Source organism: Paenibacillus sp. OV219, assembly GCF_900110075.1.
Lineage (GTDB): Bacteria > Bacillota > Bacilli > Paenibacillales > Paenibacillaceae > Paenibacillus_Z.
In genome coordinates, this window is sequence record NZ_FOCJ01000010.1 from 1 (window position 1) to 57671 (window position 57671).

At 49.2% G+C, this 57671-nt stretch carries 54 protein-coding genes, 11 tRNA genes and 1 rRNA gene (1 of these 66 running past the window's edge); 57 read left to right on the top strand and 9 right to left on the bottom strand.

Annotated elements, in window-relative coordinates:
• The 28 genes from BMY11_RS21965 to BMY11_RS22100 form a co-directional block, all read left to right on the top strand.
• Window positions 1–84, top strand: a 23S ribosomal RNA gene (locus tag BMY11_RS21965); the annotation flags it as partial.
• Between the two features lie 90 nt (window positions 85–174).
• Window positions 175–250: transfer RNA gene (locus BMY11_RS21970), tRNA-Asn, on the top strand.
• Window positions 251–253: 3 nt separating this feature from the next.
• Window positions 254–329, top strand: a tRNA-Thr gene (locus tag BMY11_RS21975).
• An 18-nt stretch (window positions 330–347) separates the two neighbouring features.
• Window positions 348–422: transfer RNA gene (locus BMY11_RS21980), tRNA-Glu, on the top strand.
• 13 nt (window positions 423–435) lie between these two features.
• Window positions 436–511 (top strand) — tRNA-Val (locus tag BMY11_RS21985).
• An 11-nt stretch (window positions 512–522) separates the two neighbouring features.
• A tRNA-Gln gene (locus BMY11_RS21990) sits at window positions 523–598 on the top strand.
• Between the two features lie 10 nt (window positions 599–608).
• Window positions 609–684, top strand: a tRNA-Lys gene (locus BMY11_RS21995).
• 34 nt (window positions 685–718) lie between these two features.
• A tRNA-Leu gene (locus BMY11_RS22000) sits at window positions 719–798 on the top strand.
• 282 nt (window positions 799–1080) lie between these two features.
• Complete coding sequence (locus BMY11_RS22005; RefSeq protein ID WP_090581423.1) at window positions 1081–1929, top strand: ABC transporter ATP-binding protein; 849 nt, start codon at window positions 1081–1083, stop codon at window positions 1927–1929.
• Window positions 1930–2025: 96 nt separating this feature from the next.
• Window positions 2026–2100, top strand: a tRNA-Gly gene (locus tag BMY11_RS22010).
• A 3-nt stretch (window positions 2101–2103) separates the two neighbouring features.
• A tRNA-Arg gene (locus BMY11_RS22015) sits at window positions 2104–2180 on the top strand.
• A 30-nt stretch (window positions 2181–2210) separates the two neighbouring features.
• A tRNA-Pro gene (locus tag BMY11_RS22020) sits at window positions 2211–2287 on the top strand.
• Window positions 2288–2295: 8 nt separating this feature from the next.
• Window positions 2296–2369, top strand: a tRNA-Gly gene (locus BMY11_RS22025).
• A gap of 235 nt (window positions 2370–2604) precedes the next feature.
• On the top strand, window positions 2605–5412 hold the full coding sequence (ppc, locus tag BMY11_RS22030; protein WP_090581426.1) for a phosphoenolpyruvate carboxylase: 2808 nt from the start codon (window positions 2605–2607) through the stop codon (window positions 5410–5412).
• A 183-nt stretch (window positions 5413–5595) separates the two neighbouring features.
• Window positions 5596–6162, top strand: coding sequence for an RNA polymerase sigma factor SigW (gene sigW / locus BMY11_RS22035; RefSeq protein ID WP_177182770.1), 567 nt, complete (start codon window positions 5596–5598; stop codon window positions 6160–6162).
• A 123-nt stretch (window positions 6163–6285) separates the two neighbouring features.
• Window positions 6286–6915, top strand: coding sequence for a zf-HC2 domain-containing protein (locus BMY11_RS22040; protein WP_090581431.1), 630 nt, complete (start codon window positions 6286–6288; stop codon window positions 6913–6915).
• A gap of 144 nt (window positions 6916–7059) precedes the next feature.
• On the top strand, window positions 7060–7899 hold the full coding sequence (gene cdaA, locus BMY11_RS22045) for a diadenylate cyclase CdaA (RefSeq protein WP_090581433.1): 840 nt from the start codon (window positions 7060–7062) through the stop codon (window positions 7897–7899).
• The gene (locus BMY11_RS22050) at window positions 7892–9400 is read left to right on the top strand and encodes a CdaR family protein (RefSeq protein ID WP_090581435.1); all 1509 of its coding nucleotides are present in this window, start codon (window positions 7892–7894) and stop codon (window positions 9398–9400) included. Before cdaA ends, BMY11_RS22050 begins: the two co-directional genes overlap by 8 nt.
• 53 nt (window positions 9401–9453) lie before the next feature.
• Window positions 9454–10800 (top strand): phosphoglucosamine mutase, encoded by a 1347-nt coding sequence (gene glmM, locus BMY11_RS22055; protein ID WP_090581437.1) that lies wholly within the window; start codon window positions 9454–9456, stop codon window positions 10798–10800.
• Window positions 10801–11550: 750 nt separating this feature from the next.
• A complete protein-coding gene (gene glmS, locus BMY11_RS22060) occupies window positions 11551–13383 on the top strand; it encodes a glutamine--fructose-6-phosphate transaminase (isomerizing) (RefSeq protein WP_090581439.1) in 1833 nt (610 codons plus the stop codon).
• A 194-nt stretch (window positions 13384–13577) separates the two neighbouring features.
• Window positions 13578–13769: a helix-turn-helix domain-containing protein gene (locus tag BMY11_RS22065; RefSeq protein WP_090581441.1), complete on the top strand. Its 192-nt coding sequence runs from the start codon at window positions 13578–13580 to the stop codon at window positions 13767–13769.
• Between the two features lie 340 nt (window positions 13770–14109).
• The gene (locus tag BMY11_RS22070; RefSeq protein WP_090581442.1) at window positions 14110–14466 is read left to right on the top strand and encodes a hypothetical protein; all 357 of its coding nucleotides are present in this window, start codon (window positions 14110–14112) and stop codon (window positions 14464–14466) included.
• Window positions 14467–14634: 168 nt separating this feature from the next.
• A complete protein-coding gene (locus BMY11_RS22075) occupies window positions 14635–16377 on the top strand; it encodes a sensor histidine kinase (protein ID WP_090581444.1) in 1743 nt (580 codons plus the stop codon).
• Between the two features lies 1 nt (window position 16378).
• Window positions 16379–17692 (top strand): response regulator transcription factor, encoded by a 1314-nt coding sequence (locus tag BMY11_RS22080; RefSeq protein ID WP_090581445.1) that lies wholly within the window; start codon window positions 16379–16381, stop codon window positions 17690–17692.
• Window positions 17693–17799: 107 nt separating this feature from the next.
• The gene (locus BMY11_RS22085; RefSeq protein WP_090581448.1) at window positions 17800–19584 is read left to right on the top strand and encodes an extracellular solute-binding protein; all 1785 of its coding nucleotides are present in this window, start codon (window positions 17800–17802) and stop codon (window positions 19582–19584) included.
• A 97-nt stretch (window positions 19585–19681) separates the two neighbouring features.
• The gene (locus tag BMY11_RS22090; RefSeq protein WP_371262916.1) at window positions 19682–20536 is read left to right on the top strand and encodes an ABC transporter permease; all 855 of its coding nucleotides are present in this window, start codon (window positions 19682–19684) and stop codon (window positions 20534–20536) included.
• Window positions 20537–20553: 17 nt separating this feature from the next.
• On the top strand, window positions 20554–21444 hold the full coding sequence (locus tag BMY11_RS22095) for a carbohydrate ABC transporter permease (RefSeq protein ID WP_090581452.1): 891 nt from the start codon (window positions 20554–20556) through the stop codon (window positions 21442–21444).
• Window positions 21445–21478: 34 nt separating this feature from the next.
• Window positions 21479–22744: a Gfo/Idh/MocA family protein gene (locus BMY11_RS22100; protein WP_090581455.1), complete on the top strand. Its 1266-nt coding sequence runs from the start codon at window positions 21479–21481 to the stop codon at window positions 22742–22744.
• Between the two features lie 93 nt (window positions 22745–22837).
• On the opposite strand, the gene BMY11_RS29110 is transcribed toward BMY11_RS22100, so the two are convergent.
• Window positions 22838–23602 carry a helix-turn-helix transcriptional regulator gene (locus tag BMY11_RS29110; protein WP_090581457.1) on the bottom strand — a complete coding sequence of 255 codons (765 nt, stop codon included), beginning with the start codon at window positions 23600–23602 and terminating at the stop codon, window positions 22838–22840.
• Between BMY11_RS29110 and BMY11_RS22110 the strand changes: the two genes are divergently transcribed.
• Window positions 23523–24146 carry an NAD(P)/FAD-dependent oxidoreductase gene (locus BMY11_RS22110; RefSeq protein WP_256217712.1) on the top strand — a complete coding sequence of 208 codons (624 nt, stop codon included), beginning with the start codon at window positions 23523–23525 and terminating at the stop codon, window positions 24144–24146. The two genes, BMY11_RS29110 and BMY11_RS22110, sit on opposite strands and share 80 nt — an antisense overlap.
• On the opposite strand, the gene BMY11_RS22115 is transcribed toward BMY11_RS22110, so the two are convergent.
• A complete protein-coding gene (locus BMY11_RS22115) occupies window positions 24066–24341 on the bottom strand; it encodes a helix-turn-helix domain-containing protein (protein ID WP_090581461.1) in 276 nt (91 codons plus the stop codon). The two genes, BMY11_RS22110 and BMY11_RS22115, sit on opposite strands and share 81 nt — an antisense overlap.
• 290 nt (window positions 24342–24631) lie before the next feature.
• Here BMY11_RS22115 and BMY11_RS22120 point away from each other — a divergent pair, with 290 nt between their 5' ends.
• From BMY11_RS22120 to BMY11_RS22145, 7 genes are all read left to right on the top strand, one after another.
• Entirely contained in the window at window positions 24632–25069 is a 438-nt protein-coding gene (locus tag BMY11_RS22120) for an RrF2 family transcriptional regulator (protein ID WP_090581463.1), read from the top strand.
• A gap of 145 nt (window positions 25070–25214) precedes the next feature.
• Window positions 25215–25400 carry an NAD(P)H-binding protein gene (locus tag BMY11_RS29430; RefSeq protein WP_256217700.1) on the top strand — a complete coding sequence of 62 codons (186 nt, stop codon included), beginning with the start codon at window positions 25215–25217 and terminating at the stop codon, window positions 25398–25400.
• Window positions 25401–25443: 43 nt separating this feature from the next.
• Window positions 25444–25860 (top strand): NAD(P)H-binding protein, encoded by a 417-nt coding sequence (locus BMY11_RS29435; protein WP_256217701.1) that lies wholly within the window; start codon window positions 25444–25446, stop codon window positions 25858–25860.
• An 85-nt stretch (window positions 25861–25945) separates the two neighbouring features.
• Window positions 25946–26320 carry a DoxX family protein gene (locus BMY11_RS22130; RefSeq protein WP_090581465.1) on the top strand — a complete coding sequence of 125 codons (375 nt, stop codon included), beginning with the start codon at window positions 25946–25948 and terminating at the stop codon, window positions 26318–26320.
• Window positions 26320–27378: an LLM class flavin-dependent oxidoreductase gene (locus BMY11_RS22135; protein WP_090581467.1), complete on the top strand. Its 1059-nt coding sequence runs from the start codon at window positions 26320–26322 to the stop codon at window positions 27376–27378. The genes BMY11_RS22130 and BMY11_RS22135 overlap by 1 nt, the downstream gene beginning before the upstream one ends.
• 2 nt (window positions 27379–27380) lie before the next feature.
• Complete coding sequence (locus tag BMY11_RS22140) at window positions 27381–28244, top strand: SDR family oxidoreductase (protein ID WP_090581469.1); 864 nt, start codon at window positions 27381–27383, stop codon at window positions 28242–28244.
• Window positions 28245–28273: 29 nt separating this feature from the next.
• On the top strand, window positions 28274–28900 hold the full coding sequence (locus BMY11_RS22145) for an FMN-dependent NADH-azoreductase (RefSeq protein WP_090581471.1): 627 nt from the start codon (window positions 28274–28276) through the stop codon (window positions 28898–28900).
• Between the two features lie 177 nt (window positions 28901–29077).
• Here the strand turns inward: BMY11_RS22145 and BMY11_RS22150 are convergent, their stop codons facing one another.
• Both BMY11_RS22150 and BMY11_RS22155 read right to left on the bottom strand, forming a co-directional pair.
• The gene (locus tag BMY11_RS22150; RefSeq protein ID WP_090581473.1) at window positions 29078–29554 is read right to left on the bottom strand and encodes a GyrI-like domain-containing protein; all 477 of its coding nucleotides are present in this window, start codon (window positions 29552–29554) and stop codon (window positions 29078–29080) included.
• A 23-nt stretch (window positions 29555–29577) separates the two neighbouring features.
• Window positions 29578–30057, bottom strand: a complete 480-nt coding sequence (locus tag BMY11_RS22155; RefSeq protein ID WP_090581475.1) for a hypothetical protein — start codon at window positions 30055–30057, stop codon at window positions 29578–29580.
• Between the two features lie 107 nt (window positions 30058–30164).
• On the opposite strand from BMY11_RS22155, the gene BMY11_RS22160 reads away from it, so the two are divergent.
• From BMY11_RS22160 to BMY11_RS22205, 10 genes are all read left to right on the top strand, one after another.
• Window positions 30165–31133 carry a helix-turn-helix transcriptional regulator gene (locus tag BMY11_RS22160; RefSeq protein WP_256217702.1) on the top strand — a complete coding sequence of 323 codons (969 nt, stop codon included), beginning with the start codon at window positions 30165–30167 and terminating at the stop codon, window positions 31131–31133.
• Between the two features lie 175 nt (window positions 31134–31308).
• Window positions 31309–32445, top strand: a complete 1137-nt coding sequence (locus tag BMY11_RS22165) for a cytochrome P450 (protein ID WP_256217703.1) — start codon at window positions 31309–31311, stop codon at window positions 32443–32445.
• A gap of 16 nt (window positions 32446–32461) precedes the next feature.
• On the top strand, window positions 32462–33025 hold the full coding sequence (locus BMY11_RS22170) for a TetR/AcrR family transcriptional regulator (protein ID WP_090581479.1): 564 nt from the start codon (window positions 32462–32464) through the stop codon (window positions 33023–33025).
• A 174-nt stretch (window positions 33026–33199) separates the two neighbouring features.
• On the top strand, window positions 33200–34171 hold the full coding sequence (locus BMY11_RS22175; RefSeq protein WP_090581480.1) for a Gfo/Idh/MocA family protein: 972 nt from the start codon (window positions 33200–33202) through the stop codon (window positions 34169–34171).
• A 45-nt stretch (window positions 34172–34216) separates the two neighbouring features.
• Entirely contained in the window at window positions 34217–35395 is a 1179-nt protein-coding gene (gene eis / locus BMY11_RS22180; RefSeq protein WP_090581483.1) for a GNAT family N-acetyltransferase, read from the top strand.
• Between the two features lie 219 nt (window positions 35396–35614).
• The gene (locus tag BMY11_RS22185) at window positions 35615–35983 is read left to right on the top strand and encodes an HAD family hydrolase (RefSeq protein ID WP_256217704.1); all 369 of its coding nucleotides are present in this window, start codon (window positions 35615–35617) and stop codon (window positions 35981–35983) included.
• Window positions 35984–36148: 165 nt separating this feature from the next.
• Entirely contained in the window at window positions 36149–37186 is a 1038-nt protein-coding gene (locus tag BMY11_RS22190; protein WP_090581488.1) for a zinc-dependent alcohol dehydrogenase family protein, read from the top strand.
• Window positions 37183–38226 carry a Gfo/Idh/MocA family protein gene (locus BMY11_RS22195; protein ID WP_090581491.1) on the top strand — a complete coding sequence of 348 codons (1044 nt, stop codon included), beginning with the start codon at window positions 37183–37185 and terminating at the stop codon, window positions 38224–38226. The genes BMY11_RS22190 and BMY11_RS22195 overlap by 4 nt, the downstream gene beginning before the upstream one ends.
• Window positions 38227–38270: 44 nt before the next feature.
• Entirely contained in the window at window positions 38271–40265 is a 1995-nt protein-coding gene (locus BMY11_RS22200) for a glycoside hydrolase family 127 protein (RefSeq protein WP_090581493.1), read from the top strand.
• A 197-nt stretch (window positions 40266–40462) separates the two neighbouring features.
• Entirely contained in the window at window positions 40463–41485 is a 1023-nt protein-coding gene (locus BMY11_RS22205) for a LacI family DNA-binding transcriptional regulator (RefSeq protein WP_090581495.1), read from the top strand.
• Window positions 41486–41555: 70 nt separating this feature from the next.
• Here BMY11_RS22205 and BMY11_RS22210 read toward each other — a convergent pair whose 3' ends face one another.
• The gene (locus BMY11_RS22210) at window positions 41556–41951 is read right to left on the bottom strand and encodes a VOC family protein (RefSeq protein ID WP_090581497.1); all 396 of its coding nucleotides are present in this window, start codon (window positions 41949–41951) and stop codon (window positions 41556–41558) included.
• A gap of 252 nt (window positions 41952–42203) precedes the next feature.
• Here BMY11_RS22210 and BMY11_RS22215 point away from each other — a divergent pair, with 252 nt between their 5' ends.
• From BMY11_RS22215 to BMY11_RS22225, 3 genes are read left to right on the top strand one after another with little or no spacing between them, the layout of a single operon-like run.
• The gene (locus BMY11_RS22215) at window positions 42204–43223 is read left to right on the top strand and encodes a sialidase family protein (protein WP_256217705.1); all 1020 of its coding nucleotides are present in this window, start codon (window positions 42204–42206) and stop codon (window positions 43221–43223) included.
• Window positions 43224–43265: 42 nt separating this feature from the next.
• Window positions 43266–43718 (top strand): protein-tyrosine phosphatase family protein, encoded by a 453-nt coding sequence (locus BMY11_RS22220; protein WP_371262910.1) that lies wholly within the window; start codon window positions 43266–43268, stop codon window positions 43716–43718.
• Entirely contained in the window at window positions 43708–44361 is a 654-nt protein-coding gene (locus BMY11_RS22225; RefSeq protein ID WP_090581501.1) for a M48 family metallopeptidase, read from the top strand. Before BMY11_RS22220 ends, BMY11_RS22225 begins: the two co-directional genes overlap by 11 nt.
• Window positions 44362–44420: 59 nt before the next feature.
• Here the strand turns inward: BMY11_RS22225 and BMY11_RS22230 are convergent, their stop codons facing one another.
• Genes BMY11_RS22230 through BMY11_RS22240 form a run of 3 tightly spaced genes read right to left on the bottom strand, consistent with a single transcriptional unit; the run spans window position 44421 to window position 48314 of the window.
• Window positions 44421–45536 (bottom strand): GerAB/ArcD/ProY family transporter, encoded by a 1116-nt coding sequence (locus BMY11_RS22230; RefSeq protein WP_090581503.1) that lies wholly within the window; start codon window positions 45534–45536, stop codon window positions 44421–44423.
• Window positions 45533–46723 (bottom strand): Ger(x)C family spore germination protein, encoded by a 1191-nt coding sequence (locus tag BMY11_RS22235; protein ID WP_256217706.1) that lies wholly within the window; start codon window positions 46721–46723, stop codon window positions 45533–45535. The genes BMY11_RS22230 and BMY11_RS22235 overlap by 4 nt, the downstream gene beginning before the upstream one ends.
• A gap of 7 nt (window positions 46724–46730) precedes the next feature.
• Window positions 46731–48314 (bottom strand): spore germination protein, encoded by a 1584-nt coding sequence (locus BMY11_RS22240; protein WP_090581731.1) that lies wholly within the window; start codon window positions 48312–48314, stop codon window positions 46731–46733.
• A 110-nt stretch (window positions 48315–48424) separates the two neighbouring features.
• Between BMY11_RS22240 and BMY11_RS22245 the strand changes: the two genes are divergently transcribed.
• From BMY11_RS22245 to BMY11_RS22255, 3 genes are all read left to right on the top strand, one after another.
• The gene (locus BMY11_RS22245; protein WP_090581505.1) at window positions 48425–48640 is read left to right on the top strand and encodes a hypothetical protein; all 216 of its coding nucleotides are present in this window, start codon (window positions 48425–48427) and stop codon (window positions 48638–48640) included.
• A 763-nt stretch (window positions 48641–49403) separates the two neighbouring features.
• Window positions 49404–51434, top strand: coding sequence for an ABC transporter ATP-binding protein (locus BMY11_RS22250; RefSeq protein ID WP_256217707.1), 2031 nt, complete (start codon window positions 49404–49406; stop codon window positions 51432–51434).
• On the top strand, window positions 51434–51934 hold the full coding sequence (locus BMY11_RS22255; RefSeq protein WP_090581507.1) for a DUF1854 domain-containing protein: 501 nt from the start codon (window positions 51434–51436) through the stop codon (window positions 51932–51934). The genes BMY11_RS22250 and BMY11_RS22255 overlap by 1 nt, the downstream gene beginning before the upstream one ends.
• A gap of 107 nt (window positions 51935–52041) precedes the next feature.
• On the opposite strand, the gene BMY11_RS22260 is transcribed toward BMY11_RS22255, so the two are convergent.
• Entirely contained in the window at window positions 52042–53235 is a 1194-nt protein-coding gene (locus BMY11_RS22260; protein ID WP_371262917.1) for an HAD-IA family hydrolase, read from the bottom strand.
• Between the two features lie 123 nt (window positions 53236–53358).
• Here BMY11_RS22260 and BMY11_RS29440 point away from each other — a divergent pair, with 123 nt between their 5' ends.
• The 5 genes from BMY11_RS29440 to BMY11_RS22280 form a co-directional block, all read left to right on the top strand.
• The gene (locus tag BMY11_RS29440; protein ID WP_256217708.1) at window positions 53359–54009 is read left to right on the top strand and encodes a family 43 glycosylhydrolase; all 651 of its coding nucleotides are present in this window, start codon (window positions 53359–53361) and stop codon (window positions 54007–54009) included.
• Window positions 54010–54073: 64 nt separating this feature from the next.
• Window positions 54074–55165 (top strand): family 43 glycosylhydrolase, encoded by a 1092-nt coding sequence (locus BMY11_RS29445; protein ID WP_256217709.1) that lies wholly within the window; start codon window positions 54074–54076, stop codon window positions 55163–55165.
• Window positions 55166–55355: 190 nt separating this feature from the next.
• Window positions 55356–55976, top strand: coding sequence for a polysaccharide deacetylase family protein (locus BMY11_RS22270; protein ID WP_090581511.1), 621 nt, complete (start codon window positions 55356–55358; stop codon window positions 55974–55976).
• A gap of 259 nt (window positions 55977–56235) precedes the next feature.
• Window positions 56236–56874 carry a D-sedoheptulose-7-phosphate isomerase gene (locus BMY11_RS22275; protein ID WP_090581513.1) on the top strand — a complete coding sequence of 213 codons (639 nt, stop codon included), beginning with the start codon at window positions 56236–56238 and terminating at the stop codon, window positions 56872–56874.
• Window positions 56868–57671, top strand: partial view of an ROK family protein gene (locus tag BMY11_RS22280; protein WP_090581515.1) — the 5' portion only. The gene runs 180 nt beyond the window's last position; 804 of the gene's 984 nt are visible here — the first part of the coding sequence; it begins with the start codon at window positions 56868–56870; its stop codon lies beyond the right edge, outside the window. Before BMY11_RS22275 ends, BMY11_RS22280 begins: the two co-directional genes overlap by 7 nt.

Genomic DNA, 57671 nt, shown 5'->3' on the forward strand with positions numbered 1-57671 from the left:
AAGACGATCAGGTTGATAGGTTCGAGGTGGAAGTGCAGCAATGCATGCAGCTGACGAATACTAATCGGTCGAGGGCTTATCCTAAATAAGTGAAATCAGCTAAAGCAAGAAACCTTCGCAAAGGTTCGTATCCAGTTTTCAGGGTGTTAAGTAATGCCCGAACAATTACATTGTTCCCTGATAGCTCAGTTGGTAGAGCACTCGACTGTTAATCGAGTTGTCACAGGTTCGAGTCCTGTTCGGGGAGCCATTTGCTCTCATAGCTCAGTCGGTAGAGTGCATCCATGGTAAGGATGAGGTCACCGGTTCGATTCCGGTTGAGAGCTCCAGTGATTTTCTTTTTGCATGGCCCGTTGGTCAAGTGGTTAAGACACCTCCCTTTCACGGAGGTAACAGGGGTTCGAGTCCCCTACGGGTCACCATCTCTTCCATTATGGAGGCTTAGCTCAGCTGGGAGAGCATCTGCCTTACAAGCAGAGGGTCGGCGGTTCGATCCCGTCAGCCTCCACCATCTATGACTAATGGGGATTAGCCAAGCGGTAAGGCAACGGACTTTGACTCCGTCATTCCCTAGGTTCGAATCCTAGATCCCCAGCCACTATTTGTACGAGCCATTAGCTCAGTTGGTAGAGCACCTGACTTTTAATCAGGGTGTCGTAGGTTCGAATCCTACATGGCTCACCATTTTCATCTTCAATGAGATGGAAATCTATATTATGCGCGTATGGCGGAATTGGCAGACGCACCAGACTTAGGATCTGGCGGGCAACCGTGGGGGTTCAAGTCCCTCTACGCGCATCAGACACGAAGACCCTGTATAAGGGTCTTTTTTGTGTATAGATTTGTGAATAACAATTCGGAGGAGCTTAGGAGCTCATCGGTTTTAGCTGCCTCTATCCATATTTCTTGCTGCATTAATCCACAAATCTGCTAATTAACGTATTCAATATTAAATGGGATTAGGGAAGAAAAGCATTTGAGACTTGACGCATTAACTGAGAATGATTATCATATATAGTACTGAGAAATGTTATCAAGGTATGGGCAATAGCAATATCGAGATTAAGGGGCTGTCGAAGGATGCAATCATTTGAAACGTCGAAACTAAACATTGGCTATGAGGAACGACTGATCGTCGAGAATTTAAATATCTCTGTTCCAAAAGGCAAGATCACTGCTCTCGTCGGTGCGAACGGATCGGGTAAATCAACGATACTGAAGACGATGGCTCGCTTGATGTCGCCATCCGCGGGAACTGTTATGCTTGACGGGAAATCAATTCACAAGCAGTCAACTAAGGAAGTGGCGAAGCAGCTTGCCATTCTTCCTCAGAACCCAACCGCCCCAGACGGTCTTACGGTGTCTGAGCTCGTCTCATACGGCCGTTTCCCTTATCAGAAAGGGTTTGGCTCCTTAACGAAAGAGGACCGCTCTGTTATCTCTTGGGCCATCGAGAAGACTGGAATGGTGGAATTCGCGGATCGGCCAATTGACCGCCTCTCAGGTGGCCAGAGACAGCGTGCTTGGATTGCTATGGCACTGGCACAACAGACAGATATGCTATTCCTGGATGAGCCGACTACATTCCTAGATATGACACATCAGCTTGAAGTGTTGGAACTGCTCATACAGCTGAATGCGACGGCAGGCAGAACAATCGTTATGGTTGTTCACGATCTGAATCATGCTTCACGCTATGCGCAGCATATGATTGCCATTAAGAGCGGCAAGGTCGTAGGTGAGGGAACTCCGCAAGCAGTTATGACGAAGGATGTATTGCGTGAGGTATTCAGCATCGAAGCCGATATTATTCCAGATCCGCGTACAGGGGTACCGCTTTGTCTGCCTTATGCACTGGCACACAAAATGTCGCCTGTAGCAGCGAATGAACTGGTGGAAGAGCCGGTAATGATGAGTATCTCCGTATAGATGGCGAGTGTCAAAAATATTTTCAAAAGAGGCTTGCAATCTTATATCGAGCGTGATATATTATTACTTGTCGCTCAGGAAATACGACACACAAATGCGGAAGTGGCTCAGCGGTAGAGCATCGCCTTGCCAAGGCGAGGGTCGCGGGTTCGATTCCCGTCTTCCGCTCCATTTGTGCCCTTAGCTCAGCTGGATAGAGCATTTGACTACGAATCAAAAGGTCGGGAGTTCGAATCTCTCAGGGCACGCCATTTCTTTTTAAGCAGCAGAAAGATACATAACGGGATGTAGCTCAGCTTGGTAGAGCACCTGGTTTGGGACCAGGGGGTCGCATGTTCAAATCGTGTCATCCCGACCATTTCTTCTGCGGGTGTAGTTCAATGGTAGAACTTTAGCCTTCCAAGCTAATAGCGTGGGTTCGATTCCCATCACCCGCTCCATATCACAACAAACAAGCCTTGGGTAACCAAGGCTTTTTCTTTTTATTCATGTTTGTTCCTTTTTGTAGACGAAATGAAAAAGCTTCAACCGCATGTCATTTTGTAGTATGATATGAGGAGTTATATTCAAATCAGGTTGTATAAATAAACGTTTGAAGAAGAATTCATGCATGTTGAAAACTATGTACATGCTTTACGAAGTGGCTTTCTTCGCAAAACCTTGAGGAGGATTAGAATGTCGGAACAAGCTGGAACTGTTGCAACTACCAACCGGCCGCAATCCAATAACTTGCTGCGCCGCGATGTGCGTTTCCTTGGTAACATTCTTGGAGATGTACTTGTGCATCAGGGCGGACATGAACTGCTGGAGAATGTTGAAAAAATCCGCGAAATGAGCAAGGCGCTTCGGGCTGAATTTTTGCCGGAGCTGTATGAAGAGTTCAAGCAGGTAATTGATGCATTGAACCCGGAGACGCGCCATCAAGTCATTCGCGCTTTCGCGATTTATTTTCAACTTGTTAATATTGCGGAACAGAATCACCGGATTCGCCGGAAACGTGACTATGAGCGTTCTGCAGGCGAGACTGTACAGCCGGGCTCGATCGAGAGTGCCATCCAAGTTCTAAAGGAAAAAGGCATCTCTGTTGATAACGTTAAAGAAATTATCGGTGACATCTCACTCGAGCTTGTTATGACTGCGCATCCAACGGAAGCAACACGCCGTGCGGTTCTGGACATTCATCAGCGCATTGCGGCTGAAATGACCGAGCTCGATAATCCGAACCTGACTTATCGTGAGCGCGAAAAGCTGCGTGAGAAGCTGCTGAACGAAGTGCTAACGCTGTGGCAAACAGACGAGCTGCGTGATCGTAAACCAACGGTTATCGATGAAGTGCGTAATGGCATGTACTATTTTGACGAGACGTTGTTTGAAGTACTTCCTAACGTCTATGAAGAGCTGGAGCGCTGCCTAGACAAATACTATCCATCTGAGGACTGGCATGTACCGACTTACCTTCGTTTCGGCTCATGGATTGGCGGCGACCGCGATGGTAACCCTTCCGTTACTGCGAAGATCACTTGGGAGACCCTGACGCTTCAGCGCGGACTTGCGCTAAAGAAGTATGAGCAGTTGCTCAAGGAAGTAATGGAACAACTTAGCTTCAGCACGAATATTATTACGGTTTCTGATGAGCTGCTTGAGTCCATCAAGAAAGATCGTGAGACCATTGAGCTGCGCAGTGTAGAACTGTGGCGCAATGAGAAAGAACCGTACAAGATTAAGCTCGGTTATATGCTTGAGAAGCTGGCGAATACGTCGGAGGTTACGCTGAAAGGCACTTCGAAACGCTATGAAAGCGCGGATGAGCTCATTGCAGATCTGTATGTGATTGACCGCAGCTTGCGTAACCATTTTGCCGATTATGTTGCAGATACGCATATCCGTAAGTTGGTTCGTCAAGTGGAACTGTTCGGCTTCCATCTGGCAGCGCTGGACGTTCGTCAGCATAGTAAAGAGCATGAGAATGCGATGACTGAAGTACTTGCGAACATGAACATTGTAGAGAATTATGCTGATTTGAATGAGGATGAGAAGATTGAGCTGCTACATTCGCTGCTTAAGGATCCGCGTCCTTTGACATCGCCGCATTTTGCATATTCGGATAGCACACAGGAATGTCTGGATGTTTATCGTACGATCTACCGCGCTCAAGCGGAGTTCGGCGTGAACTGTATCTCCAGCTACCTGATCAGTATGACACAGGGCGCGAGCGACATGCTTGAAGTTATGGTGTTCGCGAAGGAAGTCGGCCTGTTCCGCAAAGAGGCTAACGGCACGGTTCGCTGCACGTTGCAGGCGGTACCTTTGTTTGAAACCATTGATGATCTGCATGCAGCGCCTGGCATTATGGAGCAGCTATTCGCACTGCCAATCTACCGTCAATCGGTTGAAGCACGCGGTAACCTGCATGAGATTATGCTTGGCTACTCGGATAGCAACAAGGACGGCGGAGTTGTTACGGCAAACTGGGAGCTGCGTGTAGCGCTTAATGCGATTACAAGTGCAGCGAAGAAGTTCGACGTGAAGCTGAAGTTCTTCCACGGTCGTGGCGGTGCGCTAGGCCGTGGCGGCATGCCACTAAACCGCAGTATTCTTGCGCAGCCTCCGCACACAGTTGGCGGCGGTATCAAGATTACGGAGCAAGGTGAGGTATTGTCCTCCCGTTATTCGATGAAGGGCATCGCATACCGCAGCTTGGAGCAGGCGACTTGGGCGCTTGTGACAGCATCGCGTCTTGCGAAGTACCCTGAGCAGGAAGCTGGAGCAACTGCTCAGTGGGACGAAATTGCAAAGGGCATCTCGGAGACGGCGCTGAACAAATATCAAGATTTGATCTTCCGCGATCCGGATTTCATGACCTTCTTCAAAGAGTCGACGCCTTTGTCCGAAGTAGGCGAATTGAACATCGGTTCCCGTCCTGCAAAACGGAAAGGAAGCGATCGCTTCGAAGATCTGCGTGCGATTCCATGGGTATTCGCTTGGACGCAGAGCCGTTACTTGTTGCCGGCATGGTATGCGGCAGGTACGGCGCTGCAAGAATATGTAGGCGGAGATGTGAACCGTCTGGATACATTGCGTGTCATGTATGCGAAGTTCCCGTTCTTTACGACTCTCATCGATACGCTGCAAAATGCACTGGCTAAAGCGGATCTGCAGATTGCCAAAGAATATGCAGGAATGATCGCTGATAAAGTGATCCGTGATCGGATCTTTACGCTAATCGAGGTAGAATATGAGATGACGTCGTCGCTTATTCTGCAAATTACTGGACAAGCGGAGATTCTGGACAATTTACCGGTTATCCAAGAGTCGATCCGATTGCGTAACCCGTACGTGGATCCACTCAGTTACATGCAAGTGCAGTTGCTGAAAGAACTGCGCGAGAAGCGCGCTAACGGTGAAGCTGACGAGCCAGAGCTGCTGCGTGAAGTGCTGCTTACGATTAACGGCATTGCGGCAGGCCTCAGAAACACCGGTTGATATCGTATTGAAATGCCGGACTTAAGGCAGCATTGCTGCTTCGAGTCCGGTTTTTTTGTTTAAATATATGATTGCTGCAGAAAAAGTAGTTTTTTGCCATATTGCTGAGTTTCCATGTATAATCATGGAGGTACGATTCGTTTTTTTTGTATATATAAAGAGTGGCTGTTTGGAGGAGTAGCGTTGAAATCAGTTGAGGCAAGGTTAGCAAGATTAGCTTTGAAAGGCGATCAGCGGGCTTTTGCCGAGCTTGTTGAGATGTATCAGGACAAGCTTTATCATATGGCTTACCGAATGCTATATAACCGGCAGGAAGCAGAGGACGTTGTACAAGAAGTGTTCCTGCGGGTATACAAGAACTTGGAGCGCTACGACGACACGATGAAGTTCTCCACCTGGATCTACCGGATCGCAACGAATCTGTGTATTGATCGGCTGCGCAAGCGCAAGGCGGTTTATTCGCTGGATGCGGAATCGTCGGAGCATGAAGGGCTTGACGGTTACGCAATGATACCTAGCGATAACCGGACACCGGAGAGTGAGCTGCTGCTCTCAGATACGCAGCGGATCATTCATCAAGCGATTGAGACATTGCCAGCGAAATATAAATCCGTTATGGTGCTGCGCTACTTAGAGGAACTGTCGCTGCAAGAAATCGGCGACGTGCTGGGGATGCCAGTAACAACAGTGAAGACGCGAGTGCATAGAGGCCGGGAGTTCCTTCGCAAGAAGCTCGAGCATAAGCTGTAACAGATGGGCGAGAGCGGAAAGTTACATTTTGACAGTCGTGACATCTTAAAAAAATGAAACATCTCGGCCGGCGACACGTAACGTATACTACTGTAGATTATAATGATGAAAGGATTGGCTGCTATGAATTGCAACGTCGCCATCATGCAGATGCATGATTATTTAGATGAAGAGCTGTCTCGAGAAGAGCAAGCTGAATTGAAGCTTCATATAGATTCCTGCGTGGCATGCTGCATAAGGCTGGAGCAGCTCGAACGGACCGAGGCGCTCACCGAATCCATGATGGATAAGCGGCGTACAGTCTTGACGAGTGAGCAATCCTCCGCTCTTAAAGCACGCATAATGGACGCAGTTCCATTCAAGCGGCGGCGCAGAGCTGGATTCGCAAGCTGGGTGCGCAGTCATCCGGGACTCTCGGTTGCAGCGGTATTCGTATTCGTCATGTTCTCAAGCTTCCTCGCCATGTGGCAGCAGGATAGCGAGCTAACGGTAAGCGGTTCGGATCTTGCACAAGTCGTCATTAAAGGTGATACTGTGACTGTGCCCGAAGGCGCTCGCTTAAAAGGTGACTTGGTCGTTGAGAATGGCAAAGCGAACGTTTACGGAGAAGTGGATGGGGATGTAACAGTCATCTCAGGTTCACTGTATCAAGCGTCGACTGCCCATATATCCGGAGAAGTGAAGCAGATTGACCAGGCGCTGGACTGGTTTTGGTACAAAGTGTCACATTCCATCAGCAGTTTGGCGTACTAGTTTGCATTGCTAACCTCCTACTCAGGGAGGTTTTTTTGTGAGAAAAAAAGGAGTTAGAGCACCAGTTCTAGAAAAGAATAAGGTTAGAAATAAGGGTAATGGATTAATGATACCTAGACAGATGTGTTTGGGGGTAGATGATGGATGAACTATTTTGCAGATCTGACCTGGAAAGGCTGGATCAAGGATCTTATTGATATCTCGATCGTTAGTTATATTATCTATAAGCTCATCTTGCTCGTTCGCGGTACCCGGGCGGTGCAGCTGCTCAAGGGAATTATTGTGCTCGTCGCGACATGGGCACTTAGTACGTGGTTTAACCTGTATACGTTAAAGTGGCTCATGAATCAGATGTTCACCTTCGGGGTTGTGACGATTCTGATTATTTTTCAGCCGGAGCTTCGCAGGGCGCTGGAGCAGCTTGGACGAGGTAGCTTGTTCAGCCGTTCTTCCGTGGTAGAGCGGGATACTAGCGACCGAATTAATGAAATCATTAAGTCGATTAATTATATGGCCAAGCGCAAAATCGGCGCATTAATCGTGTTTGAACGGAGTACGGGGCTATCCGATTATATTGAGTCCGGTATTCAGATGGAGTCGATTGTTAGCTCAGAGCTGCTCATTAATATTTTTATCCCGAATACACCGCTTCATGATGGTGCCGTCATTATTCGAGGCAATCAGATTATGGCTGCGGGCTGCTACTTGCCGCTCTCGGAAAACCCGTTCATCAGTAAGGAGCTCGGGACAAGGCACCGCGCCGCAATTGGGGTCACAGAGGTGTGCGATGCCATCTCGGTTATCGTGTCAGAGGAGACGGGACAAGTCTCCCTCGCTGTCGGCGGCATGATCGTTCGCGACATTAAAGAGGAGTCGCTTATCTCGAAGCTATTCGAGGAGCTTAATCCGAACGCGAAGTCGCGTGAACGTGAGCGCAATAAGACGCCTTTCTGGAAGCGCAAGGGGGGCAATCAGCATGGATAAGTGGCTGAGCCATCCGACGGCGATCAAAATTATCTCGCTGATGATCGGGATCTTGATGTGGGCTGTTGTTCATTTTGACTCGGAGAAATCGCCGAATACGGTTGCGAACTTGACGGAATCGCGTGAAATTGATGCGGTTCAAGTAAAGCCGATCGGCATGGATGATAAAAATTATGCGCTCCGCCTGCTGGACCCGGGCGAGGTGCATTTGACAGTAAGCGGATCGCGGTCGGACTTCCTCATCGCGGAACGCAACAATGATTATCAGGTCACGGTGGATCTCAGTCAGGCGACTGAAGGCCGGAAGGTGCTGCCGCTTAAAGTGAATTTGCCTCGAGGGCTTGAGCTTATTGAAGTAAGGCCAAGCAATGTCACGGTCGTTCTGGAACGGCTGCTTACGAAAGAGTATGATGTGACGATACATACCGAGGGCAAGCCAGGCAAGGGGTATAAGACCGGGCAGCCGGTCGTGAAGCCGAATCGGGTGCATGTTACACTGCCGAAGGATCAAATGAACCTTGTCGCCTCCGTTGGGGGCACAATCTCGGTAGAGGGCGAAGAGGAAACCGTCGCTGATAAGAAAATGAAGCTTGCTGCGTACGATCAGGACGGCAATGAACTAACAGATGCGGTTATAAGTCCAAGCGTGGTAGAGGTAGAGGTACCGATCACGAAGCCGTTTAAGAAGCTGCCGTTGCAGGTTGGATTCACCGGGGAGCTGCCAGAGGGACTCGCAATTGCTTCCTTCAAGCAGAGTGTGGATCAGATCACAGTGTATGGACCGCAGGATGTGCTCAATACGTACGAGTACTATGACGGCATTACAATTGACTTGTCGAAACTGAAGCGATCGGGTACGATGGAGCTCGATGTGGTGCCGACAGGCGATATTGCTTCGGTTGACCCGATAAAAGTGACATTCGAGTATACGATTGTGCCCGTGGAGTCCCGAGTTATCTCGAGCTTGCCAGTTACGCTCATCGGGCTCTCGGACGGATTGAAAGCCAATATATCGCTGCCTACGACCGGCACGGTAGATGCGATTATACGCGGTGCGCCAGATACGTTGGCTGCGCTTGGCGTCAAGGATGTGCAGCTCATTGCCGACTTGAGCGGGCTAGGCCCTGGCAGCCATGTTGTGCCGCTGGAGGTACATCTGCCGCGCTTCGTAGAGCAGGCGCCGAATGCGCCACTCAGTATCACGGTGGATATTACGGATGGCACGACAGCTTCCGTGACGCCAACTGATGCGTTGCCGACTGACGGACAGCCGAGTGATGGCAGCAGTAGTAGCGGTAATTCGACTGCGCCTGATGGCACAGACAATGCGGCTGACGGTGGAAGCGGGAAGGCAAGCGGAGACAGCGCTGTTGGTACGGGCAACGGGACGGCGACGGAGTCTCCGGCTGCCGGAGGTGACGCTGCTTCAGGCAGTGGAAACGGGCAGAATAGCCTAAGCGGGGCCGGCAGCTCGAATAAGAAAGATGAAGCGAAAGAGTAGCCGGGAAGCTGCGCTTGAACTTACTACGAATAGATAAAAGGGGAATATGTATAATGGGTAAATATTTCGGTACTGATGGTGTGCGGGGCGTCGCGAATCGCGAACTGACTCCGGAACTTGCATATAAAATTGGCCGCTGCGGCGGATATGTACTTGCTGGACAGGCGGAGCGTCCGAAGGTTGTTATTGGTCTTGATACGCGTATTTCCGGTCCGATGCTGGAAGCTTCGCTCATTGCGGGCTTGCTGTCGATCGGAGCTAGCGTTGTCCGCATTGGCGTTGTATCGACGCCGGCAGTTGCTTATTTGACGCGTGAGCTTGGCGCAGATGCGGGGGTTATGATCTCGGCTTCGCATAACCCTGTCGAAGATAACGGCATTAAATTTTTTGGCGGCGATGGCTTTAAGCTTTCTGACGATACAGAGCTTGAAATCGAGCGCTTGATGGATGCTGAGGTAGATGAGCTACCTCGCCCAGAAGGCGGCGATATTGGTACAGTAACGGTGGATGAAACGGCGAAGCGCAAGTTTATCGATTTCTTGAAAACAACGGTTAATCAGAGCTTTGCAGGGCTGAAGATCGTCCTTGATTGCGCGAACGGTTCGGCACATGAAATTGCGCCAACGGTATTCCGTGAGCTTGGTGCAGAAATCATTACGGTTGGCGCTGAGCCGAACGGCCTCAACATCAATGATGGCGTCGGTTCCACGCATCCGGAATATCTTCGCGAGGAAGTGCTGAAGCACGGCGCGGATTTCGGCTTGTCCTTTGACGGCGACGCTGACCGTCTCATCGCGATTGATGAGAAGGGCGAAGAGGTAGACGGTGACTTCATTCTGTGCATCTGCGGCGACGCGATGAAGCGAGCTGGCACGCTTAAGAACGATACGGTCGTAACGACAGTAATGAGCAACATTGGCTTCTTTAAAGCGGCACAGAAGATTGGACTGAGCACGGCTCAAACGGCGGTTGGAGATCGTTATGTAATGGAAGAAATGCGCCGCGGGGGCTTTAATCTTGGTGGCGAGCAGTCCGGCCATGTGATCTTCCTCGACTACAATACCACTGGCGACGGCATCCTGACAGCGCTGCAGCTGACGAATACGCTAGTTGCTTCCGGGAAGAAGCTGAGCGAACAGAAGACGCTTATGCGTAAATTCCCTCAGGTGCTCATTAACGTGCGTGTAGCGGACAAGAGCACGTATAAGGACAATGAAGCGATTGCAGCTGCGATTGCAGAGGTTGAGCAGGAGCTTGGCGACAACGGCCGCGTGCTCGTTCGCCCGTCCGGTACGGAGTCTTTGATCCGCGTCATGGCGGAAGGACCGGATAAAGAGCAGGTCGAAGCGTATGTGAACCGAATCGTTGATACGGTTCGCGCTGAGCTTGGTGCAGAATAGTATCAGTTTATGGTAAATGGCTCCGGCCAATTAGAACACTCAGACAATCCTGGATGTGCAGCAATTGCGGCATTCAGGATTGTTTCTTGTTCGCTGTAAGGTGCGAATATGCGACAAACCTCTCGAGTTTTTGAAAACGATTGCGGAAATTATTTGTTGCACCATCGCATGAAAATGAATATAGTAGGATAGTACATTCAGGAATGGAAAGCGAGGATCGATGTTAAAGTTTCACTAAAGCGCCAGAGCTTGCACGGATTATTACAGCTGCTGTGTTTGTCCATAATGGAAATGGACGCACGGCGTATAACCGGCTGTATCAATCGGCAAGCTGACGAGGTGGAGGTGTTCGGAATGTTCGGCGGGGACCTCCCGGTATTGCATTTGACCGTAAGCCGATACTCAAATAGACTGGGCGACTGGTCTGACAAAAGGTCGGTAGAATGCTCTATAGCTACATTGGATGCGCACGCGGCAACGGAGGCCGTGATGTGCGTTATGGTTCAAAGCAGACGTAAAGTGCTGCTTTTATTGTGTTGTTCTCGAATGAAAGAATTATTTTCCCATTTGCATACAGGGTGTGCGCTTTCTTTGTTATTGTCTTTTTACTTGTATGAGCTCATTCATTATTCAAATTTAACTCTTGGCAGGACGGAGCCGGCGATTAGGCGGCCTTGCGCCGCCATGCATAGTAATCGAGGCATCCGACTGATGCGAGGGTAATATACCCAAATTCGGAGGTCTATTCATATGTGTGGAATTGTAGGATATATCGGTAAACGGGATTCGCAGGATATTTTGATCGAAGGCTTGAAGAAGCTGGAGTACCGCGGTTATGACTCCGCAGGTATTGCTGTATTTACGAAGAACGGATTGGAAGTACGGAAGTCGATCGGTCGTCTTGCAAACCTGGAGGAGAAGCTGGATGGACAGCCGCTTGAAGGGTCTGTTGGTATCGGTCATACGCGCTGGGCGACACATGGTAAACCGTCTGACGTAAACTCTCACCCACATACGGACAACTCGCATAAGTTCTCTGTTGTGCATAACGGCATTATTGAGAATTACTTGGATCTGAAAGATGAACTGATCGCGAAAGGCGCGAAGTTCGTATCGGAAACAGATACGGAAGTCATTTCCCACCTGATCGCGGAAGAGTACGATGGCGACATCGTAAAAGCGGTTCAGCGTGCAGTGAAGCGGATGCGCGGTGCATATGCCCTTGGCGTGTTGACGGAGTTTGAACCGGATCGCCTCGTTGCAGTTCGTTTTGCAAGTCCGCTCGTTATCGGTGTAGGTGAAGGCGAAAACTTCATCGGCTCGGACATTCCAGCAATTCTGGAGCATACGCGTGATGTGTACATTCTGAATGACGGCGATATGGCGATTCTGACGAAGAACGCTGTCGAATTGATGACGATCGAAGGCGAATTTATTTCCAAGGAAATATTCCGTGTCGATTGGGATCTTGTTACAGCTGAAAAAGCAGGCTTCGACCACTTCATGCTGAAAGAGATTTATGAGCAGCCTAAAGCATACCGCGACACGATGATGGGCCGTATTTCGGATGATGGCCGCAGCGTTGTACTGAATGAAATTGGCATGACTGCAGAGCAAATCCGCGGCATCCGCAAAATCCAAATCGTTGCATGCGGTACGGCAATGCACGCTGGTTTGGTAGGCAAAACCGTTATCGAGAGCTTGGCTCGCATTCCAGTTGAGACGGACGTTGCTTCCGAGTACCGTTACCGCTCGCCAATCATTACGCCGGATACGCTCGTTATTGTTGTCAGCCAATCCGGTGAGACAGCGGATACGCTCGCAGCACTGCGTGAAGCGAAGCGCAACGGCGCACGCGTCATGGCGATTACGAACGTGGTTGGCAGTTCGGTAGCCCGTGAAGCGGATGATGTGATCATCACGCAAGCAGGTCCTGAAATTGCCGTTGCTTCGACGAAAGCTTACACGTCGCAGCTGATTGCTTTCTACCTGTTCGGCTTGTTCCTTGCCGATACACTCGGCACACGCGATGCGGATGCAATCGCAGAAGTGGTTGCAGCGATGCACGAGCTTCCTGAGAAAGTGGAGCGCATCCTTGAGGAAGCACCAGTGCTGAAGACGCTCGCGGAATCGCTCGCGAAGCATCAGAACCTGTTCTTTATCGGCCGCGGCGTTGACTTTGCAGTCGTGCAAGAGGGCTCGCTGAAGCTGAAAGAAATTTCGTATATCCACTCCGAAGCGTATGCAGCAGGCGAACTAAAGCATGGTACGCTGGCGCTGATCGAGGAGGGCATTCCTGTCATCTCGCTCATCACGCAAGAGGATCTGTATGAGAAGACGCTTAGCAACATTAAAGAAGTCAAAGCTCGCGGCGCGCATGTACTTGGCGTTGTGAACGAAGGCCTGGAAGCGGAGGTCAGCAAGTCCGTTGACGAGCTGTTCGCGATTCCGAAGACGCTGCCGTTGCTTGCACCAGCATTGTCGGTCGTGCCATTGCAGCTGATTGCATACTATGCGTCGCTAGCTCGTGGTAATGATGTTGATAAGCCGCGTAACTTGGCGAAGAGCGTGACAGTTGAGTAAACACAATTATATTGAGTTAAAAATGTCTGTTGATAAAAAAGTGTGGAACCAGTAAAAAAACTATGGAACCAGTAAATAAAGTATGGAACTAGTAAAGAAACAGTGGAACCACTATTGAAGAGGAAATAAAACAACGAGAAGAGTCCCGATGATGCTTTATTAGTCATCGGGACTTTTTATTAAGGAGCCAATTAATGTCGGAGACAATTGGTACCCGGGTGAAAAAGATACGCAAGTTGAATGAGTTGATTCAAGTTGAATTCTCTTCATTATTAGGAATTTCACAAGGAAGACTGAGCGAAATTGAGAAAGATATAACTAAGCCTTCAGCTGAAACATTAATTGCATTAAGGAAGAGGTTTATGGTCGATTTGAATGAGCTTTAAGTGATGTGGATTAATCCGCTATTCATACATATCTATGTAACCATCAAAGCGAGGTTGCCCGGCTAAGGGGAACCTTTTTTTGTGGAATGTTTAACTTCTTGTCTATTCAGAGATTTTGACCTTATAATAAGCCTTATTGTTAATCATCCAAGAAGACATCAACGGGAGATTAGGTGGTATTCCAATGCTAAAGGTTCCATTCCGAAACAAGAAGTTCTTTACGGGGATTTACATATGGATTACGGTTGCTATATGCATGATTGTAACCGTTTTCTCCGCCTCTCTATATGTCAACGTTAAGAACAATGTTGAGAAGAATAACTATGAATTGAATCAGTAGATGCTCTATCAGACACAAGCCAATATCGAATACATGAACGAAACGGTGAAGCAACTGATTTCGACGATCTATTTCAGCGCTGAATCGGATTATCTGCTGCATGTGAAGAACCTGGATAATTCGATTTTTGACGTGAACCTCACGCTGAATAAGTTAACGAGCTCTGTTATCAACAATAACCCGCTGATTCATTCCATTTATTTATATAACGGAGAGACGAAAGCTTTCCTATCGACTTACAACGGCATGTTTTATCAAGACGACGAGCTGCTGAAAACACTGAAGACCTATAAAGATGTTCCGATCCTACAGCCAATATCGCGAAAAATGAGTATCAATAACAAGATGGTAGAGTAAATGTTAACCCTGCGTATGCAGGGTATTTCTATATGTAGGGAGTGGTACCAGGAACAAGGAAGCAGCAACTGCCCGTTAAAACTAATATTCAAGTTAAGTTAAATTAGGTATAGTCATTTCATAGCTATTGTATGCGCTTGCGAAACTATGAAGAAGGAATGATCAGCTATGAATTTGAGCAAGATAGGTCGGACCAAATGGTACGTCTATCAAAAAATTGTCACGGTCTTTATCATATTGTTCGTTCCTCTAATCGTGATGAACATGTGGATCAATTACAAGGGATTATTCTTCATCAAAAATGAGATTGCTGATTCTGCTGTTGCCGGGGCGTCGTTTTACTCGAAACAGCTGGATGACCAGCTCTATTTTATTCGTAGCCAGCAATTGCAATTTTTAAATGATCAAGACTTACAGAAGCTTAGCTTTCAAGGCGCAACTATGGATAAATTTGAAATGGTCCAACTTATCAACCAGGTCAAGGACCGGCTGGTGTCGCTTCTCAATTCGAGCGAGTATGTCGTGAATGCAGGCGTGTATGTGAAAGAGATTGAAAAGACGGTCTCCGTTAAGGATGATGTCCTGAACACGCCGAATGAGGAGTACAACTTGATCTCCACCTTAATTAAAGAAACACCCGTCCCTTCGTTCTATATGTACCATGATCGGCTCTATTTTATTGAAAGCGCAAACAATTCAGGCGTTTGGTCTTATATTGAACTTTCCAGAGACAAGCTGCTAGAGGCACTGAAGCAAATTGCATCACTCTATCAGAACTCTGAAGTTCTTATTGGCAGCCAGAGCAACGGAGTGCTCTTATCAACTTTATCGGATCGCCCTGAATTAGCTGAGGTGCTTACAATAGCACAAGAACTGAGTGGGCCAGAGCCTGGGAAGTCGATTGTACGTAAGGTAAATGGAACGAACTATTTCATAACGCGCAGTGACGTAAGTTCTCTGCATCTATCACTCGTCATGTTCGTGAATCAGAATGAGCTGGTACGCCCGCTTAGCCAGTTCAATTCATGGTTCTTCGCCTTATTAATTATTGCGGTTGCCGTACTGCTGCTGTACTCGTTCTCCATCCATTTCATGATTCATCGCCCGCTCACTAGGCTGACCAAAGCCTTTCAAATCATCGAGACCGATAACTTGAATCTCGTCATCGAGTCAAAACGTAAGGATGAGTTTCATTACTTATTCAACAGCTTCAACCGTATGGCACAGCGCTTAAAGCGTTCCATTGAAGAGAATTATGAGCAGAAGATTGCCCTTCAGCATTCGGAGCTCAAACAGTTGCAATCGCAAATCAATCCCCATTTTCTGTATAACAGCTTTTTTAATATTTATATGATGTGCAAGACTGGTGATTCAGATGGGGCTGGAGAGCTGTCGCAGAAGCTTGGAAGCTATTACCAATACATTACGAGAAGCGGCTCAGACGAAGTTCCTCTCTATAAGGAATTCCAGCATGCGCTTGATTATTGTGAAATCCAGTGCATCCGGTTCTCGAACCGGGTCGAGTTCGAATACGAAGAGTTGCCGGAATCTACAGCCGCACTTTATGTCCCTCGATTAATCATTCAACCGGTCGTGGAAAATGTGTTTGAGCACGCGTTTGAAGATGGGATGATGGAGGGAGTTCTCTATATGCGGAGCAGCTTTGAAGAAGAAGTCGTCTGTATTACGGTTGAAGATAATGGCAAACTTCTATCAGATGAGAAGCTTGGTCAATTACGAGCGAAGTTGGGGAGTCTGAACGTTGAACGAACGGAGCAGACCGGCATTATCAACGTAGGCAATAGGCTTCAATTGAAATATGGCCCAAACAGCGGACTATTTATCTCGCGTAGTCATTACGGCGGTTTGAAGGTAGATATCAAAATCGATTATAAGCAAATGGGGGCATAGCATGTATCGACTGCTTATTGTTGATGACGAGCCTGTCATCGTAAACGGACTGGTGCAGCTGTTTCAAGGGAATTCAGAATTTGAACTAGATATCGTTAAGGCTTATTCTGCCAATGAGGCACTCGAGATCGCCAAAACCTCGAAGCTCGATATTATGGTTAGCGATATCCGAATGCCCAAGAAGAGCGGGCTCCAGCTAGTAGATGAAATGGTTTATTACTGGCCATCGTGCCGTATTATTTTTCTAACCGGATACAGCGAATTCGAGTACGTTTATGAAGCCATTCAGAAGAACGTCGAGAACTATATTCTCAAAACTGAAGGCATGGAGCCTATCTTCAGGGCTGTAAAGACGGCGATACAGAAGCTGGACGCAGAGAAGAAAGCAAGAGTGTTGGTAGAAAAAGCACAGCTACAGCTCCAATTCACGGAATCTCTGCTTAAAAAAGAATTGCTGGAAGGTTTGCTAAGAGGCGAAACGATCGCGTCGCTCCGAGCAAATCCTCAGTATGCGGATATTGAGCTTGGGGTTTCCCCAGAGCATCCAGCTATGCTGTTAGTCGGTCAGCTTGATTCGAGAGAAGAGCTCGCCTCTTCTCAGAAGTGGAAGATGCTGCAAGTCGTTCAGCAGCTTGTATGTCATCAACTTCCAGCTTCAATCCATATAGAGCAAATGGTTTATGACGCAAGCGCGCTAGTTTGGCTGCTTCAACCGGATAATGAGCTGGCTTCCCGGTTAAAGCTTCTGACGGATGAAGTGGACATGCGCAGCTTTGCGACATATGTAAAAGGAGTCTTAGAGTCAGTACAGAACGAGTGTGAGGAGCGTACCGGAATTTCGGTTTTGTTTGCCACTTCGAGTAATCTGCGTAATTGGGCGTTTATACATGAACAAGTCGAGCAGGCTAGTGTGCTCATTCGAAGAAGCTTCTCGCTGGGGAAGGCTATGATTATTCTCGATATGGACAAGCCTGCTGAAATGATATCTTCCCGGGAGATGGTCATTGATCAAATCCATCTCTATATTCAAAAGCATCTATCGGGTAACCTCTCGCTAACCGCAATTGCCGATGAGGTTCACTTTAATCCTTCCTACTTATCCCGTTACTACAAACAAGTGACGGGGCGCAATCTACTGGACTATATCCAATCTTCCAAGCTGAGCGCTGCAATTGTGATGATGTCCGATCCGCAACTGAAGCTGAATGAAATCGCGGTGAAGCTTGGCTTTGACTCCCATTCTTATTTCACGACGTTCTTTAAGAGAATGACGGGTTCATCCCCGCAAGATTACCGTAATGCATTACGTAAATAAAGTAGAAGCCAATGTAAAGGATTCAAAATTGTTGCGCTTCCATACTCCCTATACAATTAAAGACGTAGTCAAGATAGCACAAATACCTAGAGGGGGTTACAAGTTAAATGAACAATTCGCAGCGAATGAAGCTTCTTGTAACGGCAGGCTTGGTAATCTCGGTGTTGACCGCGTGTGGCAATAATGGGGAAGATAGTGCGAACTCCAATGCCGCCAAGAACGCGGACACTGCAGCTTCCAACTCTGAGCAGGCAGCTTCGGACACGAATGCATCCAACAGCGCGGCGTCCAATAATTCCAGTACCACTGCCGCAACGCCGGATCCGCTGGGCAAGTATGCCGAGCCGGTAACAGTAACGGAGGTAATTGGTTACAATCCGCCGGAAGATCCGCGAACACCGAAAGGACTTACACCGGATAAGAACGCCTACCTCAAAGATCTGAAAGACATGATGAATATTGAAGTGAAATACAAGTATATGGTTCCTGGAAATCAAGCTGAGCAGAAGTTTGCCCTCGCAATGGCTTCGGGAGATTTGCCCGATATTATGGATGTTGATCAACGAACATTCGAGAAGCTTCGCAAGCAAGGCGTATTGGCAGATTTAACGGAAGCTTACAATCAATACGCATCTCCTACTCTCAAAAAATATATGGAGTCTGATGGCGGATTCGCGATGAAAGCATTCAGCTCAGACGGCAAGCAGTATGGCATACCTTCGTTTGAGGATCCTTTTTTGTCCACGCAACTGATGTGGATTCGGAAGGACTGGCTTGATAACCTGAATCTTCAGCCTCCAAAAACGATGGATGATCTAGAGAAGGTTGCGGAAGCTTTCGTGAAGAACGATCCAGACAAGAATGGCGCTAACGATACTTACGGTTTGGCATTACAGAAGAACCTGTTCTACTGGGGCTTTGATACGAGAGGCTTGTTTAATGGGTTCGGCGCTTATCCTTCTGTCGGCGACGGACAATCGGCTTGGGTCAAAGGCTCTGATGGCACATTGGTGCCTGGCTTGATTCAGCCAGAGGTCAAGACTGTTTTAAGCAGAATGCAAGAATGGTATAAGAAAGGCATTATTGATAAAGAGTTTGCGCTCAAAGACGAGAACAAGGTGTCCGAAGACATCGTCGCTAGCAAAGTCGGGATCTCTTATGGCGAATGGTGGTACCCGAACTGGCCGCTTAACCTGAATGTGGACAAAGATCCGAAGGCGAATTGGATTCCGCTGCAGATTCCGTCGCTCACCGGCCCGGGCAAATCACTTGTTCCAAAACTGCGCGGTACGAGAATTACGGTGGTCAATAAAGCGGCGAAAAATCCGGAAGCTGCGATTAAGATGATCAATTTCTACTTCGAGATGGGCAAGAAGCAGTATATCGACAAGAACCAAGCTGCTAATGGTTATGTATATAACTGGTTCGTTCCGAGAATTTACAATCCAAGTCAGATTGATACGATCTATACCGAAGTGAATAAAGCATTGGATGCGAAGCAGACGGAAATTACGCTGGATGATGACAACTACAAAGTAGTTGCCGATGTGTTCAAAGCGTCGAATGACTTCTTAAGTAAGAACACTTCGAATGCTTCAAGCGGCGTTAACTGGGGTCAATACTTCAGCCGCGCTGCGAAGGACGGAGGCTGGGGTCTTACTCGTGAACTGAAGGAGCAGCAACAGTACGTTAGCAATGAGTTCTACGGTGTACCAACTGAAACACAAGTGGAGAAGGGCGGGCAATTGGATAAGTTGATGGCCGAGTCATTCACAAAGATCGTTATGGGTGGGTCGATCGATGATTTCGATAAGTTCGTTGCCAGCTGGAAATCGCTTGGCGGCGAGCAAATAACGAAGGAAGTCAATGATTGGTATCAATCGGTAAAATAATGATCAAGGCGAGGGGAGAAGCACACTCCTCTCGCTTTTTTAATAAAGGAGGTTGCCTGACTTGAGATCATTTCGCAAAGAGTCTCCGCTGCATCTTATGCTGCTGCCTGGCGTGATTTTCACGATTATCTACGCCTACGGACCAATGGCGGGCATCGTAATGGCCTTTCAACAGTTTGAGCCTCTGTCCGGCTTCTGGAAGTCGGATTGGGTCGGATTAGATAATTTCGATTACGTCTTCCATATGCCTGATTTTAAACAAGTGCTGTGGAATACCGTCATTATTTCGATTTTTAAAATCATTCTCTTTCTGCTTGTCCCACTTATTCTAGCGCTATTGTTGAATGAGCTTACAAAGAGATGGTTTGTACGCATCATTCAATCAAGTATTTTCCTTCCTTTCTTTCTGTCTTGGACGGTCCTTGGTGGTGTAATTATTGAGCTGTTTTCGTTGCATGGTCCGGTTAACGCCTTGTTATCGCAGCTGGGGCTTGAACCCATTATGTTTATGTTAAATAACGATTGGTTCAGAGGAATCATCATTGGCTCAGACGTTTGGAAGGGAATGGGCTATAACATGATCATTCTGTTGGCTGCCATAACAGGCATTAATATGAGCCTCTATGAAGCTGCCGAAGTGGATGGGGGAGGCAAGTGGAAGCAAATGCTTCATATTACGCTGCCCGGCATCGCTCCTATATTAATTCTGCTTGGTGTCTTGAGCTTGGGGAATATATTGAATGCCGGCTTTGAACAAATCTTTCTGATGTATAACCCGACCGTCTATCAAGGATCGGATATTATCGACACGTTCGTCTACAGGCTGGGGATGTTCAGTCAGCAATTTGGACCTGCGGCAGCCGTCGGAGTGTTTAAATCGGTCATTTCGCTCGGTCTCGTTTCAATCTCCTACTATGCTGCTTACAAGTATAACAATTACAGAATATTTTAGACACTGGAGGATGTGCTGTGGTCTATAAACAATCGTTAAGCAGAAGGCTATTTAGCCTAGCCAATGTTCTGTTTCTGTCATGTATTACACTACTTGGTATTATTCCTTTCTTGCACTTACTCTCCGTGTCGCTGAGCACGAATGTTGCGGCTTCGGCAGGTGAAGTTAAGCTCTGGCCTGTAGGATTCTCATTAGATGCCTATGAGTATTTAGGAGAGAAGGTAGAATTCTTCCGATCACTGTGGGTATCCATCGAACGGGTGGTGCTCGGTACGGCCGTGAATATGATTCTTGTATTTCTTACTGCGTATCCGCTATCCAAATCCAATGACCTCTTCAAATGGAGGACCCCTTATGTTTGGTTTTTTGCGGTAACGATGTTCTTCGGGGGCGGCCTTATTCCGACGTATATCATAGTTAAGGACACGGGGCTACTGGATTCCATTTGGGCGCTCATCCTGCCAGGCGCGCTCAACGTATGGAATATGATCTTAATGCTGAATTTCTTCAGATCGATTCCCAAAGAAATGGAAGAAGCAGCGACCATCGATGGCGCAGGTCACTGGAAGACGTTATGGCAAATCTATTTGCCGGTCTCACTCCCTTCTATTGCGACAATCGGGTTATTTACCGTCGTTGGACATTGGAACTCTTGGTTTGATGGCATTCTATACATGAATTCTCCGGATAATTATCCGTTACAAACGTATCTATCGACGCTCATTATGTCCTTGAACACTCAGATGACTTCGATTTCAGTCGAGCAGCTGGAAGCGTTGGAGAATTTGAGTGAGAAGACGCTTCGAACCGCACAAATCTTCATGGGTGCTCTACCCATTATGATCGTCTACCCGTTTGTTCAGAAGTATTTTATTAAAGGGATGACGGTAGGAAGCGTGAAAGAGTAAGTTCGAGAAAGAGTCAAATAAGGGGAGCTAAATTATGAGGAAAGTTACAGTAGCTTTAATTGGAGCGGGATTGAGGGGAGTCAACTATTTGAATTATGCGCTGCAGCATCCTCACGAGCTTGAAGTCGTTGCTGTAGCAGAGCCAAACCACGAGCGCCGAGAGTATTTTAAGGCGCTGCATAATTTGCCGGATGAAATGTGTTTTGTTGACTGGGACGCGCTGTTCGCAGAGACTCGGCTTGCAGATGTAGTTCTCATTTGTACGCAGGATAAACTCCATTTCGAGCCGGTTGGAAAGGCATTAAAGGCAGGCTATCATGTACTCCTGGAGAAGCCGATGTCACCGGATGCCAAGGAATGCGTAGAGATGGGAGAGATGGCGAAGTCATATAACCGTATTTTCTCCATATGTCATGTGCTCCGCTATACGAATTTCTTTTCTACGATTAAGAGCCTGCTCACAAGCAAGGTAATTGGCGATCTAATGTCAATCCAACTTAATGAAAATGTCGGCTATTGGCATCATGCGCATAGTTTCGTTAGAGGTAATTGGAGTAGAAAAAGTGAATCCAGTCCGATGATTCTGTCCAAATCTTCTCACGACTTGGATATTCTCTATTGGCTCGCAGGTGCATCATGCACTCATGTAGCTTCGTTTGGATCGTTATCGCATTTCATCTCAGACCAAGCGCCCGAAGGCGCGCCGCATCGCTGCTTGGATGGCTGTCCAGTTGCAGATGAGTGCTTGTATTATGCGCCAAAGCAATATTTGACGGAGGATACGGGGTGGCCGACAGCGGCAATAAGCAATGATAGCAGCTATGAAGCTCGGCTTAAGGCGCTCCAAGAGGGGCCTTACGGACGATGCGTCTACCACTGCGATAACGATGTTGTAGATCATCAAGTTGTCAATCTGGAATTTGAAAATGGCGTCACCGCGGGATTCTCGATGAACGCGTTCACGAGAGATATAAGCCGGACGATCAAATTGATGGGGACGAAAGGCGAAATTCGAGGCGCAATGGAGAAGAATGAGATCGAGATACTTCATTTCGGCAGCGGAAAGGTTGAGCGAATCTCATTCGAGACTGCTGGAGGGCATGCTGGCCATGGCGGGGGAGACATGGGACTTATCAAAGACTTCGTAAAGCTGGTTAGGCAAGGCGGCATCAATGATGGTCTTACAGCCGCGTCGCACTCGGTTCAAAGCCATTTGATGGCATTTGCTGCAGAGAAGGCGCGGGAGGAGCAGTGTGTCATTGATATAAAAGAATTTGCTGCAAGTCTTATGGCTGAATAAGGAAGAATACTCTATTTCGATTATGGCGAATAGTTTAACGATTAGAAAATGGAGGTCCAATCTGGTCTTCATTTTCTTTGTGTTTTATAAAATCTACTTTCTATCTCGGACATGTCTCCGCCATTCACTTGGCGAGCTGCCTGTTAGTTTCTTGAAGACAGTCGTGAAATGCTGGCTTGTCTTGAAGCCGAGTTCCATGGCGATATCCGTAATTAATCTGTCCGTCTTCAATAAATTGCAAGCATGGTCCATTCGGATGCGTTCCATGTAAGCGACCGGAGCCTGTCCGTATAGCTCATAGAACAATTTATAGAAATGCGACACACTCACTCCTACGGAGTGGGCCATTGCTTCGATCGAATACCTCGCTTCGGGATTCCGTGAGAACTCCTCGATAACAGTCGCAATAGATTCTTTGAGATCAGGATCAACCGGCTTGGCCGTAGGCTGCTGCAGCATCCCGAGCAAGATGTCCAGAATCTGATGACGGGCGAATAGTTCTTTATTGGGCATATCGTTCTCTACGGTCGATTTTAGACGAGTGAACTGCTCCGAGACCCGCTGGCCAGCGCGAAAAATACGCGGAAGCTCCTTTAAGCGACTGGAGACGAAAGCCAAGTCATTGCGCTCCATACGAAGCCAGTCACTCTCACTGGACGGATCTTTGAGGACAAACCACCTTATCCGGCTGGGCTCTAAATGATCAAATCGCGCCCGATGCGAGCTGCGCTCGCGAATAAAGCCTGGTAGACGAATCGCCGTAATTGGGGCGGGATTCATTGGACTAGAAGTAGCGGCAAGCGCTCGGGAAATCGGATGCTCCGTTACGGTTATCGAAGTCGGTCCGCGCATTCTCATGCGAGGTGTCCCCGAAGAGATCGCGAATATCGTTGCTGCGCGGCATCGTGAGGCTGGTGTGGAGTTTAAACTTGGAGTCGGCATTGGGGGTATCGTGTGGAATCACGATGGATATTATGTGCTTCTAGCAGATGGCACGACCATCCCCGCAGATGATATCGTCGTTGGGATTGGCGCTATACCGGAAACATCCTTAGCCGAAAGCTGCGGCTTGAAGATTGAAAATGGCATTTATGTAGATGAGATGCTGGTCACGAGTGATCCCGACATATTTGCTGCCGGCGATTGCTGCTCATTCCCGCATACACTGTACGAAGGCAGAAGAATTCGGCTTGAGGCTTGGAGAAACGCGCAGGATCAGGGCACTCACGTAGCGTTTAATATGCTCGGCGCTACCGATACTTACAAGGCTCTCCCTTGGTTCTGGTCCGATCAGTATGACCTCACGCTGCAGGTTTCCGGTTTACCGGATAGCGGTGTGCTGACGGTGTGCCAGAGTATCGGCCCTTACTTTATCAGAAGAACGACTGCTGGTTTCAAGTAACTGGGAAGGATTAATTTGCAGCGCGTCCGAGATCTTCCAAAGAGTTTCAAGTGTAACGTTAATCTCGCCTCTTTCAATTCTTCCCAAGTACGACTGATCAATATGTAGAATTTCCCCTAGCTCATCTTGTGTTAAGTTCATCGCTTTCCTATACAGCCTAATTTTCTTGCCAACACTTGCATTGATATTAAACATATCGCCACCTCTCCTTAAGAGTAGGCAAGTGTCGGGGACTATTGAAGAGAGTTAAACTAACGACCAAGGGCTTTATTCATTTTTCGGGACATGTCCCAACAACCATCTGGTACTTGCTAATCTCAGGCTGGTTAAGGGATCGGGGAGATATCATTAGTCCAAGCATGTTTCGATCCGATGACAATTAATTATCCTTGCTAGAAAATTTGCGTTATAATATAATGTGCTCAATGAAGTTGCAATAAGGCTGGTGAAGCCATTTTATCAGCATGGGATAGGAGGGATAATAAATGAGCACAGCGAATCGTGGTGTGAATATCGGTCCTCCTCGTTTTAAAATCGCCGTTCATGCGATCGTTTGGCTGGCAAAAAGCGGCGGTATGCTGTCAAGCGCAATGATCGCCAATCAGGTTGATTCTCACGCAACTTTCATGCGCCGAGTGATGCAAGCCTTGTCTGTGGCAGGAATCGTGGAATCAAAAGGCGGACGCGAGGGAGGCTACTTCTTACGGAGAACTGCGGAACAAATTACTTTAGGAGAAATTTACGCTGCCGTAAATACATGCTCGACGGAACATGAGGAGGACGTGGATTGCGGTGAGACAGGAGAGCGGTTGGATCTGGAATTAGAGAAGATCCTTTCTGAAGCCGAACAGAAAACGATTGATTTCCTACGGCAGTATACAATAACTGAAGTAATGAGCCGTATTGAGTTCTTCACAACGTAATTTTTTTTGATAAGGGTCTAGTCAAACATCCTTAATTTGTTTTATAATGTGCTTAGTAAAGTTGCAGTTTAGATTGACTGCACTTTTTATTTTCACTTTAATGTGCTTTTCATAAGCACAAATTATTGTAAAAAGGGGAAGCATCATGAATTTCACAATCTTTGGAGCAAGCGGAGCAATCGGTCGAATTGTACTGAAACATGCTCTACAGAATGGGAATCGAGTAACCGCATATGTCCGTAGAGCCGGTAGCATAGATCAATTGCACGACAATCTAACTGTTATCGTCGGAGAATTGACGAACCCCGATTTTAGTAGAGAAGGCAGTTGAGAATGCTGATGTTGTCATCAGTACACTTGGTCCAGCTTTGGATATGTCACGAAAACGAAAAGGAACACCTATCGCGAATGGCCATGCGGTTATTATCAAAGCAATGGAGAAGCTACACAAAAAAAGATTGATTACATTGGCTACGCCTACAGCTCGATCGAAAGAAGATAAAAGTAACATTAGCACGGTTGTTCCAGGCTTCATGGCGAAAATTCTCTTTCCCAACGGTTATCGAGAGATGAAGGAAGTTGAGCAGTTGATACGCAAATCATCTTTGGAATGGACGGTTGTCCGAATTATAAATCCAAATGTTAAACATGTGAAAAATGAAATCGGCTACTCATATGGAGATAAGCCTGCCAAAATGGCGGTATCCCGTGAGAACGTTGGTGAATTTATGTATCGTACTGCGATCGATAATACGCATATCAGAAAGATGCCAATCGTCTTTAATAAGTAAGAAATGAAGCTGAATATAGGTTTTTATAATAAAATTGTGCCTAATTCAGTTGCATATATAATGTATTCAAAAGGAGATAATTAAAATGAATGTATTATCAATCGTACTAGAAAGCTTATTGGCCCTTATGTTTTTAATGGCGGGGTTTGGCAAAATTTCAGGATCTAAAATGCATGTTGAAGGTTTTAAACATTGGGGACTGCCGCAATGGTTCCGTATTGTAACTGGGCTTGTGGAGCTCGCGGGTGCAGCAGCATTAATCGTTGGCTATTGGGATCCAAGTTGGGTGGCTGTAGGTGCGCTTATTTTGGGAATTACAGGTATCGGCGGCGTGATTACGCATCTTCGGGTAAAGGATCCATTCAAACAAACGTTCATGATTCTATTGCTTGCGATAATTAGCATTGTGTTGTTTACCATCAACGCATCGGATCTTGCTGATTTTCCTGGGTTTAAATAATGAGTCAGACCGAGTTTGAATTTGGCATTTACTCCTTAGGGGAATTAATTCCTGGACCAGCGGGGCAGACACAGAATGCCAAAAGCCGTGTTGATGATATCATTGCTGCGGCTAAATTGGCAGATGAAGCAGGGCTAGACCTCTTCGGCATTGGAGAACATCATCGCTTGGATTTTGTCACTTCTTCTTACGCTATGATCCTTTCTGCGATCGCACAAGCCACGAAGCAAATTCGACTTACGAGCACGTTATCGGTCATTAGTACGGCCGATCCGGTTCGGGTGTATGAGGATTTTGCGACGTTGGATCTGATTTCGGGCGGACGTGCTGAGCTAATTGCCGGTCGCGGAGCTTTCTTGGAATCATTCGAGCTTTTCGGGGCAGATTTAAGAAAATACGATGAGTTGTTTGAGAACAAATTAGATTTATTACTGAAGTTAAACAAGCAAGAACGAGTAACATGGAACGGTCAATTTCGTACCGCTTTGCATGACGCAGCAATCGCGCCTCGCCCCATTCAATCCTCAATCCCACTCTGGATTGGAGTTGGAGGAACGCCGGAGAGCGCAGCAAGAGCGGGGCGATTGGGTATTAATATGGCACTTGGCATTTTAGGTGGTGATCCTAGAAGAGTTAAACCTCTCGTAGATATCTACCGAGCCGCAGGTAAAGCAGCTGGTCATGACCCCTCCCGGCTAAGGGTCTCCGTCACGGGTCACTCTTACATTGCCGAAACATCTAAACAAGCGCTCGATGAGTTCCATCCGCATTACAACAATTATTTTGGCTATTTCTTAAAAGAACGTGGGCAACGGTTCTGGGTATCGCGTTCAGAATTAGATCCAATGACTGCTCCGGACAATGTGCTTGCAGTGGGCAGTCCGCAGCAGCTTGTGGAAAAAATATTGTTCCAGCATGAATTGTTCGGGCATAGCCGATTTATGGGTCAATTTGATATGGGTGGACAGTCACTTTCGAAAGTAGCAAAGGCAATCGAGCTATTAGCGACGGAAGTCGCACCTGCCGTTCGCAAAGCACTCAAACAATCGGGGGTATAAAGATGAAAATCATGGTGACAGGTGCAACAGGGCAACTCGGTTCTTTGGTAGTAGAAGCATTATTGAAATCTACTCCAGCTGACAACGTGGCTGTTAGCGTTCGTGATCCACAAAAAGCAAAAGCTTTAAGCGATCGCGGCGTAGACGTTAGATTTGGGGATTTCAATCAACCGGAATCGCTGGTCACTGCTTTCGCCGGTATTGATCGACTTCTCATTATTTCAACGGGAGATCTGGAAAATCGATTGCAACAGCAACTCGCTGCAGTTAAGGCGGCACAACAAGCAAATGTAGGATTTATCGCCTATACAAGCGCTTCGAATGCAGCTGAAAGCAAGTTTATTCTTGCAAATGATCATCGGATCACGGAGGAAGCCATCCGGGAAACCGGAATTCCATATTCAATGCTGCGCAATAACTGGTATATAGAGAATGAGATTGGTTCTATTCAAGCGGTATTGAATGGTGCGCCTTGGGTAACGGCAATCGGACCTGGCAAGATAGGCTATGCAAGTCGGGGAGATTTCGCAGAAGCTGCTGCGATTGTGCTTGCAGGAGAAGGACACGACAATACGGTGTATGAATTAGCGGGTAAACCCTCTACGCAAGAGGAATTTGTGGCAATCATCGCAGACGTTACCGGAAGACAGGTCGATGTTCAGCAAGTGAATGATGAAACTTATGCTAGTGTAATGAGTAACGTTGGCATGCCGGAAGCGATGATTCCATTTCTTGTTGCGATCCAAGGCGGGCTACGTGACGGTGGAATGGATGTGGAGAGCGAAGATCTTCCGAAATTACTTGGCAGAGAAACAAAGCCTCTTAAAGACGTTATTCAACTAATTGTAAGCAACATTCAGCAATAATAAATATTAAACAACAGGGGATATCACTCATGTCAAAAACATTATTTATCAATGCAAACGATCGTCCATCAGACCAATCTATAAGTGCAAAAATGTACGAAGAATTTGTAAAGACTTACATCGAAGCGAATCGTACTGAAGAAGTTACAGTGTTAGATTTATATCATGAAGAGTTGCCTTATTACGGTAATCATGCAATCACCGGCGCGTTTAAACGCAACCAAGGTCTGGAGCTTTCTTCCGATGAAGAGAAGGCAGCCAATTTAGTCGATAAGTATTTAGATCAATTCATGGAAATGGATAAAGTTGTATTTGCCTTTCCGTTATGGAATAAAACAGTTCCTGCGCCGTTAATCACGTATCTTTCCTATTTGTCGCAAGCGGGGAAGATGTTTAATTACACTGCCGAAGGTCCAGTTGGTTATGCCGGTGACAAAAAAGTAATGATTCTAAATGCTCGTGGCGGAGATTATTCGCTAGACTATATGGCTTCTGCTGAAATGGCTGTAAAATTAGTGAAAAACATTATCGCTATATGGGGAATTAAAAATCCAGAAGAGGTTATTATCGAAGGACACAATCAATTCCGTGATCGCGCAGCAGAAATCATTGCAGACGGTATGGAGAGAGTTGTGAAAGCTGCTGCTGGCTTCTAATGTATTAGCTAGAATGTTACATCCTAAAATGCTATTCAATACTGCAACTTATTAAAATTAGTATGATCTGTCCCATACTGAAGTCAGTTCTGGAAAATCTGTAATAAAAAAGGGAACCAACGCATTCGTATTGGTTCCTTTTGTTATTTTGACAGGATAGTAAAGCGTAGTGAATCTTTATTTTTTAACCACAGGCACCCAAAATTCGCCGTAGAAAGTACCGTCGCCGTTATCATTGCGATAAGTCGCATTCGGACCGCCGATGTAAGCATAATCAGTGATTTGGGCCAAGACTTCGCCAAAAGCACGATAAGTCAGCTGATCAAACAAAGCATCCTTGTCGCCATTTCCTGCGACCACGATGTACTCGCTCTCCGGAAACTCGATGATTCGCGTTGCGTCAGCCACTGATTTTCCAGCTTCTACAGCGAAATAATTCCACGGTTTGCCTTGATAAACCTCGTTGACTGACCATTCGCGATCGTCCTTCGCGGCGTTCTTAAGTTTATTAAAACGCCCGTCGGCCTTGAGTCTGCCCCAAAACTCGGCTTTTTCCTTTTGTAAAGCTGGCATGTCTTGAAAGTTCGACTGGATTGAAAAGCCATAAGCGGTCAATGTGAATGATTTTTTTTGTTCAACTGTGTAGTGTGCCATGTGAGTGCTCCTTTTTCCAGAGATTAGCCTTCGGCTTTTTTTACACGAAGCCACATTTCGCCGTAGTATTCACCGTTTTCATCTGCTTTGACGAATGTTGCGTTACCAGGACCAACATATTTGTATTCTGTGATTTCTTGCAGCATGCCGCCGAAAACTTTGCCTGTGATTTCGTCTGCAAGGCGGTCTTTGTCAGTGCCTGTGCCAGGCACGACGAGGTAGTCGCCAGCGAGGAAATCGAGGACGACCGCGCCTTCCACGTCGAACTCACCCATCACGCCGAAGCCTCGCCAAGGCTTGCGGTCGATGTTGTAGTTGATTTGATATTCTTGCCCGTCAGCGAGTGCGAGAAGTTCAGCAAGCTTGCCGTTTTCAGTGATTTCAGCTAGTTTCGCTGCTGTTCTTGCTGCATTACCTGCCCAGTCGTTGAAGTCTTCAAATGAAACACCGAAAGCAGTCATTTTGTAGTTTTCTGAGATCGTTTTGATGGAGTAGTTAGACATTTTATTCTCTCCTTTGAGGGATGTATTCTTTACAAGACTGATTCTATTTGCCGAATGTATCAAAAAATGATACCTTTATTTTGCTACATTTTTGATACAATAAAATTATGAAAAAAACAGAACGAGTGAACCTGATCATGCGTTACATCAACAACCGCTCGCATTTTACGATTGCCGAGATTCAGCGGGAGTTCAAGATTTCTCGCGCGACGGCAATCCGTGATATTAACGAGATTCAAGCGATGGGTTTTCCGCTGACGACCGAGCTTGGACGCGGGGGCGGTTACTATGTCCTGCAAAATCAATATTTGCCCACCGCGCGCTTCACGCCAGACGAGCTTAAGGCGATTTTTATCAGCTTTATCGCCTCAAAAAATTCGCAGCTGCCTTATCTGCAGAATCGCCGCTCAATCACTGAGAAACTCATCGGCATCGCGTCGCAAACCCAACAAGACGAGCTGATCGAGCTGAATAATATCTTGCTTTTCGAAAATACAAACCCCGCCAATCCGAATCTTTTGGAGCTCGATGATGCGGCGCCTGCGGAGCTAAATCAGCTGATTTCGCTTGCTGTGCGGGATAAACATTTGCGCGTGACTTATGAGCTAAGTCTTGGCTGGCCGCAGCTGCTGGACGTTTATTTGCTACATATATTTAACTCGAACGCTCAGTGGCTAGTCGAGGTTTATGATTTAGATACGGATGAGTTTCGTTATTTACCTGTTGAGATGCTGCGGTATTCGGCAATTTCTGAGAAAGAGATGAAGTGGTCTGAACAAGAGATTTTAAGCAAGAAACTGCTTCGTGCACGTAAATCCAATCTTATAGTGAAACTTGATGCGATTGGAATTCAGCGATTTAAGCGCATGCACCCGCCAGGGATCATTTTGTCCTTTACTGGGATGTTTCAGTCGAGCGGGATTTTCAATGTTCAGTTGGATGTAACCGATGTTGTGGCGCTGGCGTATTATGCGGATTGGCTTTTGTTTTTGGGGAAAGGGGCCCGGTTTGAGCGGATCCCTGATGAACTTCGCGTGATTTTGGAAGAGCGTTTAGCCAATTTAACATTTTCTTGAGTTTTATCTGAGATTTTTAAAGTTGGCCAAGAAGGAGCACTTGAATCAGTTTAAGATCAATCAGTGGAGAGCTTTTTTATTTCGTCTGATTTGAAACACATGAACACCATTGACATCGGATTTATCCTGACTCATAATTAAACTGACCAGTCAGTACAAAAATGGGAGGTTGTTTATGATGAAGTGGGCGAGCCAATATGATTTGCTTCCTCTAGAGCGGTACAAACAGCAGCGCGCTGAAGGAGCGGCGGTGTACAATTCGGATAGCGGTTCGTGGTCGGTCTATAGGCATGATAGCGTCAAACGAATTCTTGCCGATTACGAGCATTTTTCCTCTCAGATGCAAGAGAAGCCATCCGAAGACGAACCGATCGAGGGCAGCATTTTGCGGCGGGATCCGCCCAAGCATAAGCAGATGAGATCCCTCATCGCGAAAGCATTTTCCGCGAAGGTCATTGAGGCCATGGAGCCTCGAATCCGGAAGATCGCGGAGGAGCTGCTTGACCGGGCTGCTGCCGCTGGGAGCTTTGAAGTCGTCAGCGACTTTGCAAGTCCGCTGCCCGTTATCGTGATTGCGGAGATGCTGGGCATTCCTCCGGAAGACCGGGAGCTGTTCAAGAGATGGTCCGATGATCTCGTTGGAAAGGACTATTCGCGTTATTTGCAATGCCAGAAGGAAATGACGGATTACTTCCGCATCCAAATTAAAGAGCGGAGCGAGCAGCCTCAGGATGATCTAATCACGGCGCTCGTTCAGTCCTGCATGGCGGATGATAACGGGCTTAGCGAGCTTGAAGTGATCGGAATGTGCATCCTGCTGCTCGTCGCCGGAAACGAAACGACGACCAATCTTATTTCTTCGATGATCATGTGCCTCGAGAGCAGCCCGGAAACGTACGACGAGCTTCGCCGGGATCGCGCGCTGATTCCCGGCACGGTCGAGGAAACGCTCCGCTTCTGCTCGCCAGTGCAATTGATGGAACGCAGGGTGAAAGCCGATATGGATTGGAACGGGCATTTGATGAAAGAGGGGCAAAGGGTATACACTTTCATTGGAGCGGCCAACCATGACGAGAACGTGTTCGCTGGTCCTGAAAAGTTCGACATCAGGCGAAGCCCGAACCCGCATTTGGCTTTCGGGCAAGGCATTCATTTCTGCCTAGGGGCGATGTTGGCGCGGCTTGAAGCGAGAGTGGCGCTAAACGTCATCGTTGATCGAATCGAAAGGCTAGAGCGTACCGACGACGAATCGCTCGAAAGACTGGAAAGCGATATGATGTTTGGCATTAAACATATGAGGATTAGAGTATGAATGGAGGCTAGTGCCTATGAGCAGAGATAAGATATTGGACGCGGCCGCCCGAATGTTCTCGCGCAGCGGCTATCACCGGTCTAGCATGGATGAGATTGCGCTGGAGGCAGGCGTTGCCAAGGGAACGTTGTATTATCATTTCCCGAGCAAGGCGCAGATGTTCAAGGCGCTGATAACAGAAGGGTTGCAGATGATTACCGATACGATCAAGACGGAAATCAATCGGGATCGTTCGCTTCAAGAACAGATCGAGACGGTTATTCGGTTAAATGTCGATCTTTTCTTGGAGTACAGCGAGCTGGCGCATATTTTCTTCAATGAGATCACGAACGGTATCGAGGAAGACGTGCTGCTGGCCGTACGGAAAGAACGAGATGCATATATTCAGTTTATTGCTGATATCCTTGTCGAAGCGGGAATTGCAAAGGAAGACGGACCAATGGCCGCGTCTGGCGTTCTAACGATGCTTAACGGCTTATGCAGCTATTACTTGCAGCACCCGAGCGAATCGAAACGCGAGCAGATCAACCGTCTGCTGTATGCAGCGGTCACGACGGGTTTACTGAAAGAGCCAGAGTAAACGTTGATTGAGTTTGAACGGCCGCATCATGACCAGGTTGCCCTGCACAGGGTAACCTTTTTTGTTCATGAAAGCGGAGATTCCAGCAGGTAAAGATTGCCTTGACATCCATTGGTGCGCAGGTAAACATTAGGTGTGGGAACGAAACTATGAAAATAAGGTGGGGAATGTAGCGTGACTCTTCGAATTGGGATTGCGGGCACTGGCTGGTTTGGACGTATGCATGCGGAGAAGCTTGCTGCGATGGAAGGCATTAGTGTCAGCGCTTTTTGCGGGACAAGTCTCGAAAAGGCGGAGACGGCGGCAAGACCATATGGCGATGCACGCGGTTATGACTCTATTGAAGCGATGCTGGATGACCGGAAACTGGATGCGGTATATATTTGTACGCCTCCATTTGCCCATGGCGAGATTGAATTGGCGCTTGTGGAGCGGGACATCCCTTTCCTCGTCGAAAAGCCGATTGGCGTAGATGAAGAGACGCCTTCCCGGATTCGACAGGCGATTGCAGATAAAGGACTTCTTACATCGGTTGGTTATCACTTCCGTTATATGGACAGCACCGGCTTAGCGAAGGAGCTTCTTGCGGGCCGCACGCCGCTGATGGCTTTGGGGCAATGGATGGGCTCGATGCCAGGTGTATACTGGTGGCGCAACATGGAGACCTCTGGCGGGCAGTTTGTCGAGCAAACGACGCATATCGTTGATTTAATGCGGTACTTGCTCGGCGAAGTGAATGAGGTGTATGCGGCATATGGCAGCAGACATATGTCCGGTGTAGAAGAAGGTGTGACGGTGCCGGATGTCGGCACGGTCACGATGAAGCTGGCGAGCGGGGCGGTTGCTACCATTAGTAACACTTGCGCGATTCCGGCGGGAGATTCTGCGGGCTTGCAGATCTATACCAATGCGGGTGTGCTCCAAGTGACAAGCGAGGCTCTTGTGAATATCGAAGCGGCGAAGAAGTCCGAATACAAGGCTTCGAATAACCCGTACGTGCGGGAGAATGAAGCCTTCCTTCATGCGGTTAGAACAGGCGACACTAGCCGGGTTCTATCTACCTACGAGGATGCCTGGGAGACACATCGCGTGACGATGGCAGCTAATCAATCCGCAAGAACAGGGCTGCCTGTTAAGCTGAGATAATGTTCGCACGCAACTCGAAATCAGATAGCTAGGAGATGATTAAAGGTGGCACGAATTCAACGGTTATCTGAAGAATGGTATGAGAAGCGGATGCAGCTCTCTCAATTCGCTTTTCAGTTTCAATTAACTCCGGAACAGATGGAAGGGGAGAGAGGGACGTTCCCTTCAGGAGAAGAATGGGGCATCGTCGACGACCAAGACCGGCTATTGTCTGCCCTTACCTTGCACCCTTTTGACATATGGATAAATGGTAGAATCATGCAAATGGGCGGCATAGGCGGCGTTGCTTCCTGGCCGGATGCCAGACGGCAGGGCGGGGTTGCAAAGCTGATGATCCATGCATTGGAGCGCATGCGTGAAAATGGACAGACCATCAGCATGCTCGCCCCTTTCTCGTATCCCTTCTACAGAAAATACGGCTATGAAATGACCATCAATCGGATGGCCTATACCATGGAGACGAAACATCTGCCATCCCGTAAGGAATTGCCGGGACAAGTGCGGATTGTAGAGAAATCAACGGAGCTGCTTCGCGGAATGCACGATGCTTATGCAGCTCCATATAGCGGGACGATCAAGCGTGATGACGACTGGTGGAAACGCAAGGTGCTGACGAAGCCAGGAGTGGCTGCCGTTTACTATGCTGAAAGCGGCGAGCCGGATGGATACCTGCTTTATCACATTGCGCAGCGCACGATGACGATTCATGAATGTATTCACGGATCGGAAGTCGCAAGGCTGGCCTTATGGAATTTCATTGCGAATCACGACTCGATGATCGACAGTCTGACTCTAACCGCGCCGATTGGTGACCCTCTGCCGTTTATTCTGCCTAATCCTCGGTTTAAGCAAGAGATTCAGACTTATTTTATGACGCGAATTGTAGATGCGGTTAAATTTATGGAGCAATATGCATTCGAGCCGATGGACCGGGAGGATGAAATGCTGCTTGTTCTAAGCGATGAGACGGCAGAGTGGAACCACGGAGCATTCCGAGTCGTATGGTCGAAGGACGGGGCAGCGCATATGGAGAGAGCAAACGCCACTAATCCTGGAGTACCTACGGTTGAATGCGATATTAGAACGTTGGCTGCGTTGCTGACCGGTAATCAGCGGGCGGAGCTGCTGCTGCGAATCGGGAGGCTAAGCGGCGATGCAGCCGCAGTTAAGCTGCTTGATCGTCGGATTCCGAGCCACACCCCGTATCTGATGGATGGTTTTTAGATAAGTTGTATGAAATAGATAACAATAGAATGGCTTATCTTTGTTAACTGAAGATAAGTCTTTTTGTATTTTAAAATGAAACGGTTTTATTCCTCATGTAAGTTTCAACTGTAAGCGGGTGTAAGAAGCATGCCTTATGATGCAGTTGGATAAAACATTTTTGCATCGTTAATAGACGTTTTCTATAAATCGGATAGCCCAAGTATAAATCCGCAGCTCGTGGATGAAATACGGAGTGGGCTGGCTGTGACCAAGTTCTCCATTTACGGCGAAGTACCAGCACTTGAAGCCCTTCTTAAACAGCTGCAAGAACAATATGGGGATCTGATTACAGCTTCTTTCTCGGATCCGGATGGTATAGATGTAATGCCTAACAATGTAGATAAAGGTGTCGGTATTCGCTTATTAATGGAGCATATTGGTGTTCCTGCTGAGGGAGTGGCCTGTATTGGCGATTCGTTCAACGATTTAGCCATGTTCAGGGCTTGCGAGCAGAGCTATGCAATGGCTCATGCCCCACAAGCAGTTCGGGAAGAAGCTGCATTCGTTGCGGAAACGGTAGGAAATGCCCTTTATAAATTATTGTGAAAGCGGTAACAAAAATTGGATTTACAAACAGTAACGTTAATGATACCCTTATTTTGAACTTACATTAACGTTAATACTACACTCCGGAAAAAAAGGCATATTTTTTTAGATCATATATTATCGTTAATGCTAGTCACTCATATAAATTGGATGGAGGAATTCACAATGAGCAGCATCACTAACGTACCGCAAAAGATGGCGATCCCTTTATTTATCGGCAATGGTAAGATCTCTTATGGTGAAAGTCCCGTTCCTGTTCCTGGCGAAGGCCAGCTTCTGATTCAGGTAAAGGCGAATGCTCTATGTGGCTCAGACCGCAGCCAATTTTATGACGGGACCACAACAACACCAGGGCATGAAGCGTCCGGCATCGTCGTTGCTGCAGGGCAAGGGACGAAGACTGCCATCGGTACGCCTGGCGTCGTCTTTCTGATGGATTTCTGCGGAGAGTGCCGCAGCTGCAAGCAAGGCTTCACTAATCAGTGCTCGAGCAAGAGAGCAGATTACGGCTTCTCGCATAGTGGCGGGTATGGCCCGTATATGGTCGTGAACGAGAATGTATTCTTCGCAATTGATCCGTCCATTCCGTTAACTGAGGCTACAATTCTACTGGATATTATGGGCACTGGCGGGCATGCCGTGAAGCGGGCACAGCTCGTTCACAAAGACATTCAATCCGTGCTCGTGGTCGGTGCAGGCCCAATCGGTCTAGGCGTGCTGGCTATGGCGAAGATTCTGCTTGGTTTCAACATGCCGGTATTCATCATGGACTTTGTTCAATATCGACTCGATCTTGCTCAGAAGATGGGTGCAATACCGGTGAACCTGGCGAATCGTTCGATCAAGCAGGCTCTTGAGGAAGCAGGCTACAGGGATGTTGACGTCGCGATTGATACAAGCGGCAAAACCGCTGGAAGACACGCAGCACTAGAGGTTCTGGGACAGCGGGGTGTGCTCGTCTGCGTAGGGCACGGCCAGGAGCTGAACCTCAAAGTATCTAGCGACTTGATCGCTCCGGAACATAGCGTGCTAGGCAGTGAGTACTTCCAATATCACGAGATTGCGGAGAATCATCCGCTGCTGCTGAGCCATATGGCCTATTTGCAACAAATCATTACGCACCGCTTCGGTGTTGATAAGATTCAAGAAGCGTACGAGTTATTCTTCCAAGGCGACACGGGGAAAGTTGTGGTCGAGCAATGAGTCAGGACAAGAATCTGAAGGTCGCATTGATCGGCGCGGGTGGTTCTTCGAATGGCCGCGGACTGTCGGCCGGATTTACGGGTGCGGGCAGTTGGGGGCTCCAGCATGCAAGAATATTCTCGACTCGCCCGGACGTGGACTTCTGCGCAATCGTAGGACGAGACGCGAAGCGGACAGAAGAGAAAGCAAGAGAGTATGGTACGAGACCCTACACCTCGATTACCGAGATGCTGGAGAAGGAATCGCCGGATTTGGTGAGCTTGTGCCTGCCGAACCAGGGCCATTTTGCAGCTACGCTAGAGATTATTCAGGCTGGTGTTCCTCTGCTCGTAGAGAAACCGTTGGTGTTTGATTTGAAGGAGGCTGATATTCTCCTTAATGAAGCTGCCAAGCGTAATCTCTTCTTTGCGATCAACTTTAACCACCGCTATGCGAAGCCTGTGGAGCTGGCTTACGAAGCGATTCGCTCTGGACGGCTAGGCGATCTGACCTTCTTTTCCTGGCGCTTCGGAGGCGAAGGAGGAGCCGGTCACCCACATGCGAACTTAATCGAAACGCAGTGCCATGGCTTCGATATGCTCGAGCATCTGTGCGGACCGATTGAGTCCGTGATGGCGGAGATGACGGACAAGACAGGCGGCGGTTATCGGACGATGTCCCTCGCGCTTCGTTTCACCAGCGGAGCGGTTGGCAGTCTGATCGGCACGTACGATTCCTCGTATGCTTATCCGGATACGCATCGCATCGAGATTGACGGTACGCGGGGACGCGCCGTCATCCATGATACGGTGAAACGGTACACGTTCCATTCAGCGGGCAATGAGATCGGGGAGAGCTGGGAAGCAGGCTACTTTAATGATGTCGACCGCGAGTTCCATCGGACGTTCGACAAGCATGTTGATGGCTTGCTTGATGCGCTTCGTAAGGGCGAAGCACCTCCCATTCATGCGGAATCCGGATATCGCGCGCTCTTAATTGCAGATGCTGCTATCCAGTCGTTCGAGAGCGGGAAGCGGGTTAAAGTCTCAAGCGCATTGTAATCATTCATAATCCTATTATTGGGGTAAGAGGTGTACGAGAAGCGATGATAGACAACCATACGGTGAGTAAATCCAGTAATTCCGTAAAGCCTACGACATACGACAAGCAGAAGATTACGAACCTACCCGTGACCGCGGTCCAAATTTCCGACCGGTTCTGGAGCCCGAAACTGCAAGTTGTGCGGAATGTGACCGTACACGATGTGCTGGATAAATTCGAGAGCGACGGCGCCTTTCGTAATTTTGATTTTGTAGCGGCAGGTCAAGGGGGCTATCATTGCGGCGAGCCTTGGTTCGACGGCCTCGTGTATGAATCCATTCGCGGCATATCCGACATATTGGCGGCCGAGTATGATCAGGCGATTGACAGCAGAGTTGATCTGATTATCGAGAAGATCAACAAGGCTCAGCAGACGGTGGGAGACGGCTATATCAATACGTATACGCTGGTGGACCGTCCGCATCAAAGATGGGGAGACAACGGAGGCAATCTAGTATGGCAGCATGACGTCTATAATGCCGGATGCTTGGTTGAAGCGGGAGTCCATCACTATAAAGCGACAGGCAAAACATCACTATTGCAGGCTGGAGTCAGGTTCGCGAACCATATGAGTGACTTGATGGGACCGCCGCCGAAACGAAATATCGTTCCTGGGCATTCATTACCGGAGGAAGCGCTGCTGGGGCTATCCCAACTGGCAAAGGATGAGCCAGAGCTTGCCGGTCGCCTAAACCTGCCGTTCGATGCGGACCGTTACTTGGAGCTGGCTACATTCTGGGTTCACAATCGAGGCAATCATGAGGGCAGAACTTCGTTTAAAGAGTACGCCCAGGATCATAAACCGTTCGCCGAGCAAGACGAGGCGGTAGGGCATGCTGTTCGGGCAACGCTCTTCTACACGGGATTGTCGGCACTCTATCTCTCGACAGGCGATGAGCAATATTATGAGCCGGCGAAGAAGCTGTGGGATAACATCGCTTATCAGAAATCGCATATTAGCGGGGGCATTGGAGCCGTCCATGATGAAGAGAAGTTCGGCCAGAACTACCAGCTCCCAGACGACGGATATCTGGAGACATGCGCTGCAGTCGGCATGGGATACTTCAGCTGGAATCTCTTCTTGGCGAGCGGCGAAGGAAGATACATCGATTGCTTGGAGAACATCCTGTATAATATTTTGCTTGCCGGCCGTTCGATGAATGGTCATAAATACTTCTATGAAAATCCACTCGTCAGCAATGGAAGAATGCACCGTTGGGAATGGCACGGCTGCCCGTGCTGCCCGCCGATGATTCTGAAGATGCTGCCAGAGCTTCCTGCCTTCATTTATGCTCATGACGCGCAAGGTCTGTTTGTGAATCTGTATGTCGCGAATGATGGAGAGTTAAAGGTTGGTGATACGAATGTTCGCATTACGCAGAGAACCAACTACCCTTGGGACGGAGCGGTCGAGATTGCTGTAACTCCTGAACGCGCCTCTATTTTCGAAGTTCGCTTACGCATTCCGCAGTGGTGCGAGAATTATACAATCGAGGTGAATGGTCAGTCTGTTCATTTCGACATTGCTGATGGGTTTGCTGTCCTAACTCGGGAGTGGAGCGGGGACGATTCAATCCAGCTTCATCTCGATATGCCGGTGAATCTGGTAGAAGCACATCCGAATGTAACCTCTCATGTGAACAAGGCAGCCATTAAACGAGGTCCGCTGCTCTATTGTCTCGAGTCTGTAGATAACGAGAAATTCGTCATTCGACGGGGGCAAGTGCAATATACGCGCGAGACGTCCGATATGCAGAAAGGCGTTCATCGCAAGCTTCCGACTCAGCCTGAGTTTAAGCTCGAGCGCGTTGAGGACTTCTTTGACGGGGCGGTCATTCTGTACACGAAAGATGCGGATGGAGATGACATTACCGCCATTCCGTATCCGTATTGGAATAACCGTGCAAGAGGCGCGATGAGTATTTGGCTGGAGTATGACAAACAGAGCGAGCTAGCGGGATGGGAACAACGATTGTACCGGAATGTGAAGATCGAATAGGTAGTTTGTACCCGAACCAAGCGGCTAATTAGCTGCTTGGTTTTCTTCGTCTCCAGGCGAGTGGTGCCTACTCCTGCTAATTATTGACGAAACAATTGGGCAAGTGATATCGTGTAGTTATGAACGTTAATGTAATGTGATGTAATGGCATGTCGGTGCTCTATTTTTCGAGTCGACTTCTGTTAGGAGAGGGAAACATGGATGGCAAAAAGATAACACTGAAAGATATCGCAGGCCGAGCAGGGCTGTCCATTAATACGATCTCCAGAGCACTCAAGGATAAAGAAGATATTGCTCCAGCTACTAGAGAAGTCATTAAGACTTTGGCTAAAGAAATGGGCTATGTCGGCAACTCTGTTGCGGGCTCCCTTCGTTCCGGACATACTAGAACGATCGCGGTCATTGTGAGCGACGTCGCCAACCCGCATTTTGGCATTATGGTTAAGGATATCGAGCAGGCTGCCAGGAAGCATAACTATACGATCTTCGTTATTAATACCGAGGAAGATAATGAATTGGAAGAGCGGGCCATCCATACGGCGATAAGCAAGAACGTCGACGGCATCATTATCTGTCCGGCACAGAGCAGCACCGAGAATATCGAGTTCATGAAGCGAAATGGCATTCCGTTCGTACTTATTGGCAGGCGGTTTAATGATGAGACCGATTACGATTACGTCATATGCGACGATGAGAAAGGCGGCTATCTTGCCACGAAGCATCTGCTCGACAATGGTCATGAGCGAATCTTGTTCTTGAATGGGCGGAATCGGATTTCGAGCGCTCAAGAACGATATATGGGATATAAGAGGGCGCATGAAGAAGCAGGACTGACGGTGGATCCTCTTCTTGTTAAAGAAGTGGGGTATGAACCGGGCGATACGCGAAAAACCGTTAAAATGATGGTTGAAAACGAGTCGTTTACCGGTATTTTTGCCTTCAATGATGTCATTGCGTGGGAGGCCATGTACGTCCTTCAAATGATGGGCTGCCGAATACCGGAGGAGTACGCGATTATCGGATTTGATAATATTCATTCCAGAATGTTTGTTCCGTTTCCACTCTCCTCGATTAGCAGCTCTAAGGGGGAAATGGCACGTCGCGCTCTCGACATTCTTCTTCGCAAAATCAGTGAGCCTAATGAGAAGAAATCATATAGAGAAGTCGTCGACACCACCTTAATATGGCGTGTAAGCACGATAGGAAATAACGAGAACTAGTGAGCTACACCTAGCACCAGAAGAGAAAAGGGCTCTCCCATGTCATCATCGACGACGGGAAAGCCCTTGTTTATTTGGCATTCGTATCGGGTTGATGGAGGCCGATAATATTGCCTTCGGTGTCGATGCAGTACCCTTGCCAAGCCATGCCTGGCAGCGCGTATTTCGGCAATGCAACCTGCCCGCCAAGCGCAAGGATCTTCGCTTCCGTCTCATCGTAGTCGCCAACGCCCATCGTACAGGCGAATCCGTTCACGGGCTGCCCCGGCTGTGGCGAAGCGCCACGGCGCTGCATCAAGGCTCCGTTAATGCCCATCGTATCGGCATCGCCGGTTACCGCTCCAAAGTAAGGCATGCCCGCATAGCTGCTCCAATCTTCAAAGGTCCATCCAAATACTTCGCCATAAAACTTCTTTGCGCGCTCCATGTCATCAACGTGAATCTCGAAATGAACGACTCTTCCCATGATGGCCTCCTCTGGTTTTCACTGGTTTGACTTCCCTAACTCTTTCTTTAAACAGGGTTTCCTTTCCTATCTGATATAAACGAAATTATAAATTTTTTGCGGAAAAGAATGCGGGGGACTTTCGGTCATCCTACTGCTTCAGCGAAAATAGAGAGGTTAGCGAAAGAAGTTAATTGCTCATTCGGCATCATGATCGGTATCATGTTCGCAGGTTAGACCTATTTATTTCATGAGATGGAGTGTGAGTGGAAAGTGGCGAATGAAACTCAAGTGATTGCGAATAAGCAATATATCTTCGAAGAAGGGCAGCCGTTCCGAAGCAGTCACGCATCGACAGTTGCTGTACTTCCTGGCGGCGACGTGGTTGCGGCATGGTTCGCGGGCAAGCATGAGAAGTCCAGCGATGTGGCGATCTGGATGTCCCGGCGAGTAGAGGGCGTCTGGTCTGCTCCATATAAGGCGATGGACGAGGAGGGGATTGCCCACTGGAATCCGGTCCTGTATGCACAGGGCCATTCTCTAATGTTGTTCTATAAAGTAGGTCATGAGATCACCGACTGGTATACCTATGTAAGCTGCTCTGAGGATGGCGGTATCAGCTGGGAGAAGCCTCATGAATTAGTTCCGGGGGATGTCGGAGGCCGCGGCCCTGTACGGAATAAACCAATTGCGCTGCTGGATGGGACTCTGCTCGCTCCGGCGTCGGTGGAGCGGCTTGATCCTGCTGTGGAAGGGAAGCAAATTTGGGAAGCATTCGTTGATATATCGAGGGATAACGGACAGACATGGACAAAGAGCGAGCTTGTGCCAATGGACCTGGCTTCGTATGTAGGCGCGGACCATTGGTTTGCCAAGGGGCTCATTCAGCCAACGCTATGGTCCTCGGGCGGAGAGCATGTACATATGCTGCTGCGCAGTACGGAGGGCTGGATCTTCCGCAGCGATTCGGTGGATAACGGGCGCACATGGTGCCTTGCGTACAAGACATCGCTTCCGAATAACAATAGCGGTATCGATGTGACTTTGATGGATAATGGCAAGTTAGCCTTAGTCTTAAACCCGGTTGCCGGATATGCGACGGATAGCCCGCGTACTCCGCTTGTTGTGCGCTTCTCGGGCGATAATGGCATGACGTGGGAGGACGAGTTCATCCTCGAGCAAGAACCGGGGGAATATTCCTACCCTGCCATCGTCTCCAAAGGCAATGAGCTTTATATTACATACACATGGAATCGGGATCGTATTGCGTTCTGGACATTGGCGGTGGACTGATATAAAGTAGCAATAAATTCTTTGAAACGAGTTGATCCTGCAATGACATTGGAGAAGAAGTACCAGTCCCTTCACGAGAACCGAATCTTCATGGGTGGAGCGGCTGATGTAGAAGCGATGATCAAGAATGAAGGTGTCGACGTCATTGTTGACCTTCGCGGGGAAGCGACCGGCAGCGAATATCCGCAAGAGAATGTCGAGTGGATTCAAGTTCCGCTTGGCGACAACGCTACGGAACCGCAGGATATCTTGTTCGCACGAGCGATTGACTACGTAGTGGACGCATATAAAAGCGGCAAAAAGGTAGGCTTCCACTGCAATGGAGGCGGAGGCCGAACAGGTGCTGTTGCTGCGGGAACGCTGATCAATCTGGGCATCAGCAATACGCTAGAGGATGCGGAGCAGAAAGCTAAGAGTATTAGAGCCAAGATCAACATTAAACCACAGCAGCGCGAGGCGCTTGAGAAGCTGTATCCAAATGTAGATGAGAATTGAATTTGAAGAGCGAGTCATCGACGTTCATGTGGTCTATGGGCCTGGAACGAAGCTTTCGATCCAGGTTGAGCCGAACGGGTTTGTAACCGTTAAAGCGCCTAATGGTACGGGTGAAGAAGGAATCGCGCAAGCGGTGAGGAAGTATGGGAAACAAATTGCAGCTAAGCTTGATGCGCTTGAGCAGGCGCGCGAATTGATGCAGTTAAAGGAATATCAAGAAGAAGGGAAATTCCTTCACCTTGGCCGATATTATAAACTGCATGAATTGATCGACACGGCGGGCCTCGGGGAAGAGGAGCTTAGACTGCAGCTGAGGAAGTTTTATTTTGCAAGCTGTAAGAAAGTGATCCAGCAGCGCATTCAAGGCTACCAGAAGCAGCTGAAGGCAGCGCCGAAGTCGGTTGAAATCGTGGACTCCAGCACCAAATGGGGGAGCTGCAGCTCGAAGAAGCTATTGACCTTCAACTATCGCCTTGCGATGGCGCCGGTTGAGGTCATTGATTATGTCATTATTCACGAGCTTTGCCATCTCACGCATATGAATCACGATCGGTCGTTCTGGAGGCTTGTCGGGAGCATCATGCCTGACTACAAAGAGAAGGAAGCATACCTCGCAAGATATGGCCAGGCGATGACCTTATAATTTATTGTACACAAAGCAAGCCCCCGTAATGAGCTTAATCATTACGGGGGTTAACTATTTCATTTCGGAGGTTTATTCAGTTTCTTACCAAGCATCAGCCGCAGAAGGAGCAGCAGCGCCGGCAAGCCGAAAGCAATCGGCAGCGCGATCCGAGGCCAAGTCACCTCGAGATAATCAATAGCCCGGTAATGGTCATCCACAATCCAGTAGCCGAACACGCCAAGAATGACACTGACAATTGGAATAGTCGTTCTGTTGCTCTTGAGGCACGCAATTCGTGCGGCGCATACCGAGGTCGCATAGATGCAGAACATCACCTCGAACAGAATCGGGATCGAGTACAAGGCGATCATAATCATCTCATAGCGCTGCAGGAAGGTGCCGATATGCGAGTTGCGAGCTAATTTCATGCATGATACGGTATATTGGCTTGTCACCTCTGCTGATAGAACGGCTCCTTCGAGGAGGGACCAAATCATGGTGAGCAGTCCGCTTGCCGCAATCCCAATCATGCCTGTCGTGCCACCAATGCGCCCCGCGTTCTTCAGCGAGGGCATCACAACCGCCGCCAGCATCGTCGCCAGTGCCCAATCGGTGTCGAAATTCAGGCTGGCGAGGAAGGTACGGGGAAACCCGTTCTCCATAACGGGCAGTAAATTCCGAATATCGAATTCATGCTTTGAGCCGATAATAATGAGCACATTCAGGAGGAAGATAAAGAGCAGCCCAACAAGCGCGAGCCGTGCCATCACTTCCAGCCCGTAATAGCAGCCGAGCGCACCGACGAGCAGCGGAGCGATGATGAATAGAATAAGCGGCGCCTCTGGCAAGAAATAGTCCTGCAAATGATAGACGAATGTAAGCATAATGGGCCCCATGCCAGCCAGGAAGAACACGAAGACGATCAGCGCGATCAGCTTGCCGAACCATTTGCCGAGCAGCCGCTGGCTGAGCGACAAGAAATCGAGATCCGGTGTTTTGCGTAAGACGAGGTAGGTGATGTACATCATGGCAATCCCCTGGAGCGTGCCTAGAAGGGTGGCGATCCACATATCCTGGCCGATTGACCGGGCGAGTACGCCTTGCGTCACGCCGATTGCCTTGACGAAGATGAGATTGACCATCATCGCGATGAACATGCCGTTCGTAATTTGGAATTTGCTCTGCTGATTCATCTGATTTCCGTCCCAACCGCTTTAACTACGCCGCTCTTGATAGTCGCCTTCACTTCCACATCGAACGTAGCCTTCGCAAACATCAAGTTCCAATTCTGCTTCATGCCATGCCACTCCGTCGGATACTTATTCCGGAACACATCTCCGAGCTTTAGAAAGTCAGTGTGATAGCTCTTTTGCGCCTTATCCAGGACGCTCGTAATATTCAGCTTCAATTGCTCCTCGAGCTTCTTTTGTGTTGCCAGCCGTACTCCATCATCCAAATTAATGCCGCATCCGCTCTCTACGATATCCGCACTAGTCTTGATCTGAATGCGGAAGTGAGGCTCCTTATTCGGGAAGCTCGGGGTTACTTTCGTACGGGCCTCTTTGAATTCAACGGACAGCTTCTCATTGTTGTTGGTACATTTGACGACTTCTATGCCGCTGCTAAGCTGCTCCAGGAAGAAGAGGAGTCCGCGCGTTTCCTTGTTATTCAGCCAACCGACCATTTTGTCGCCATGAAACGCTGCTGCGCCGGCGAGATCAACCTGCTCCAAGGAGCCGTGCTCCTCTGGCTTCTTATTGGAGATGCCTCGCGGTATCAATGTAACTCTAGCAAGGACAGGCTCTGTCGAGCTGCTTAAGAACGCCTCCTCGAGATTCATCATGTTGCTCGCGGGTGCACGGCCGACGATATGATTATTTCGGAACAGCCGGTCGATTGCCTCGCCGGGCACGACTTCAAGGCCGGTAATCGTGGCAATGACTTCATCTGGCCGGTTCGGTGTTACCGCGACCCATGTATTCATGCGAAGCTCATGGTTGCGAGTGAAGAAGTCGACCATGTCCTCGATGCCCTTCTTGGCGTAGTCTTCATGCATGACGATGACAAAATTATGAGCCCAGTAGACACGCCGTGACGAGAACCGACCGAGATTGCGGATCGCATCGAAGATCGTCTCTCCCTCGGCGCTAATGGAGTAGATCGGCTGCCCTGTTCCTCCTGACGGCGCACCGGTCTGCCCGCGCGCATCGGCCGGTCGGATAATCTGGACCGATACCCGGACCGTACCCGGCTTATCGCCATTATCGAGACCGACGGCAGTGACGAGCGCGAGTTCATTAATTTGCCTCAGCCCAAGGCAAGAGGTTTGGGACATCAGGATGAAGAGGCTAAGTAACAGTAACGCAGCTCGTTTCATCATGAATGACTCAACCTCCCTTAGGTGTTGGCTTGGGCATTTGATGTTCACCTAGCCGCTGCGTATCTTGAGCAAAATCCGGCCGCTCATTCATCATCCAGATGGGCATCCGCAGCAGCATATCACGCTGATCTGCCGGCCGGAACGGGCTTGCCGGGGCCAAATACGATTCGCCGAAGGAGCGGATCGACAGCGCATGCAGCAGCAGGGCGAAGAACACCGTCGCGAAGCCGAGCAAGCCGAGCACGCCGGAGGCGATGAGAAGCGGGAACCGGAAGATGCGCAGCGCGAGCGACGAGGAGTAGCTCGGGATGGCGAAGGACGAAATTTCCGTTATCGCGACGACGATGACCATGAATGGGGAGACGAGCCCCGCTTGCACGGCTGCCTGCCCGATAATGAGCGAGCCTACGATGCTGACCGCTTGCCCGATTGGCTTCGGCATTCTCAGGCCAGCCTCGCGCATGAGCTCGAATGCGATCTCTAGCATTAACGCTTCCAGCAGCACCGGGAACGGTACCACCTCGCGACCGGAGGCAATCGTCAGCGCGAGCGCGGTCGGAATCATCTCGTGGTGGAACGAGACGAGCATAACGTAGATGGACGGCAGCACGAGACTGATAATGAGTGCGAGATACCGCACACAGCGGAAGAACGAACCGACCCAGTAGCGATTATAGTAGTCGTCCGGCGCTTGAATGAACTGCCAGAAGAAGGTCGGCACGATAAGGACGACCGGCGTATTGTCGATGAAGATGGCGACTCTGCCTTCGAGCAGCGCAGAAGCGACTTTGTCCGGCCGCTCCGTGCTCTGGATCGTATTGAACGGAGACAACGGCGCGTCTTCAATGAGTTCCTCAATATAGCCGCTCTCGAGAATCGCATCGATTTTAATGCCACTCAGCCTTCTTTTGACTTCGTCGACAAGTCCTACCTTCACAATGTCCTTGATGTAAGCAATATTGATGTCTGTCTGTGAACGAGTACCGATGACCATCGAGTCCAAACGCAGCTGCGGATCCTTGATGCGCCTGCGCACATGCGCCGTATTGGTGCGGATGCTCTCGGTGAAGCCGTCTCGCGGACCGCGAACGTTATTTTCCGAAGAAGGCTCTTCGATGCTCCGGTCTTTCCAGCCCTTGGAGCTGACGATAATCGCTTCCTCCATCCCTTCAACGAGGAGAAGCGTATCGCCGGACACGATAGCGGCAATGCCGTCTCGCATCCCGGTCGTGGTCTTCGCTGAAGCGTTCACGAGCAGTGTCGTCCGAAGGTCCTCTGCCGTCGGGATCGCAGCAGGATCGCGATGCAGATCTTCGCCGAACACGATGAGCGCCTTCAGAATCGCTTCGACAATGAGCGTATCAGCCAGCCCATCCACAAAACAGCAGACGCCGGGATAACGCGGATTGCCACATAACCGGAACTCCCGCTGCTGCACATCAGCGCTCTTCCCGAGCAAGGCATCAATAATTGCGATATTATCGGCAAGCGTCGACGTGAAAGAGGTACTCAGCTGCTCCTCCTGCACGGCCTGTGCTGTACGTACTGCTTGGTCGGTCTGCTCCTTCTGCTCTGCTTTGATTACGGACATGTTCGTCTCCATCCTTTCTCCTGCCTGGTATAGATGAGAACCCGTCTGCTTACAATAACAACTGCATTTATGCGAGTTATGACAGAACAGGGTAAAGGAGCCAGGCCGGTATGGATTTCTATCATTCTTGGATCTATCAGAACGTGTTCAATACGGAATGGTTTATGTGGATCGTCGTTTGCCTCATTCTGGGCATTAACATTATCGCGCCGGTAATCATCTGGTACTTCATTACCGGGAAGAAGCTCCTCAAGCAATATTTGGCGCATAAGAAGCAGAACCAGCAGCCGGAGGAGCAGCAGAGACCGAAGCAAGCGCAATCGTAATCGAAGTAGCAACCGCAACCGTAACTGCAGCAGCAACCGAGTCAACAGCAGCGCCCGAAGCAGCAGCAGCAGCGGCGCCCTAGGACTAGGAATGTGTCGTAGGAAGAACATTCCAACCTTGGAGGCAGAAGGTAGCTTCCCCGAAAATGGCTTGTTTTATGCGAAATAGGAGGCCCAAGCGAGTATGAGCTTGCTTGGGTTTTTTGCTGTGTGCGGCGCTGCTGAGCTAACGAATCGTAGTGAGCTTATCGAGGCGAAAATGGTGCTCAGTAAAATGTAACGAACTCCAGCGTTGCTTATTAGCTCTTTTCAGGTCAAATGAGGCTGGTTTATGGGGAATAGCGTTGCTAGGATTCGTTAGAATTCGAAAAGGAGCGGTATCGGGCAAATAGCGATTGTGGGATTCGTTAGGCGGCCGAGTAGGTCTGCGGGGAGCCGGAATTTGCGGATTTCAGCGAAAAAAATTTTGGGTAAAGTTTACAAATTAAGCAGGATATATTATGATAATAGCGAACATATATTCGTGTCCGGCAGAAGAGATAGGGGAATGTAAGCGTTTTCTAGTCTGCCGATAACAAGCGATTGAAGAATGGGAGGAAACCATGTCGATCCAGAATCAGCTTCCGGAAGCGCTGCGGAAGCAATTAACGGCTGAGCTGTTGTCAGCGGGAAGACCGATCTCTTAGAGGATGGGCGTTTCGGGGAGCAGTGGCTGGCCATTACGGAGCAAGCAATCACGGTATGGCAGAAGGACGGCACGCCATTGCTTCAACTGGCAGTATCTGCACTTACGGATGCGCGCGCGGTCAGCGCAGTCGGCGGCGGTACGTTGGTTGCCGATACGAACAAAGGACCTGTTGTCATTGCGCGTTATACGGCTGCGTCATCGCCGTTGTTTGGCTTCGCTGCCAAGCTGCTCGGCGCACTTGCCAAAGGGGAGGATCGCCCTGTTGTCTCGGAACGGGAACAGCCTCGCAACTGCCATAGCTGCGGCAATCCGTTATCGGAAGGTACGCAGGTATGCCAATTCTGCAAAGATAATTCGAAGGTAGCGGCGCGGATGCTGCGTTACACGAAACCGTATAAGCTGCAGATGGTAGCTGCAGCTGGCCTATTGATTACGACAACGCTTGTCGAGCTGGTGCCGCCTTATCTAACGAAAGTCATTATTGACGATGTGCTCGGACCGAAGGATCTTGGCTCCACGCTGCTGCTCGTCGTACTTGGACTTGGTGTAACAATGCTCCTCATGGCGATGATGCAGACGATTCGTAGCTTGATCGGCGTCTGGGTTGGCTCCAAGCTGATGGGCGATCTGCGCAAGGACGTTTACAGCTCGCTCATGCGGCTCTCGCTTGCATTCTTCGATCGCAGGCAGACGAGCCAATTCATTGGTAGGGTTAATAATGATTCCGAGGCGATGCGGCAGTTCATGACGGATGGCGTTGTGTTCATATCGGCGGAGCTGCTGAAGATTATTGCTATCTTTATTATAATGTTTGGTCTTGATTGGCAGCTGACGCTGTACGCGATACTTCCCGTACCGGTTATGGTTGCATTGTCGATGACGATATGGCCCAAGATCGGGCGGCGCTGGTATCAGCAGTGGCGTTCTATATTCCGGCTCAACACGCTTGTCGGAGACTCGCTGCAAGGCATTCGCGTCGTGAAGGCTTTCGGCCGTGAGCGGGATGAGCTATCTCGTTATGCGGAAGCGAATAAAGAAGTCGTGCAGCGGAATATCCGCATGGAAGGGCTCTGGTCGTTTATGTTCCCGGCCTTCGCTTTTATTGCAGGGCTTGGTACACTTCTGATCTGGTATAACGGCGGCAACAAGGTGCTGCATGACAATATGCAGCTCGGTGTGCTGATGGCGCTAATCGCTTACCTCGGTATGCTCTTCGGTCCGCTTCAGTGGGTCAGCCAGATGATTAACTGGGCTAGCCATGCGATGGCGGCTGCACACCGCGTCTTCGAGATTATGGATACGCCATCCGATGTGCCGGATGTACAGAATCCGGTGTCGATCGGTGTTATTAAAGGCGAGGTCGAATTCAAGGATGTGACCTATGGCTACGAGAGGCATCATCCTGTCCTTAAAGAAGTGAATCTGACCGTCCAGGCAGGCGAAATGGTCGGCTTGGTCGGCCATTCCGGCGCAGGCAAGTCGACGTTCATCAACTTGATCTGCCGCTTCTATGACACCGATGAAGGCGCAATCCGGATTGACGGCACCGATCTGCGCAGCATCAGTCAGACTGACCTGCGCAAGCAGATCGGCGTCGTGCTGCAGGAGACGTTCTTGTTCGATGGTACGATTGCCGAGAACATTGCATATTCGAAGCCTGATGCAACGCCACTTGAAATTATGCGTGCAGCGAAGATTGCGAATGCGCATGACTTCATTGTTCGGCTGCCGGACGGCTATGATACGCGCGTAGGTGAGCGCGGCCATAAACTCTCCGGCGGGGAGAAGCAGCGCGTGGCCATTGCCCGTGCGATCATTCACGATCCGCGTATTCTTATTCTGGATGAAGCGACCGCATCCGTGGATACCGAAACGGAGCGCCAGATTCAAGAAGCGATCTCGCGTCTAGTCAAGGGCCGGACGACGTTCGCCATCGCGCACCGTCTGTCCACGCTTCGCAATGCAGACCGGCTCGTCGTGCTTGAGCGGGGCAAGATCGTGGAGGTCGGCACGCATGAGCAGCTTCTCGACAAAGAAGACGGTGTATACCGCAAGCTCGTGGATGCGCAGCGTGAGCTGTCCAAGATTAAGGGGGATGAAGGTTAATGGAGACAGATAAGTATGATATCCGGCTCTTCTCGCCGGATGATGTCTACTTCAGCCGCGGTCAGGGCGGTGTGTTTCAAGGCATCGTGGACGGTAAGACATATGACGAGCTTGAAGTATACCGCGCGTTTCCGTTCCTCTATGCGACGGAGTATATCTCGATTCGGAACATAAAAGGCGAGGAGCTAGGCATCGTTGCTGACGTGAAGGAGCTACATGAAGAAAGTGGTGTGGAGCTTACGAAGGAACTGCAGCTGCGCTACTTTATGCCGCGTGTTACGCGTGTGGAGAGCGTGAAGAACAAATCGGATCTATGGATCTGGGAGCTGCAGACGCATCTTGGTACGACCCGCATTGTGATGCGCAATCTGCATGAGTTTATGCAGTATCCGGGTGAGGGGCGTGTTGTGCTCACGGACATTAACGGCAAACGCTGCGAAATTGCCGATTGGCGGCAGCTGGATGCGCACAGCCGCAAGCAGCTCGAAGAGGTATTGTAAGTCGAGTGATAGAGGCGTTCGTAGGCGAGCACGTGAGCCTTCGAACGCCTTTTTTGTCGCATATTGGTTGAATAAATCAGGAAACGCAGTCGCGGCTGCGTTTTTACCTATACCTTATCTACCAAAGTTGAATAGTCGACCTGAATAGACTTCAAATTATGTTCTCGCATGATCATCCATTGAGTGTACATCTCGTAATATATGTGTCCGTATAATAGATTGTCTGGAAGCGTATCAAGAAATTGAATCTCCGCAATCTCATAGTCCGGTAGATCAGCTAGCTCGTTTACTTTGGCGTAGAACATCATGCCGTAACTACCATTCATCATGTATATGGAAAACGGATTTAATTCGAATCGAATAGCTCCTGTCTCTTCGTATAGCTCCCTACTTGCCGCTTGTATCAAATCTTCATGCAGTTCCTTCTTACCACCGGGCAATTCCCAAAGCTCGCGGCTCTTGTTCCGAATAATAATGAGCTGATTGTTGTATTCGGCTATTATGACAACATATTTAATCTGATTAGTATCTATTTCATTCAGATGATACCAAGCGCATTCCATAGCAGTCTCCTCTTCGAGAATTGCACGAAGCTCGCTTACAGCTTGAATCGTTCGGAACGGAGCTGGTTTATCATGCGCATCGTGCCGAGCTTCTCCGCTAGGGTTGACCCATATACCCCGAATACCGAGCTGCTGTGGTGCGACGATTTCCCATTCGTAATTGTCACCAACCATCCAAGTTTCGTCGGGGCGGACGTCGAGCTGCTTCAGTGCATGCTGATAGATGCTGTGGTGAGGTTTGCCGTGGCCGAACTCTTCTTCAATGAGAATGCAGTCGAAGTAGGGGGCAAGCTTGAACCGGTTGATTTTGTCACGCTGACCGGATGCGCTGCCATTGGTGAGCAGGGCGAGCTTGATACCAAGCGACCGCAAATGTACAAGCAGCTCGATTGCATCAGGATGAAGCGTAATCGCATGATTGCGCGCTGAGCCGTAATCGATCGCAATGCGTTCCGCAGCGAGCAGGGATGCGCCGGGAGGATTGATTTTATCGAAGGCTGCCCCGATAATCGCGGTTCTGGCCTTGTCCAGATCAAGCCGTCCGATCCGATGCCTGTCGGGATCACTCCAATACCATCTTGCTTCTGACTTGATGCGAGCAATCAGCTCGTCCAATTCAATTGGGTTAAGCTGCAGATGGTTGCTGCATGCGATTTGCCAGCAACGATCAAGGTCGAGACCGTGCTCAAAGGCGATGAGCGTATCGTCTAGATCGAATAAAATCGCTTTCGGCTTTATGGTGGCTCACTCCTTTTTACATGGATGAATATACCAATTTATTATACTTGGTTAATGTTCCTTCGTTAAGGCAGTTACGCAATCCGGCATTAAATAGTAGAGTAGAAGAGGGAGGGGTTATGAGTGAAGAAACTCGGCAAGCGAACCAGCATCCTGATCGCCTCAGCCTGCTTGCTGATCATAGCAATTGTAGCAATTTGGATGGGAAGTGATCGGATGGGCTCAAGGACAGTGGACGCGCCAGTCGTTTATCATGGACATGGAGGCACGTTCAAGAATACGCTCGCGGAGATGGATACGCCGGATCCGAGTGTTGTTTATAAAGATGGTTACTACTATATGACGTTTACGCATAATGGCGCTGATGTGATGGTCATGAAGTCGAGAACGCTAGACTTCCGTCAGGCACAGAGCAACACAGTTTGGCAACCGCCAATGGATACGGCATATTCGGCGAATCTATGGGCACCTGAAATTCAGTATATTCAGGGCAAATGGTATATTTATTTTGCCGCAGATGACGGCTTAAACGAGAATCACCGCATGTATGTATTGCAAGCGGATACAGATGACCCGATGGGCGATTATACGTTCAAAGGTCAAGTCAAGGACGAGACGAATAAATGGGCGATCGACGGCCTTGCGATGGAGCATGATGGGAAGCTGTATTTCGTCTGGTCCGGCTGGGAAGGCGATGTGAACGTGCAGCAGAACACGTATATCGCGCCGATGAACGATCCACTGACTATTAGCTGGTTCGCGTGTGCTGCTTAATGAACCCACGCTCGAATGGGAGCAGGCGGGAGGTCCGCCTTACATTAACGAGGGGCAATCCATCTTGAAAAGTAAGAAGGACGGACGCCTGTTCATCGTCTACTCGGGAGCGGGCAGCTGGACGCCGTTCTACAGTCTCGGATTGCTGGCGCTTGAGCCGGGAACGGATCCGCTAGTCGCGTCCAATTGGAAGAAGTCCGAGCAGCCGCTGCTGCAAATGGATGAGCAGGCAGGTGTGTTCGGGCCAGGGCATAACTCCTTCGTCTCATCACCTGACGGTGCGGAGGACTGGATTGTTTATCATGCTACGACAGATAGCTTAGATGGCTGGAATAATCGCAAAGCGAGAGCGCAGCGGGTGAACTGGAACGAGGCAGGAATGCCTGAGTTCGGCAAGCCGCTATCGCTGGATACAGCGATTGTTGCGCCTGCGGGAGCGGGAGTCATTAAGGCAGAGCATGCGATGAAAGCAGGAGAGCAGCTAGAGTTTGATGGCATTCCTGCGACGTTTGATACGGAGGTGCCTCTGCTTATTCATTATCGCAATACGAGCGGAAACGTACTGTCTACGGAGCTAATCGTGAACGGCGAGAAGGCGGCAACGCCCATTAAGCTTATGCCAACGAAGACGGACCAACTCGGATATGCGTACACGCAAGCTGCATTACAGCAATCGGACAACAATGTCATATCGCTGCCAGCTGCGCTAGCGGGACTGGAAATTGCAGCGATTGAAATTCCGCGCTATGAAGCAGAGAATGCCGGGGCGGAAGGGAAAGCTGAAGCTACCGAGAATCCGTTCGCGTCCGGGTGGGGAGTCGTGGAGCTTACGCCAAGCGGCGAAGGTAGCGAAGCAGGAGAGGGAGATAACGAAGAAGCCAAATCCGCGTCCGCGGTACAGTTCATGAATATTGTCGTTCCCGAGAAGCGAGACTATACACTGCGAGTTGCAGCCTCGAACCCAGGCGAGCAAGCGGCTAAATTGAAGATGACAATCGACGGCGACAAGACGAAGACGGTGGAAGTGGGCAAGACGGATCGAAATGTGTTCGTTCCGGTAGCTGTTACTGTGAGCTTGAAGGCAGGCGTTCACACGATCAAGATCGAGGCTGTATCAGGCAATCTGAGCATTGATTACATAGACATTGCGGGTTGATAGACTGGTATTCAAAGTTGCAGGGCAACGAGGGACATGCAGCAATTGGGTATGTTATAACCGCAATGATTGGTTGACGCGACGAGAGTTGTCGTCTCGAATGACGGCTGAGAGGAAGCCGAAATTGCCAGTCGAGTTGATTAAGGCGAATAATGAAGGCATTTATTCATCGGAATAAGGAGTGAGTATTATGGCAGCAGTGACGATCTACAATGAAGTGAAGACGGAGGAGAAGCTACTGGCGTTCACGTTCGACGACGGGCCAAACCCGGAATGGACGCCGCAGTTCCTCGATACGTTCAAGCAGTATGGCGGGAAGGCAACCTTCTATGTTCAAGGTACGAATATGGAGAAGTATCCGGAGATTGCAAGGCGCATCGTCCTGGAAGGACATGAGCTCGGCAACCATAGTTACTCGCATCCGCGTCTACCGGAGCTTGACCGAGAGGGGCAAGTAGAGGAACTACAGCGGGCAGAGCAACTGATCGTTGCGGTAACCGGTGTTCGTCCGAATACGTTTCGCCCGCCTTATCTGGCCGTGAACGACGAGCTGCTTAGCGTTGCAGGCGAGTTCGACTACGCGGTCATTCACGGCGTTAATCTTGAAGCGAATGATTGGGATATGCCCGGCGTCTCGCACATTGTAGATTCGACTCGAGCGGTCATGCGAAGCGGGAGCATTCTGCTGTTCCACGACGGATTCGGCGACCGTTCGCAATCGCTCGCTGCCATCTCGATTCTGCTCGAGGAAGCTGTGGCGCAGGGTTATCGGTTTGTTACAGTCAGCGAGCTGCTAGGGCTTAAAACATAGAAATAGGTTGGACAAGCAACGCGGTCAGAAGCTTCTCATGCTCCTGGCCGTTTTTGTGTGTTGAAGCTATCGACAAAAGGACAAGAATCGCCTACGATAAATGCAGGTTTTGGAATATATCCGCCCAAAAGGAGCGACAAAAAGCTATGTCCAAGCAGTTCTCTCCACTAAGCAGCAAATTTCCTGTTCCAGTGCAAGGCGTCGACAATAATTCCACTCCATGGCTGCGTTGCGACTCGGCGAAGGAGGCGGCTGCGCGATGAACAAGCATCTGGCTACGCTTCAGCACAATTACCCCGATATTGCCGAGTGCCTCCCTGCCATCGAGCAAGCCTATGAGCTGCTCGAGCGCTGTTACCGCGAGGGCGGGCAGCTGCTCGTCGCCGGTAATGGCGGCAGCGCTTCGGATAGTGAGCATATCGTTGGCGAGCTAATGAAGGGCTTCTTGCTGCCGCGCCCTGTGCCGCAGCAATTCCGAGACACCGTTACGGGGCTGTTCCCCGAGGAAGGCGCATTGTTGTGCGATCAGCTGCAAGGGGCATTACCCGCGCTGTCGCTCGTTAGCCAGAACGCCTTCAATACGGCGTTCGCGAATGATCGGTCGTACGAGATGGCTTTTGCCCAGCAGGTGTACGGATATGGCAGGGCAGGCGATGTGTTCCTCGGCCTCAGCACATCGGGTAATTCACGCAATGTCGTCCATGCCGTGCAGGTAGCTAAGGCGAAAGGGCTTCGGACAATCGCGCTTACCGGCGGTACCGGCGGCAAACTGAAGGAGCTGTGCGATGTCACGATTGTGGTGCCTCACTCAGCGACACCGGCCATTCAAGAGCGTCATCTACCAATCTACCATACGCTCTGCATTATGCTGGAGGAGGCGTTCTTCGGATCATGCTGACTTTTGCCGGACTGGATATAGGCGGAACCAAGTGTGCGATTACTCTTGGACGCGCCACCGATCACGACATTGACATCATCGCTAAAACATCTTTTCCAACCGCTTCATCTCCTCACGAGACACTTCAGCAGCTACTTCACGAGCTAGACAACATGCTAGAGCAGCACCCGGAAGACAAACAAAGACTGCAAGCCATCGGCATCAGCTGCGGCGGACCGCTAGATAGTACGCGTGGCCTTATTCTCTCGCCTCCGAACTTGCCGAATTGGGACCACATTGATGTCATCACACCGTTTCAACAGCACTTCGGAGTACCCGTCGGACTCCAAAATGACGCCAACGCCTGTGCGCTCGCCGAATGGCAGTGGGGGGCAGGACGTGGCACGCGCAATATGATCTTCCTTACCTTCGGCACCGGCATGGGAGCGGGGCTTATTCTGGATGGTCGGCTCTATGCGGGGACGAACGACAATGCCGGTGAGGTTGGGCATATGCGGCTAGCTGAGGATGGACCTGTCGGGTACAACAAGGCGGGGTCTTTCGAAGGCTTCTGCAGCGGTGGCGGTATTGCACGGCTGGCGCAGTCGCTTGTAAGTCAGCGATTGGAGGCTGGTGAGCAGCCGCCTTCGTTCTACTCGGTGGGCGAGTCGTCGCTGGATGCGATTACGACTAAAGCCGTGGCGGAAGCAGCACAGGCTGGCGATCCGGACGCGGTGAAGATTTTTCAGGAAGTAGGGCGTCAGCTAGGACGAGGACTCGCGGTGTTAATTGATATTTTGAATCCGCAGAAGGTTGTC

Excerpts from the sequence above, each read along its gene's own strand:
- BMY11_RS22080 (WP_090581445.1), top strand. The coding sequence starts at position 16,379 with ATGTATCGACTGCTTATTGTTGATGACGAGCCTGTCATCGTAAACGGA.
- BMY11_RS22225 (WP_090581501.1), top strand. The coding sequence starts at position 43,708 with ATGAGAATTGAATTTGAAGAGCGAGTCATCGACGTTCATGTGGTCTAT.
- BMY11_RS22255 (WP_090581507.1), top strand. The coding sequence starts at position 51,434 with ATGGAGACAGATAAGTATGATATCCGGCTCTTCTCGCCGGATGATGTC.
- BMY11_RS29435 (WP_256217701.1), top strand. The coding sequence starts at position 25,444 with ATGTCACGAAAACGAAAAGGAACACCTATCGCGAATGGCCATGCGGTT.
- BMY11_RS22160 (WP_256217702.1), top strand. The coding sequence starts at position 30,165 with ATGAAAAAAACAGAACGAGTGAACCTGATCATGCGTTACATCAACAAC.
- BMY11_RS22065 (WP_090581441.1), top strand. The coding sequence starts at position 13,578 with ATGTCGGAGACAATTGGTACCCGGGTGAAAAAGATACGCAAGTTGAAT.
- cdaA (WP_090581433.1), top strand. The coding sequence starts at position 7,060 with ATGAACTATTTTGCAGATCTGACCTGGAAAGGCTGGATCAAGGATCTT.
- BMY11_RS22090 (WP_371262916.1), top strand. The coding sequence starts at position 19,682 with ATGCTGCTGCCTGGCGTGATTTTCACGATTATCTACGCCTACGGACCA.
- BMY11_RS22070 (WP_090581442.1), top strand. The coding sequence starts at position 14,110 with ATGCTCTATCAGACACAAGCCAATATCGAATACATGAACGAAACGGTG.
- glmM (WP_090581437.1), top strand. The coding sequence starts at position 9,454 with ATGGGTAAATATTTCGGTACTGATGGTGTGCGGGGCGTCGCGAATCGC.
- BMY11_RS29430 (WP_256217700.1), top strand. The coding sequence starts at position 25,215 with ATGAATTTCACAATCTTTGGAGCAAGCGGAGCAATCGGTCGAATTGTA.
- BMY11_RS22005 (WP_090581423.1), top strand. The coding sequence starts at position 1,081 with ATGCAATCATTTGAAACGTCGAAACTAAACATTGGCTATGAGGAACGA.
- BMY11_RS22200 (WP_090581493.1), top strand. The coding sequence starts at position 38,271 with ATGATAGACAACCATACGGTGAGTAAATCCAGTAATTCCGTAAAGCCT.
- BMY11_RS22155 (WP_090581475.1), bottom strand. The coding sequence starts at position 30,057 with ATGTCTAACTACTCCATCAAAACGATCTCAGAAAACTACAAAATGACT.
- BMY11_RS22135 (WP_090581467.1), top strand. The coding sequence starts at position 26,320 with ATGAGTCAGACCGAGTTTGAATTTGGCATTTACTCCTTAGGGGAATTA.
- BMY11_RS22245 (WP_090581505.1), top strand. The coding sequence starts at position 48,425 with ATGGATTTCTATCATTCTTGGATCTATCAGAACGTGTTCAATACGGAA.
- BMY11_RS22170 (WP_090581479.1), top strand. The coding sequence starts at position 32,462 with ATGAGCAGAGATAAGATATTGGACGCGGCCGCCCGAATGTTCTCGCGC.
- BMY11_RS22195 (WP_090581491.1), top strand. The coding sequence starts at position 37,183 with ATGAGTCAGGACAAGAATCTGAAGGTCGCATTGATCGGCGCGGGTGGT.
- BMY11_RS22050 (WP_090581435.1), top strand. The coding sequence starts at position 7,892 with ATGGATAAGTGGCTGAGCCATCCGACGGCGATCAAAATTATCTCGCTG.
- BMY11_RS22270 (WP_090581511.1), top strand. The coding sequence starts at position 55,356 with ATGGCAGCAGTGACGATCTACAATGAAGTGAAGACGGAGGAGAAGCTA.
- BMY11_RS22145 (WP_090581471.1), top strand. The coding sequence starts at position 28,274 with ATGTCAAAAACATTATTTATCAATGCAAACGATCGTCCATCAGACCAA.
- ppc (WP_090581426.1), top strand. The coding sequence starts at position 2,605 with ATGTCGGAACAAGCTGGAACTGTTGCAACTACCAACCGGCCGCAATCC.
- BMY11_RS22150 (WP_090581473.1), bottom strand. The coding sequence starts at position 29,554 with ATGGCACACTACACAGTTGAACAAAAAAAATCATTCACATTGACCGCT.
- BMY11_RS22140 (WP_090581469.1), top strand. The coding sequence starts at position 27,381 with ATGAAAATCATGGTGACAGGTGCAACAGGGCAACTCGGTTCTTTGGTA.
- BMY11_RS22165 (WP_256217703.1), top strand. The coding sequence starts at position 31,309 with ATGATGAAGTGGGCGAGCCAATATGATTTGCTTCCTCTAGAGCGGTAC.
- glmS (WP_090581439.1), top strand. The coding sequence starts at position 11,551 with ATGTGTGGAATTGTAGGATATATCGGTAAACGGGATTCGCAGGATATT.
- BMY11_RS22130 (WP_090581465.1), top strand. The coding sequence starts at position 25,946 with ATGAATGTATTATCAATCGTACTAGAAAGCTTATTGGCCCTTATGTTT.
- BMY11_RS22115 (WP_090581461.1), bottom strand. The coding sequence starts at position 24,341 with ATGTTTAATATCAATGCAAGTGTTGGCAAGAAAATTAGGCTGTATAGG.
- BMY11_RS22075 (WP_090581444.1), top strand. The coding sequence starts at position 14,635 with ATGAATTTGAGCAAGATAGGTCGGACCAAATGGTACGTCTATCAAAAA.
- BMY11_RS22120 (WP_090581463.1), top strand. The coding sequence starts at position 24,632 with ATGAGCACAGCGAATCGTGGTGTGAATATCGGTCCTCCTCGTTTTAAA.
- BMY11_RS22230 (WP_090581503.1), bottom strand. The coding sequence starts at position 45,536 with ATGAATCAGCAGAGCAAATTCCAAATTACGAACGGCATGTTCATCGCG.
- BMY11_RS22275 (WP_090581513.1), top strand. The coding sequence starts at position 56,236 with ATGAACAAGCATCTGGCTACGCTTCAGCACAATTACCCCGATATTGCC.
- BMY11_RS22100 (WP_090581455.1), top strand. The coding sequence starts at position 21,479 with ATGAGGAAAGTTACAGTAGCTTTAATTGGAGCGGGATTGAGGGGAGTC.
- BMY11_RS22210 (WP_090581497.1), bottom strand. The coding sequence starts at position 41,951 with ATGGGAAGAGTCGTTCATTTCGAGATTCACGTTGATGACATGGAGCGC.
- BMY11_RS22190 (WP_090581488.1), top strand. The coding sequence starts at position 36,149 with ATGAGCAGCATCACTAACGTACCGCAAAAGATGGCGATCCCTTTATTT.
- BMY11_RS29110 (WP_090581457.1), bottom strand. The coding sequence starts at position 23,602 with ATGAGAATGCGCGGACCGACTTCGATAACCGTAACGGAGCATCCGATT.
- BMY11_RS22220 (WP_371262910.1), top strand. The coding sequence starts at position 43,266 with ATGACATTGGAGAAGAAGTACCAGTCCCTTCACGAGAACCGAATCTTC.
- BMY11_RS22040 (WP_090581431.1), top strand. The coding sequence starts at position 6,286 with ATGAATTGCAACGTCGCCATCATGCAGATGCATGATTATTTAGATGAA.
- BMY11_RS22085 (WP_090581448.1), top strand. The coding sequence starts at position 17,800 with ATGAACAATTCGCAGCGAATGAAGCTTCTTGTAACGGCAGGCTTGGTA.
- BMY11_RS22240 (WP_090581731.1), bottom strand. The coding sequence starts at position 48,314 with ATGTCCGTAATCAAAGCAGAGCAGAAGGAGCAGACCGACCAAGCAGTA.
- BMY11_RS22235 (WP_256217706.1), bottom strand. The coding sequence starts at position 46,723 with ATGATGAAACGAGCTGCGTTACTGTTACTTAGCCTCTTCATCCTGATG.
- BMY11_RS22205 (WP_090581495.1), top strand. The coding sequence starts at position 40,463 with ATGGATGGCAAAAAGATAACACTGAAAGATATCGCAGGCCGAGCAGGG.